This window comes from Streptomyces sp. BHT-5-2, from assembly GCF_019774615.1.
GTDB lineage: Bacteria > Actinomycetota > Actinomycetes > Streptomycetales > Streptomycetaceae > Streptomyces.
The window spans coordinates 5612501-5668098 of sequence record NZ_CP081496.1 but is presented as its reverse complement, the minus strand read 5'-3'; the positions used below and the strand labels follow the sequence as shown (position 1 = coordinate 5668098).

Sequence of the window (55598 nt, the reverse complement as noted above, 5' to 3'; positions counted from 1 at the left end):
GCGGTCGCGGTGCGGGCCATCACGATGTCCGCCCGCATCCCGTCCACCTCGAACGCCGCACAGGTCGCCGCGATCTGCCGCAGTGCCGAGTCGCCGAGCGCCACCGACGGCAGCAACTCCCGGGCCCGCGCGATCCGTTCGCGCAGCTCCTGCTCCTGCGTCGCCCAGCGCGCCGCGAAGCCCGCCGGGTCGTCGTCGTACGCCAGCCGGCGGCGGACCACCTCCACCCGCTGCTCCGGGTCCCGGGACGCCGCGACCTCCACGGTCAGCCCGAAGCGGTCCAGCAACTGCGGCCGCAGCTCGCCCTCTTCGGGGTTCATCGTCCCGACGAGCAGGAAACGGGCCGCGTGCCGCACGGAGACGCCTTCGCGCTCCACGTAGGAGGCACCCATGGCGGCGGCGTCCAGGAGGACGTCGACCAAGTGGTCGTGGAGCAGGTTGACTTCGTCCACGTAGAGGATGCCTCGGTGGGCGGCCGCGAGCAGTCCCGGCTCGAACGCCTTCACCCCCTCGGCGAGTGCTCGCTCGATGTCGAGCGCGCCGACGAGGCGGTCCTCGGACGCGCCCACCGGAAGCTCGACCATGCGGGCCGGCCGGGACTCGGCGGGGCCGGCGTCGTGCCGACCGTCCGGGCACTGCGGATCGGGGGAGAGCGGGTCGCAGCTGAAGCGGCAGCCCGCCACCACCGGCACCTCGGGCACGAGATCCGCCAGGGCGCGCACGGCGGTGCTCTTGGCGGTGCCCTTCTCGCCACGGACCAGGACACCGCCGACCGCCGGGCTGACGGCGTTCAGCAGCAGCGCCAGCCGCAGGTCGTCCATGCCGACGACGGCGGTGAACGGATACCGGGTGCTCATGTGGTGATCACTCCCTCAAGTGGCTTGCGTCCGTTGCCGGTCGAACTGTGTGCGCCGTGCGGCACGTTGGCCCTCACGGCGCCCCCGGAGGAACGAACGGCAGCCCCTCCGGCACCCCCTCCTCGATCAGCCGCAGCAGCGCCTTGGTGTCCGCGTGCTCCTCGATCAGATCGCCCAGCCGGTCCAGTTGCTCCTCGCGCAGCGCGCCGAAGCGGGTGTCCGGCGCCGGCACGAACCGGCGGCCGGCCGCCCGGGCCACCGCCCGCAGGAACGCCCGCCGGAACCCGTCGCTCTCCAGGGAGCCGTGCCAGTGCGTGCCCCACACGGCCCCCACCCGGCACCCGTCCAAGCTGTTTCCTTGGTCATCAGAGATGAACGCCTCGTCGCCCCCGGCCACTTCGGCGACGCCGTGGTGGATCTCGTATCCCTCCACCCGCTCGCCGAGCGCCCGGCCCACCGGCCTCGCGAGGCACTTCTCGCGGGCGAACCGCACCCGGACCGGCAGCAGCCCCAGCCCGTCCACCGTGCCCGCCCGCGACTCGACCTCGTCCTCGATGCGTTCGCCGAGCATCTGGAACCCGCCGCAGATGCCCAGCACCGGACGGCCCTCCGCGGCCCGCCGGACCACCGCGTCCGCCAGCCCGCGCTCGCGCAGCCAGGCCAGCGCGCGGACCGTGCCGCGGGTCCCCGGCAGCACCACCAGGTCCGCGTCGGCCAGCTCCTCCGGCCGGTCCACGAACCGCACCACCACGCCCGGTTCGGCCGCCAGCGCGTCCACGTCGGTGAAGTTGGACATCAGCGGCACCGCGCAGACCGCCACGCGCAGGACGTCCTCGCCGGCCGGCGGCGCCACCACCGACTCGCGGACCGCGCCGCGCAGCGACACCCTCAGTCCGTCCTCCTCGTCGATGCCCAGCCCGTGCGTGTACGGCAGGACGCCGTACGTGGCCCGCCCGGTGAGCCCGCGCAGCATCGCAAGGCCCGGTTCCAGCAGCGTCACATCGCCGCGGAACTTGTTGACGAGGTAGCCGGCGACCAGCTCCTGGTCCTCGGCCGACAGCAGCGCGGTGGTGCCGAAGAACGACGCGAAGACCCCGCCGCGGTCGATGTCGCCGACCACCACGACCGGGATCCGCGCCGCCCGGGCGATGCCCATGTTGACGATGTCGGTGCGCCGCAGGTTGATCTCGGCCGGGCTGCCGGCGCCCTCGCAGATCACCGCGTCGTGGGTACGGCGCAACTCCGCCAGGCAGTCCGTCACGGTGCCCAGCAACTGCTCCTGCCGGCCGGCGTGGTAGCCGCGCGCACTCAGCTCGCCCACCGGCTTCCCCAGCAGCACCACCTGGCTGCTGCGGTCGCTGCCCGGCTTGAGCAGCACCGGGTTCATCAGGGCGGTCGGCTCGATCCGCGCCGCGGCCGCCTGCATCGCCTGCGCCCGGCCGATCTCCGCGCCCTCCCGGGTCACGAACGAGTTCAGCGACATGTTCTGCGCCTTGAAGGGCGCCACCGAGATGCCCTGCCGGACCAGCCAGCGGCAGATGCCGGCGGTCACCACGCTCTTGCCCGCGTCGGATGTCGTCCCGGCCACCAACAGCCCGCCGCCCACGGCCGTCCCGGCCGCCTTCCCCTGCCCGCTCACCGCGTCCCCTTCCCGTTCCCGCGCCGCAGCGCGCCCGCCGCCAGCCGGCCGGCCACCGTGACGCCCAGCGCCAGCAGACCCACCCGCCGGGACAGCCGCACCGCCCGCTCGATGTCGGCCACCGCCGGTGGCCGCGCCCCGCCGTTGAGCACCGGCCGGTGTTCCACCCGCCCGCCGTACGCCAGGGTGCCGCCCAGCCGGACGCCCAGCGCGCCCGCGAACGACGCCTCCACCGGGCCCGCGTTGGGGCTCGGGTGCGCCGCACCGTCCGCCCGCCAGGCCCGCAGCGCACCGCGCCGGTCCGGGCCCACCAGCACCGCCAGCGCCGCGGTCAGCCGCGCGCCCGGCCAGCCGGCCACGTCGTCGAGACGGGCCGCCGCCCAGCCGAACCGCCGGTAGCGCGGCGACCGGTGACCGACCATCGCGTCCAGGGTGTTGACCGCGCGGAACGCCACCAGACCGGGCACCCCGCCCAGCGCGCCCCACACCAGGGCGCCCACCACGGCGTCCGAGGTGTTCTCGGCGACCGACTCCACCACCGCGCGGGCCATCTGCGGCCCGTCCAGCGCCTGCGGATCGCGCCCGCACAGATGCGGCAGCCGCTCCCGCGCCACCTCCAGATCGCCGACGGCCAGCGCCCCGCCCACGGCGCGCGCCTCCCGGCCCAGCGAGGTGCCGCCCAGTACGGCCCACACCGCGGCCGCGGTCAGCGCCGTACGGGCGCCCGGACGGTGTCTCAGGGCGCGCTCCAGCAGTGCGGCGCCGGCGGCCGCGCCGCCCGCGCACAGCACGGTGTGCACCGCCCCGTGGCCCCGGTGGTCGCGCCACAGCCGGCGTTCGACGGCGCTCGCGGCCCGGCCGAACGCGGCCACCGGATGGCCGCGCCGCGGGTCCGCCGCGATCAGGTCACCGAGGAAGCCGAGGGCCGCGCCGCACGCATATCCCGCGTGTTCGCCGCGCATCGGATCAGGCCGCCGGCCGTCCGTGAACGGGTCCTGCGGCAGCGGGAATCGGGGCTCTCGACGGGCAGCCGGGCATGGCGATATGTCCTCACTCAGGGTCCTCGCCCTGGCTCGACGCGACGGCGACCAGAGTCTCCTGGCTCCCGGATCGGCGCCGCCCCCGGCCTTCCCGCCCGTACGGAGTACTACGGACCGTGGCCCTCGCTGGAGGAGCGCTCCCCGGTGACAGTGGCGGGACCGCGCCGGATTCGCACCGGACTTCCTCTGCTGTCGCCGATTGGCCCGGGCAGTCCACCACGGTCCGCGAAGGCCCGTCAACTCGCCCTTGACCTGCTCCGCAGCCCCGCCGCCGGACCTGTGGCCAAGACCACAGGGCGGCCGCCGGCGCACCGGCCCCCGGCCGGACACGCGGACGGGGCGCCCGGCGGCCGCGGCTGCTGCCGCGCCCACCGAACGCCCCGTCCACCGCCGGATCCGCCGGCGCCGGTCTCAGGCGGCGACGATCAGATAGATCCCGTACCCCACCGCCGCCGCGCACAGCGCGAAGGCCGCCAGCGCCCCGGCGCGTGCCCCGGCGGCCGGTGCCGTGGCCGCTCCCTGGCCGTCCGCGGCCGGCTTGCGGGAGGTCCCCACGATCCCGACGGTGAACAGGCCCACGATCCCCACCGTCACCGCGAGGCTGACGCCGAAGACCTGGCCGAGAGCTGCCCAGTCGATGTGCATTCGTAGTCCTTAGGTCCTTTGGAACGGGCGGTCGGCGGTCAGGAGGTGGCCGTCGCGGGCCGGGCGGGGGCCTGGGCGGCAACGGCCGCGCCGTCCGCGTCGGCGGCTGCCGGGGCGGTGGCCACCGCGGCGACCGGGCCCGCAGGGGGAGGGGAGACGGTCTGCAGCGCCGTGGTGACGACCCCGGCCGGCTCCGCCGCCGGACCCTCGTTGACGTTGGTGTGGTCCACCGGCTTGCGCCGGGAGGCCGCCCAGATGCCGCCGCAGATCGCCAGCGCCAGGACGGCGACCGCGGCCACGCCCCAGGTGCCCTGGTCGGCGAGGAACGCGGCCCCCGCGGAGACCAGGCCGGCGGCCGGCAGCGTCAGCCCCCAGGCCACGACCATCCGTCCGGCTGTGGACCAGCGCACCACGCCGCCCTTGCGGCCCAGCCCGGAGCCCATCACGGCGCCCGAGCAGACCTGGGTGGTGGAGAGCGCGAAACCGAGGTGGGAGGAGGCCAGGATGGTGGCCGCCGCGCCCGTCTGGGCGGCGAAGCCCTGCGGCGGCCGGATGTCGGTGATGCCCTTGCCCATCGTGCGGATGATCCGCCAGCCGCCCAGGTAGGTGCCGAGCGCGATGGCCAGGCCGGCGGAGGCGATCACCCACAGCGGCGGGTCGGAGTGCGGGGCGACGACCCCGCCGGTGATCAGCGCGAGGGTGATCACGCCCATCGTCTTCTGCGCGTCGTTGGTGCCGTGGGCCAGCGAGACCAGCGCCGCCGAGGCGATCTGCCCGGCGCGGTAGCCCTTGGCGGTGTCCTCCTCGGCGCGGCCGCGGGTCAGCCGGTAGGTGAGCCGGGTCGCCGCCATCGCGGCGAGCCCCGCGACGAACGGCGCGGCCACCGCCGGGATCAGGACCTTCATCACCACGGCCTGGCCGTGCACCCCGTCGGCGCCCGCGGACACCAGGGTCGCGCCGATCAGACCACCGAAGAGGGCGTGGGACGAGCTGGAGGGGAGACCGGCGAGCCAGGTCAGGAGGTTCCAGATGATCGCGCCGACCAGACCGGCGAAGATCACCTCAGGTCTGACGCCGGCGGTTTCGTCGATGATGCCGCCGGAGATGGTCTTCGCCACCTCCACGGAGAGGAATGCCCCGACGAGATTGAGTCCCGCCGACATCGCCACCGCGACCTTGGGACGCAGAGCCCCGGTGGAGATGGTGGTGGCCATTGCGTTGGCCGTGTCGTGGAAGCCGTTCGTAAAGTCGAACACCAAGGCCGTGACGATCACGATCCCGATGAGAAGCGTGATGTGTTCCATTCACCCAGGCAATCCGTTCGATGGTCAGTGTCGTCGGGAACGTACGGACAGCGGGTGAACGGAAAGTGAACTGGGCCGGGCGTCGCGATGACACCCCCGCAGTGTTCACGCGGAGGTGCCTCAACCGCCACTTCCGCCTCATCCGCCGGCAATTTCCTCGTGCTGGGCCGGGGTACCGTTCCAGCGGTCCTGTCGGCGGGCCGTTGCGCAGATCACCGCGCGCGGCCCGCTCCGCGCCGGACCCCGTCGCCGGACGCCCGTATGCGGCGGGCGGAGCGGTCACAGGTCATGGGTGCCCCCCTGGCGATGCCATGCGAGGAGGTGCGGATCACTCGACGTTAACGGATGATCGGCGCAAGGTGGTCGAACTCCGGCCAATCGCCCGCAGTGGACCGGACATCCCCACGTGGCGGATACCGGGCTTCCGGTGTCGGCGCGTACAGTGCCCCGGCCCGCCCATACGGTGTCGTGCACCGCCCTCGTGCCTTTCCGCACGTCCCGCAGCGTCGCACCGGAGGACACCATGAAGGAGCACCCCGACCACCTCGCCGACGCCTGGCGCGAACTGGTCGCCACCGCCCGCCGGACCGCCGCCGACGGCCTCGTCGTCGGCACCTCGGGCAACGTCTCGGTCCGCGTCAGGGACCTGATCCTCGTCACCCCCAGCGGCATCCCCTACGACCGGCTGGGCCCCGCCGACCTCACCGGGGTGGACATCGAAGGCCGCCCGATCGTCGGCAGACTCCGCCCGACCAGCGAACTCCCGCTCCACCTGGCCGTCTACCGCCACACCCCGGCCACCGCCGTCGTGCACACCCACGCCCCGCACGCCACCGCCGTCTCCACCCTCGTCCCCGAACTCCCGCCCGTCCACTACATGACCGCCGCACTCGGCGGCCCCGTGCGGGTCGCCCCCTACGCCCTCTACGGCAGCGACGAACTCGCCGCCCACATGCTCGAAGCGCTCCGCGACCGCACCGCCGCGCTGCTGCGGAACCACGGCACCGTCGCCTACGGCGACAGCCTCGCCCAGGCCCTGGAACGCACCGCCCAACTGGAGTGGATGTGCCGGGTCTGGCTCCTCGCCGCCGCCGTGCCCGGCCACACCCCCGGCCTGCTCTCGCCCGCCCAGCTCGACGCCGCCGGCGAACGGCTGCGCGGCTACGGCCAGCCCGGCGACGACCCCAGGTAGCGGCCCGCGCGGCACGGCGCCGCCGGTCCGGCCGCCGCTCCCGGCCGTCCGGTGGCCGGGTCCGGCGGCCCTGCGCACACTGGAGGGGTGCGACTGGGTACCGTGGCGGCGGTGACCGCCACCACCGTGGTCGGTGCCGGGGCGGCCGCCGTGGCGGCCGGGCGGTACGCCGGCGACGTTGCCCTGAAACCGTCCCCGGGACACCCCTTCCCGGGCGACTCCCGGCTCACCGTCCACTCCACCGACGGCGACCGCATCGCCCTCACCCGCAGCCTGGTCTCCCTCAGACCCGGCGTCTACGGCCTCTCCGGCGCCGGCTGCCACGCCGTCGTCGGCTCCGTCGTCCACGGCACGCCGCATCCGCCCGACGCCGTCGTCCGCCGCCTGGAGCGGGTCGCCCGCGGCACCCTGCGGCCCGGCGCCCGGATGCGGCTGACCCCGCAGGTGCACATCGGCGACCCCCACGGCGCCCTCGGCCTCGCCTGCGCCGACGTCGACGTCCCCGGTGAACTGGGCGCCCTGCCCGCGTGGTTCGTGCCCGGCGCCCGCGACACCTGGGTCATCACCGTGCACGGCCTCGGCACCACCCGCGAACACCCCATGGTGGTGCTGCCCTTCCTGCACCGGCACCGCTTCCCCGTCCTCGACCTGGCCTACCGCAACGACCCCGGCGCCCCGCGCACCGCCGACGGCCTCCACCACCTCGGCGACACCGAATGGCGCGACCTGGACGCCGCGATCCGCTACGCCGTCCGCCACGGCGCCCGCGCGGTCGTCCTCTACGGCTGGTCCGCCGGCGCCACCATGGCGCTCCGCGCCGCCCTCAACTCCCCGCTGCGCGACCGCGTCTCCGGCCTCGTCCTGGACTCCCCGGTGCTCGACCGGCACGCCACCGTCCGCGCGCTGGCCGCCGCCCGGCACATCCCGCGCGCCCTGCTCCCGCTGGCCGTCCGCGCCGCCGAGGGCCACACCGGACTGCCCGTCGACCGCCCCGCCGACGCCGTCGAGGCCGACGAACTCGACGTGCCCGTCCTCCTCTTCCACGGCCCCGACGACACCCTCGCCCCCTGGGACGCCTCCCGCCGCCTGGCCGCCCGCCGCCCGGAGCTGATCACCCTGCACCCCGTCCCGCACGCCCCGCACGCCGCGATGTGGAACGCCGGCCCGGACCGCTACGAGGAGACCCTGCGCCGCTTCCTCACCCCGCTGATGTGACGCCGCCGGCGGCCGATCCCCGGGCGCCTCCGGATCCGCGGTCGGCGCCGGAGATGGCCGGCCGGACAACTCCCGCCGACCGGAGCGGGACGCCGGGGTGACGCGGGCCCGAAGAGCCGCAAGCAGGGTTCCGATTGGGTTTTCGGGCCGTCAGCGGCAAGACTGCTCCTGTGACGTCCCGTACACCGCGCGACTCCCGGCTCCGACTCGTCCCCCGACAACCGATTGCGGCCGCCCGCCGGGCGGTGAGCACCCGGGCCGCCCGCCCGGCGCCCCGGCCGCCCGAGGGCACTCCGCCGCCCGCGGAACTGGCCCGCCAGGCCCGCGCCGTACTGGCCGGCGCGGCCCGTCTCGCGCGCTGGGCCGACCACGCGGGCAGCCTCCGCGCCGGCCCCGACGGATCGCTCCCGGAGGCCGCCGTCGCCGGTGCCGCCGAGGCCCTGGGCCTGCCCCCCCACCAGGTGCGCGCCGACTGGGACCGGGCCCGGCTCGCCGGGCTCGTCGAACTCCACGACGGCCTGGCCCGCCCCGGCTGGCGGCTGCGTGCCTGGGACCGCGACGACACCGCCGCCCTGCGCGGCTGGGTCGCGCTCTTCGACGCCTGGTCGCTGGCCCTGGCCGCACCGGCCGCGGCCGGTGCCTCCGCCGTCGCCGAGGTCGTCGAGGCCGTACCGCAGCTGCTGTCCCTGCTGCACCTGTCCGCCGGCCCGGTCCGGCTGCCGGTCCTGCTGGACATGCTCGGCCAGCGCGTCGCCGAACTGCGCACCGAGCGCTGCGAGGTCCCCTACGGCACGGACCCGGCGGACGCCACCGACGCCGCGGGCCCGGCGAGCGACGCCGCGGGGGCGCCGCTCGCCGATCTCCTGCGCTGGGCGCTGGACGCCCTGCTCGCCGTCGGCGCGCTGATGCCGCCGCGCGGTGCCCACGAGGCCGGCGAAGCCGCCGACGGGCGCCACCACGGCCAGGAGGCGCAGTTGACGCCGCTGGGCAACTGGTCGGTGTGGGTCAAGCTGGAGCAGATCTGCGTCGCCGCGCAGAGCCCGGCCGGCAACATCGAGCAGTCCGCGGAGGCGATGCTGCGCGGCTGTGCCCGGCTGACCCCGGGCCCGGCCCGCGCCGAGTACCGCGCCTGGCTCGCCGCCCGCTCCGTCGGTGCCGCCGTCGAGGAACTCCTCGCCGTCGCCCGCGGCGAGGACGCGCTGCTGCGCGGGCTGGCCTTCGAGGCGCTGCGCGCCGTCGGCGGCCCGGCCGAACCGGTCGTGCGCGCCGCCGCCGACGAGCCCGTGCTGCGCCCCTACGCCCTGCTGTGGCTCTTCGAGCACGACGGCGGCGACCCCGAGACCGCCTCCGACGTCCTCACCCGCGAGGAGTCGACCTGGCTGTGGGTGGACACCGCGGCGGCCGTCGCCGACCACGGGGAGACCCAACTCCTCGTCCGGCACCTGGACTCGGCCGTCCAGGGCTCGGTGCCGCGGCTGCTGGCGGAGGTCCGCGCCGTCGGCCACCCCCGCACCGTGCAGGTGCTGGTCGCGCTGGCCGCCGCGCACCCCGACCCGGCCCTCGCCAAGGCCGTCCGGCGGGCCGCCTTCCAGGTCCACACCGGCGGCGCGTGACGCCCCGGGCACCCCGGCCGGGCGCCGGCGGGTCATGACCCCGCCCCGCCCGGCCGCTCGCGGTGCGCGCCGGGATCGTCGTCGACGACGACGTCGACGACGGCCTGGACCCCGCTCGGCCCGGCGTCCCCCACCGCCTCGTCGAACGGGCCGCCGCGGTCCTTCGAACCGACCCTCACCACCCCGTCCCCATGGGCGAGTTCGGCGTGCAGCACCGTGCCGTCCTCCGCGGCGTACCGCGCGGCGACGGTGGATCCGAACGCCTCCGTCAGCTGCCCCGGAGCGGCCGGGGCGTCCCGGTGGAGCAGCGTCGGGAGCAGCGTCGGCGTGCCTGCCATGCTGATCACCGTGCCTCTCGCGCACCGGACGGCACCCCCGCCGCCCGGACCGCTGTGTCATGGCTCACAGTCTCGCAGGAGGGTCCGACAACGCCGGATATCCATTTGCACCGGCCCGTTAGACTGCCTGCATGGCAGTTCTCCTCTGGGTTCATTAGACGGCGCAGACCGCTCTCGGACCGTCCGTCCAACCCGCCGTCTTCCTGCCCTGGAGTTTTCCCCGTGATCACCGCTTCCGGCCTTGAGTTGCGCGCCGGCGCCCGCGTCCTCATCGAGTCCGCCTCGTTCCGCATCGCCAGGGGCGACCGCATCGGCCTGGTGGGCCGCAACGGCGCCGGCAAGACCACCCTCACCAAGGTCCTGGCCGGCGAGGGCGTCCCGGCCGGCGGCTCGGTCGCCCGCTCCGGCGAGGTCGGTTACCTCCCGCAGGACCCGCGCACCGGCGACCTCGACGTGCTGGCCCGCGACCGCATCCTCTCCGCCCGCGGCCTGGACACCGTGCTGCGCAAGATGCGCGAGAACGAGGACCGGATGGCGAACGGCAAGGGCGCCACCCGCGAGAAGGCCATGAAGAAGTACGAGCGGCTGGAGACCGAGTTCCTCACCAAGGGCGGGTACGCCGCCGAGGCCGAGGCCGCGACCATCGCCGCCAGCCTGGGCCTGCCCGACCGCATCCTCGGCCAGCCCCTGCACACCCTCTCCGGCGGCCAGCGGCGCCGCGTCGAGCTGGCCCGGATCCTCTTCTCCGACTCCGACATCCTGCTGCTCGACGAGCCCACCAACCACCTCGACGCCGACTCCATCGCCTGGCTGCGGGACTACCTCAAGACCTACCGCGGCGGCTTCATCGTCATCTCCCACGACGTCGACCTCGTCGAGACGGTCGTGAACAAGGTCTTCTACCTGGACGCCAACCGCGCCCAGATCGACGTCTACAACATGGGCTGGAAGCTCTACCAGCAGCAGCGCGAGGCCGACGAGAAGCGCCGCAAGCGCGAGCGCGCCAACGCCGAGAAGAAGGCCGCGGCCCTCAACTCCCAGGCCGACAAGATGCGGGCCAAGGCCACCAAGACCGTCGCCGCCCAGAACATGGCCAAGCGCGCGGACAAGCTGCTCGCCGGCCTGGAGGCGGTGCGCGTCTCCGACAAGGTCGCCAAGCTGCGCTTCCCGGACCCGGCACCGTGCGGCAAGACCCCGCTCACCGCCGAGGGCCTGTCCAAGTCCTACGGCTCCCTGGAGATCTTCACCGACGTCGACCTCGCCATCGACAAGGGCTCCCGGGTCGTCATCCTGGGCCTCAACGGCGCCGGCAAGACCACCCTGCTGCGGATGCTGGCGGGCGTCGAGACGCCCGACACCGGCGAGGTCCGCCCCGGCCACGGCCTGAAGCTCGGCTACTACGCCCAGGAGCACGAGACCCTGGACCCGGACCGCACGGTCCTGGAGAACATGCGCTCCGCCGCCCCCGACATGGACCTCGTCGAGGTCCGCAAGGTGCTCGGCTCCTTCCTGTTCTCCGGCGACGACGTCGACAAGCCCGCCGGTGTGCTCTCCGGCGGCGAGAAGACCCGCCTCGCGCTGGCGACGCTGGTCGTCTCCTCCGCCAACGTCCTGCTGCTCGACGAGCCCACCAACAACCTCGACCCGGCCAGCCGCGAGGAGATCCTCGGCGCGCTGCGCACCTTCACCGGCGCGGTGGTCCTCGTGACGCACGACGAGGGCGCGGTGGACGCGCTGTCGCCGGAGCGGATCATCCTCCTCCCCGACGGCGTCGAGGACCTGTGGGGCCAGGACTACGCGGACCTGGTCGCGCTGGCCTGATCACCGCCGTACCGCCGCCACCGGTTGGATCACGGCCGCTGGATCATTCGGCCCATGGGTGATCCATCATCTGAGTGAGAACGGCTCGTACACCGGCGAGCCTGCGGCAACGGGCCGGGCCCTCGCGGCCCGGCCTTCGTCGTTTCCGCGACAGGCCACCTGACCTGGCACTTCTCGCCCGCCGGGGCGCGCGTCGGCGTCGCGGGGCGCGCGGAAGAGAGAATTCCGACCGCTCCGGGCGGCCGCGGGACGCCGAAGGATGTCGCACAGACCTTGCGGAATGGGTGGCCAGGAAGCCGGGGAGGGGTGATCATGAGAGTCCAGAGCGCACTTCCCACGAGGAGGCACGGGTGGCCGAGACTCTGAAGAAGGGCAGCCGGGTGACCGGCGCCGCGCGCGAGAAGCTCGCGGCAGACCTGAAGAAGAAGTACGACGCCGGAGCGAGCATCCGGGCGCTGGCCGAGGAAACCGGCCGCTCCTACGGATTCGTGCACCGGATGCTCAGCGAATCCGGTGTGGTCCTGCGCGGCCGCGGCGGAGCCACGAGGGGCAAGAAGGCCGCCTCGGTCTGACGGCCGCGGCTCCGGGTGAAGGCGGTGCCCCCCGGCCGGTCGAGTGGTCGGCCGGGAGGTTACCGTTCAGTCACTTACGCACGCAGGTGCGGTGGCTGACTCGGAGGCGCCCTCATGACTCTGCTCGACAAGCACGGTGTGCGGCTCACCGTGGACGACGCGATCGCCACGGTGACCCTCGCCAACGCGGCCAAGCGCAACGCACAGAGTCCCGCCATGTGGCGGGCACTGGCCGAGGCGGGATCGCTGCTGCCGGGAAACGTTCGGATCGTGGTGCTCCGCGGCGAGGGCAGGTCCTTCTCCGCGGGGCTCGACCGGCAGGCGTTCACGCCCGAAGGGTTCGACGGCGAGCCGTCGTTCCTCGACATGGCGCGCGGTACGGACGAAGCGCTGGACGCCACGATCGCCGAGTACCAGGAGGCGTTCACCTGGTGGCGGCGGCACGATCTGGTGTCCATCGCCGCCGTCCAGGGGCACGCCATCGGCGCCGGCTTCCAGCTCGCGCTCGCCTGTGACCTGCGGGTCGCCGCTGAGGACGCGCAGTTCGCCATGCGCGAGACCAGTCTGGGCCTCGTCCCTGACCTGACCGGCACGCACCCCCTGATCGGACTGGTCGGCTACGCCCGGGCGCTGGAGATCTGCGCCACCGGGCGCTTCGTGCACGCCGCGGAGGCCGAGCGGATCGGCCTGGTCAACCTCGTCGTGCCCGGCGGTGAACTGGACGCCGCGGCGGCCGACCTGGCCGCCGCGCTCACCGCCGCGCCCCGGGACGCCGTCATCGAGACCAAGGCCCTGCTGGCCGGCGCCGCGGACCGGACGTACGAGGAGCAGCGCCGCGCCGAGCGCGCCGCTCAGGCGCGGCGGCTGCGGGACCTGGCCGGCGTCGGGGACTGACCGCCCGCCCGCGGCACCGGCCGTCAGCCGTCCGCCACCGCCGTGACCAGCACCGCGGCCGACCGCGGTGCCGGCGGCGGGCCGGTGACCGCCCGGCGGACGGCGCGGGCCACGTCCAGGGGGCGGTGGCCCGCGGTGGTCGCCAGCTGGACCAGGACATGGTCGCCGGTGCGGGCGACCGGGCGGGAGTGGCTGGCCAGGGCCGGGGCGAGCCGGGCCACCCCGGGGACGGCGAGGACCCGGGCGACGAGGTCCGAGGGGTCCGCCGCGGCACCGGCCGGGCCCGCGGCGGCCGGTGCCGGGGGCCGGTCGGCGGCCCGGTCCTTCTCCCCGGGGCCGTCCTCGGCGGGGGTGTCCAGCAGTTCGCCGATCCGGAGGTCCACCGCGCCCACCCGCAGCCCCAGGCCGTCCTCCGCCGCGGCCAGCAGTGCCGTCCGCAGCTGCGCGGCGAGCGCCGGCAGCGGGCGGCCGGACGGTGCGGCCAGGTCCGCGGCGATGCGCAGCGGGCCCGGCGGCAGGGCACTGGGCGGCGCCGGCACGGTCGCTGCCGGGGCGTCGCCGGGGGTGGCGAGGGAGAGCCGCAGGGCGTCCAGGCGTACGCCGGGCGGGGTGCCGGGGGCCCGCAACAGGGCCGCGCGGGCCGCGCGTTCGGTGATCCAGGCCCCGTCCGCCGGGCCGCCGAGCGGCAGGATCCGGCCGATGCCGAGCTGTTGCCGCACGGTGTGTGCCAAGCCGTTCGCGGCCACCGCGTCACCCCTTTCCCGGACCACCTCCCCAGCCTGCCCCAGCCCGCCCGCCGCGGCAGTCCGGACGGCGCGGCACTCCGCTGCCGCACCCCCGGAGCGCGCCCCGTCGTCCGCCCCTAATGTGGAGAACGGAACGAATGGCATGAAAGGTGCATATCCCAGAAGGGACGCACGGCGATGACGGAGAGCCAGCTGGGCGCGGACACCGCGAGGCCGGTGAAACGGGGCGGCGGCGACCCCGCCACGCGCGGCCGGACCACCATCGCCGACGGCGTCGTGGAGAAGATCGCCGGGCTCGCCGCCCGCGATGTGGTGGGCGTCCACGCGATGGGCAGCGGGTTCGCCCGCACGCTGGGCGCGGTGCGCGACCGGGTGCCCGGCGGCGGGCGGTCGGCCGCCCCCGCGCGCGGGGTGAAGGCCGAGGTCGGCGAGGTGCAGACCGCGCTGGACCTGGAGATCGTGGTCGACTACGGGGTCGCGATCGCGGACGTGGCCCGGGCCGTCCGGGAGAACGTGATCGCCGCCGTGGAGCGGATGACCGGGCTGGAGGTCGTCGAGGTCAACATCGCGGTGAGCGATGTGAAGCTGCCCGACGAGGCCGACGGCGACTACGGGCCGGACTCGGCCGAGGCGGCGGAACCGCGGCTCCAGTGACCGGGCCCGGCCGGAGCCGTAGCGAAGGAGCGCACGATGAGCATGACCGTGATCGGTCTCGTGGCCGGGATGGCGCTGGGCTTCGCCGGGTACTTCGGCGGGTTCGGGGCCTTCGTCCTGGTGGCGGCGCTGGGCGCCGTCGGGTTCATGGCCGGCAGGTTCCTCGACGGGGACCTGGCGGCCGGGGAGTTCTTCCGCGTCCGGACCGGCGACCGCGACGACCGGCGGCGGTGACCCCGGATGGCGACGGTGTCCCCGCCCGCCGCTGCCGGCGACGTACCGGCCGGTGAGCGCGGCGCCACCAGGATCGCCGACCGGGTGGTCGCCGGGATCGCCGCGCGGGCGGCCCGCGAGGCGCTGCGCGAGGCGGCCCCCGGCGCCCCCACCGACGCCCACGCCACGGTGACGGTGGCCCACCGCGACGTCCACCCGCCGTTCGGCGAGGCCCGGCTGCGGATCGCCGTGGAACTCGCCTACCCCGCCCCCATCGGCGCCCACTGCCGCCTGGTGCGCCGTCAAGTCACCGAGCGGGTGAGGGCGTTGGCGGGGATGACGGTCGCCGAGGTGGCCGTGCAGGTGGAGCGGCTGAACTCGCCGCTGCTGACGGACCGGGCCCGGGGGCGGGTGCGGTGAACGGGCCGGGGCCGGGAAGCGCCGGGGCGGCCGGGACCGGCCCGGCGGTCGGCGGGCGCCGTGGTGAACCGCCCGGCACCACGGGCGAGTTGCCGGCACCGGAGACGGCCGAGCCCGGCCCGCCCGCCGGTGAGCCCGCGCGGCGCTTCTGGTCGGCCCGCCGGGTGCCCGCGGCGCTGGTCGCCCTGGTACTGCTGGGCGCCACCGGGCTGCTGCTCTACGACGTGGCCGCGGTACGGGCCGGCCGCCCCGCGATGGCCTGGCGCCGGCGACTGGCGCACGAACTTGCCGTCCGGCACCTCGACGACCCCTGGGTGCTGGGCGCCGCGGCCGCCGCACTGGCCCTCGGGATCTGGCTGCTCGCACTGGCCGCCACCCCGGGGCTGCGGGCCGTGCTGCCGATGCGGCGCACCGCCCCCGGCGTCCGCGCCGGCCTCGACCGGTCGGCAGCCGCACTGGTGCTGCGCGACCGGGCCATGGAGGTCGCCGGGGTGCAGACGGTACGGATGACCGTGGGCCGGCGCCGGGCGCGGGCGCGGGCCGTGGCGCACTTCCGGGAGCTGGCGGCGGTCCGCGGCGACCTCACCACGGTGCTCGGCGCGGGGCTGCACGGACTCGGCCTGACCCGCGGGCTGCGGCTGACCGTCGACGTCCGGCGTCCGAAAGGGAGGTGAGCCCGCGATGCGCACCGCCCACGCGAGCGTCAACCGGGCGCTGCTCGGGCTGGTCGGCGTGCTCCTGCTCGGCGCCGGCGGGCTGGTCCTGCTGGGCGGCCTGGACCTGCCGGCCCGCCTGCACCTCGACCTGCCGTCCGGCTGGCCCTGGGCCCGCCCGGACGACGTCCTGCTCCCGGCGGCGGACCGCACCCGCTTCACCGGCCGCGGCTGGTGGTGGCCGGCGGTCATCGCCGGGCTCGCCGTCCTGGTGCTGTTGCTGCTGTGGTGGCTGCTGGCGCAGTTGCGGCGGCGCCGGCTCGGCACGGTGCTGGTGGACACCGGTGACGGTGCGGGTGCGACGGTGCGGGGCCGGGCGCTGGAGGACGTCCTGGCGGCCGGGGCGGCGGCGGTGGACGGCGTCGACCGGGCGGCTGCGGTGCTGACCGGCCGCCGCACCGCGCCGCAGGTGCGCGCCCTGCTCGTCCTCGCCCCGCACGCCGACCCCGGGACCGTGGTGCTGCGGCTCTCCGAGACGGCGCTGACCGACGCCCGCACCTCGGCCGGCTTGGAGCGCCTGCCCGCCGAGGTCCGCCTGCGGGCGGTCCGCCATCGGCCGGAACGGGTCGGCTAGGACGGGCCCGAGGGGGCGGGACGGCCCCGCGGCCCGTCCCGCCCCGCCGGCCTCAGAAGCCGCGCCGGGCCCCGCCGTCCACCGGGACCATCACGCCCGTCAGATAGGACGCGGCGGGGGAGAGGAGGAAGGCGGCGGTGCGGCCGAACTCCGCGGGGTCGCCGTAGCGGCGCAGCGGGATGGTGGCGGAGTTGCGGGCGCGGGAGCCCTCGGGGTCGCCGGAGAGCTCGTCGAGCTGGGTCATCCGGTCGGTGGCGATCCGGCCGGGGAGGACGCCGACGACGCGGATGCCGCGCGGCCCGACCTCGTCGGCCAGGGACTTGGCGAAGCCGGCGAGGCCCGGGCGCAGGCCGTTGGAGACGGTGAGCCCGGCGATCGGCTCGTACACCGAGCCGGAGAGCACGAAGCCGATGACGCCGCCCTCGCCCAGCTCGGCGGCGGCGGTCCGGGCGAACCGCACCGCGCCGAGGAAGACCGTCTCGAAGGACGTCCGCCACTCGTCGTCGGTGTTGCCGGCGGCGGTGCCGGGCGGCGGGCCGCCCACGCTGATCAGGACGCCGTCGAAGCGGCCGAAGCGCTCCCGGGCGGCGGCCACCAGACGGGCCGGGGCCTGCGCGTCGGAGTTGTCGGCGGCCACGCCCAGGGCCCGCTCGCCCAGGGTGGCGGCCGCCTCGGCCGCGGCCTCCTCGGTGCGGCCGGTGAGCACCACATTGGCGCCGTCGGCGACCAGTTCGCGGGCGGTGGCGAAGCCCAGGCCCCGGGTGGCGCCGGTGACGAGATACGTCCGGTCGGTGAGTCCAAGATCCATGGCCCTAGTCTGCCCCCGCCCCGTCCTGCAACGCGAAGGCGGTCCCCACCAGGCCGACATGGCTGAACGCCTGCGGGAAGTTGCCCAACTGGCGCCTCGCGGCCGGGTCGTACTCCTCCGAGAGCAGCCCCACGTCGTTCCGCAGCGTCAGCAGGTGCTCGAACAGCTTCCGGGCCGCCGCCCGCCGTCCGGTCAGCAGCAGCGCGTCCGCCAGCCAGAACGAGCAGACCAGGAACGCGCCCTCGCCGCCCGGCAGTCCGTCCACCGACCGCCCCTCGGTGCTGTAGCGGCGGACCAGACCGTCGTGCGAGAGCTCGCGGCGCACCGTGTCGACGGTGGAGACCACCCGCGGATCGTCCCCCGGCAGGAAGCCGACCCGTGGGATGAGCAGCGTCGCGGCGTCCAGCTCCCGGGAGCCGTAGGACTGGGTGAAGGCGCCGCGTTCGGCGTCGTAGCCGCGCGCGCAGACCTCCCGGTGCACGTCGTCGCGCATCGCCCGCCAGCGGTTCACGTCCCCGCCGAGCCTGGGGTGCCGCTCCAGCGCCCGTACCGCGCGGTCGGCCGCGACCCAGGCCATGACCTTGGAGTGCACGAAGTGCCGGCGCGGGCCGCGGATCTCCCAGATGCCCTCGTCGGGATCGCGCCAGGTGGACTCCAGGTAGTCCACCACCGCCCGCTGGATGCTCCAGGCGTGCGGCTCGGCCGGCAGGCCCGCGGTGCGCGCGACATGGAACGAGTCGATCACCTCGCCGTAGACGTCGAGCTGCCGCTGCCGGACGGCGGCGTTGCCGATCCGCACCGGCAGCGAGTCCTGGTACCCGGACAGCCACGGCAGCTCGAACTCCGGCAGCCGCCGCTCCCCGGCCAGCCCGTACATGATCTGCAGGTCGTCGGGGGCGCCGGCCACCGCGCGCAGCAGCCAGTCCCGCCAGGCGCCGGCCTCGTCCAGATACCCGGCGCAGATCAGGGAGTTCAGGGTCAGGCTGGCGTCCCGCAGCCAGCAGTAGCGGTAGTCCCAGTTGCGGACCCCGCCCGGCTCCTCGGGCAGCGAGGTGGTGGGGGCCGCGACGATCCCGCCGGTGGGCGCGTAGGTGAGCGCCTTGAGGGTGATCAGGGAGCGGATCACCGCGGCGCGGTACGGGCCGTCGTAGCGGCACCGCGCGGACCAGGTGTGCCAGTCGTCGGTGGTCTCCGCCAGCGCCTCGAACGGGTCGATCTGGTCGGGGCGGGGCTCGTGCGAGGGGTGCCAGGTCAGCACGAACGCGGTGCGCTCGCCGGCGGCGACGGCGAAGTCGGAGCGGGTGCTGAAGTCCTTGCCGTAGGTGCTGCCCTGGGCCGGGGTGCGCAGCCAGACCGAGTCCGGGCCGGCGACCGCCACCCGGCTTCCCTCGGTGGCGCGCACCCACGGCACCACCCGCCCGTAGTCGAACCGCAGCCGCAGCTCCCCGCGCATCTCCACCCGGCCGCGCAGCCCTTCGACGATCCGCACGAGGTCGGGCATCCGGTCGCGCTGCGGCATGAAGTCGGTGACCCGGACGCTGCCCTCGGGGGTCTCCCAGACGGTGTCGAGGATCAGCGAGTCGCCGCGGTAGGCGCGTTCGGCGCGGGCCTCGGCGGAGCGCGGCGCCAGGGTCCAGTGGCCGTTGTCCCGGCCGCCGACGAGGGCGGCGAAGCAGGCGGGGGAGTCGAAGCGGGGCAGGCACAGCCAGTCGACGGAGCCGTCCCGGCCGACGAGCGCGGCGGTCTGGAGGTCGCCGATGAGCGCGTAGTCCTCGATGCGTGGATGCACTCCGCGGCCTTTCCCGCGCCGCGGGTGCGTTAGTCGGGGGCGACCGCCGTCCGGGCTACGGCCTCCGCGGCCTCCGCGGCCTGCTCGTCCCGCTCGGCGGGCTCGGTCGGCTCGGCCTGCGCGGCCGCGGCGGCCAGCCGGTCGCGGCGCTCCCGGCGGACCAGCACGACCCAGCCGACCGGCACCGCCGCCGCGAACAGCCACCACTGGACCGCGTACGCCATGTGCGGCCCGATGGAGTCGTGGTCCGGCTCGGGCACCTGCTCGGGGGAGTCCGTCTTGGGCGCGGTCTGCTCGATGTAGCCGCCGAGCATCCGGTGGCCGCTGAGCCTCGCCTGCTGCCCGCTGTTGATCAGCATGACCTGGCGGGGCGGCAGGCCCTTGGTGTCCTTGATCCCGCTGGCCGCGGTGGTCTCGTCGGCCATCAGCCGGCCGGTGACCGTGACCGTGCCCTTGGGGGCGGCCGGCACGTGCGGGAACTTGGTGAGGTCGTCGCCGGTCGGGATCCAGCCGCGGTTGACCACCACTGCCTGGCCGTTGCCGAGCACCAGCGGCGTCAGGACGTAGTAACCGATCTTCTGCTCGTCGGCGGCGGTGCGCTGGCGGACGACGACCTCGTGCGCGGTGTCGTAGCTTCCGGTGGCGGTGACCCGGCGCCACATCTCGCCGTGCGGCAGGGGCCGGCCGACCGCGGTCAGGTCGGTCACCGGGACCGGGGTGGCGGCGAGGTTGTGCGCGATCTGCGCGTTCTGCGCCACCTTGTGCTGATGGCGGTGGAACTGCCAGAACCCCAGCTTGATCATGACCGGGATCAGCACGAGGCCCACGAGGGTGAGGATCACCCATTGCCGGGACAACAGGAAGCGGTACACGGCAGCGACGGTACCTCGCGGCCCCCGGCGCCCGGCCCGCGGGTCCCCCCGGCAGCGGCCCGCGGCAGGCCGGCCGGGACCGCGGCGCGCGCCGGACGCCGCGGCCGGGAGCGGCGTCAGACCCGGTCGACGATGCCCACCCGCCCCGCCGAGCGGGCGCAGTGCGCACCGCAGTACCACTGCCCCTCCGCCTCCACGCCCTGCCCGATGATCTGCACACGGCAGTGCTCGCAGATCGGCGCCATGCGGTGGATCGCGCAGGAGAAGCAGTCGAAGACGTGCACCGCGCCCTGCGCGTGCACCTCGAACGTCATGCCGTAGTCGTTTCCGCAAACCTCACAACGTGCCATGCGCCACAGCGTGCGGGCGGGGCCGCCGACGGGCGAGGTGCCGGCGGGTGTGTTGGCCGGGCTTCACCCGGACGCCGGTGCCGCCGGCCGGACGTCCTGGAGAAGCTGCATGAACGCCGCCTCGTCGACGACGGCGGTGCCGAACGAGGCGGCCTTGACCGTCTTGGACGTGCGGGCGTCCGGGTCGTTGGTCACCAGCAGGCTCGTCAGCCGGGACACGCTCGTCGCCACGTGCAGTCCGGCCTCGGTCGCCCGGTCCTCCAGCAGCTCGCGGTCGACGGAGGTGTCGCCCGAGAACGCGACCCGCATGCCCTGGACCAGCCGGCCGCCGGGCTCGTAGCGCCCCGGGTTCGGGTACGGGCAGGCCGGGCGCTTGCGGGACGGCCGCCAGGCCGCGGGGCGGTAGGCGGAGCCGGTGGCGCGCGGGCGGGGCGCGGGGGCGTCGGACCACTCCGTCAGCGGCTGGCAGGTCAGCAGCGGCAGCCGGACGTCGGTCTGCGCGGCCCGGCGCAGGCTGGGGCGGAACGCCTCGGCCAGCACCCGGGCGTCGTCCAGGGCGTGGTGGGCGCGTTCCTGGACGACGCCGAAGTGCGCGGCGAGGGACTCCAGCTTGTGGTTGGGCAGCGGCAGGCCCAGCTCCTTGGAGAGCGCGATGGTGCACAGCCGCTGGCGCACCGGGGCGACGGCGGAGGCGCGGGCGTACTCGCGGGCCAGCATCGACCAGTCGAACATGGCGTTGTGCGCGACCAGCACCCGGTCGGCCAGCCGGGCGGAGAGCTCCGGTACGACCTCGGGGAAGAGCGGCGCGTCGGCCAGCACCTCGCTCGTCAGCCCGTGGATCCAGACCGGGCCGGGATCGCGCTGCGGGTTGACGAGGGTGTACCAGGAGTCCTGGAACTCGCCCTGGGCGTCGAGTTGGTACACGGCGGCGGAGATGATCCGGTCGTCGCGGGCCAGGCCGGTGGTCTCCACGTCGACCACCGCGTATCCCTGGGGATACCCGGCCGGCCAGTCGGCCGGCGGCGTCTGCGGGCCCGGCTGCCGGCCGATCTTCGGCGCGATCGAGGGGGCGGCTGCGCTGCGGTCTTCGAGCATGGTCACTGAGGATACGGGCCACCACCGACAGCCACCGAACCGCCGGGGCACATCCGGCCGGGACGCCCGGGCGGATCCGGCCGCGCGACGCGCACCACCGGGGCCGATGCGGCGCCGTCACGGGGCCGACGCCGCATCAGCCCGGCCGTCGCGAACGGGCCTTCGGCGCGGGCCCGGCGGCGCCCTCGCGGCTCCCGCCCGGCCCGGGGGCTACCGCCGGTACGTCCACCGGGGCTACCGCCGGTACGCCCGCCCCCGAAGCTGACGCCCGGTCTTACATACTTCTGAGTAACAACCCCTAGCCGTACGCCCGTCGGCGCACTTATGGTGCGGGGCATGCCGCACCTGCCCGATGTCGTGTTGTGGTCCGTGCCCGCCTTCGTCCTGCTCACCGTGGTGGAGATGGTGAGCTACCGCCTGCACCCCGACGACGACGCCGCCGGCTACGAGACGCGGGACGCGGCCACCAGCGTCACCATGGGGCTCGGCAGCCTGGTCTTCGACGCGCTGTGGAAGATACCGATCGTGGCGCTCTACGCCGCGCTCTACGAGCTGACGCCGCTGCGCATCCCCGTCACGTGGTGGACGCTGCCGCTGATGCTGCTCGCCCAGGACTTCTTCTACTACTGGTCGCACCGCGGCCACCACGTGATCCGGGTGCTGTGGGCCTGCCACGTGGTCCACCACTCCAGCGAGAAGTTCAACCTCACCACCGCGCTGCGGCAGCCCTGGACGACGTGGACGGTCTGGCCCTTCTACGTGCCGATGGTCGCGCTGGGCGTGCACCCGGCAGTGGTCGCCTTCACCTCCGGCGCCAACCTCGTCTACCAGTTCTGGGTCCACACCGAGCGGATCGGCACCCTGCCCCGCCCCGTCGAGTTCGTCTTCAACACCCCCTCCCACCACCGCGTCCACCACGCCTCCCAAGGCGGCTATCTGGACCGCAACTTCGGCGGGATCCTGATCGTCTGGGACCGGATGTTCGGCTCGTTCGTCCCCGAGACCGAGCGGCCCGTCTTCGGCCTCACCAAGAACATCAGGACCTTCAACCCGCTGCGGGTCGCCACCCACGAGTACGCCGCCATCGCCCGCGACGTCCGGGCCGCCGAGAGCTGGGGCGAGCGCGCCGGCCGGGTGTTCCGCGGGCCCGGCTGGCAGCCGGCCCGACTCCGGGACGCGGCACCGGCCGGCACCACCGGGGCCGCGGCCGACACGGCCGTGGAGACCGGTGCGCAAGCCGGCGGCCGCCCCGCCGCGGACCGGGCCCCGGCCGCCGAGCCGGCCGGCTCCCCCGTCGGGGAGTCCGCCGCGTGAGACCCCTCGCGCCCCGGCCGCGCGCCGCACGGGCCCTGCTCGTCGCCTTCGCCGTACTGGCCGTCGGCCATCTCGCCGCCCTCCTGGCGCACGCCGCCGCCGCGCCCGGCAGCGGCTCCGCCTCCTTCGCCGACACCGCCGTCCACCTGACCAAACCGGCCCTGATGCCGCTGCTCGCCGCCCATGTCCTGCTCCGCGGCGGCCCGCCGCTGCTGGCCGGGGCGCTGCTGTTCGGCTGCGGCGGCGACACCTTCCTCCAGATCGGCGGCGAGCGCGCGTTCCGCGCCGGCATGGGGTCGTTCGCCGCCGGACACCTCTGCTACCTGCTGCTCTTCGCCCGGCACGGCGGCCCGATCGGCCCCCGCCGGGCGCGCACCGCCGCGGTCGCCGGGCTGTACGCCGCAGCCCTGGTCGGCACCGTGCTGCTGCTGTGGCCCGACCTGCCCGCCGACCTGCGGATCCCGGTCGCCGGGTACAGCCTGCTGCTCACCGCGACGGCGTTCGGCGCGCTCCGCGCCGGCCCCCGTGCCGCCGCCGGCGGACTGCTCTTCATGCTCTCCGACTCCCTGATCGCCGGCGGCCTCGCCCACTGGCCGCACCTTCCCGCCCCCCAGTTCTGGATCATGCTCACCTACACGGCGGCCCAATACGCCCTCGCCCTGGGGGTGTTGGCGGCCGCCGCAGCCCCGGACGAGCCGGCGCCCCCGGCGCCGCGCCCACCGGTCGCGTACGGTGCCGCTTGAGTCTCCCCCCGTGGGAGACCCGAAGGTGGAGGCATGTACGAGGACGGCACGGAACTGCTTCCGATCGGCGCGCTGTCGCGCCTGACCGGCATCCCGGTCAAAACCATCAGGAACTGGTCGGACCAGGACCTGCTGCCGCCCGCCGCCCGCACCCCCGCGGGCTACCGCCTCTACGGAACCGACGCCCCCGACCGCCTGGAGATCGTGCGCAGCCTGCGCGAACTGGGCGTCGGGACGGCGGCGATCCGCGCCGTCCTGCGCCGCGAGCGGACCCTCGCCGACACGGCGGCGTGCTCGGCCGACGCACTGGACGCGCAGATCTCCGCACTGCGCGCCCAGAGCGCCGTGCTGCGGGCGGTGGCCGTACGGGGCAGCGCAGCAGAGGAGCTGCCGCAGATGACCCGACTCGCCCGCCAGACGGCCGGGGAACGCCGCCGGATCGTCGCCGACGCCATCGACGACGCCCTGAGGGGAATACCTGCCCCCTCCTACCGCGGCGGCCTGCTGGCCGCCACCCCTGACCTGCCCGAGGACCCCACCCCCGAACAGCTCGCCGCCTGGACCGAACTGGCCGACCTGGTCCATGACCCGGAACTCCGCGCCGCCTGGCGCCGGTTGGCCGCCTACAGCGCCCGTATGACCGCCGGGACCGGCACGGCTCCCGGCGGCGACCCCGCGGCCACGGCCGAAGCCGAAGCCGGCGCCCGGCGCGTCGCCGCCCTGATGCACACCCGCGCCGAGACCGCCCTCGCCGACGGCGTCGCACCGGACTCGCCCGCCGCCGCACCGGTCGTGGCCGAGCTGGTGGCCGCCTGGCTCCCCACCCAGGCGGGCCCGCCCGTCGCCCGCCACCACCCTTCGCCGGAAGCGCTTCGCGCTGCTGTATCACCCCCGCCCACCGAGGACGGCCCGGCCGCCCGGGCCCGGCTGCTGGAGCAGCTGGAGGCCGTCGCCGAACCCCTCGTCGAGCGCTACTGGCGGCTGCTGTGCACCGTCACCGGCCGCCCCGCGCCGCCCCGTTGGGAGGCCGCCGGCGCCTGGACGGCCGCTGCCCTGCGCGCCCACCTCACCCCCGTGGAGGTGGACCGCGGCGCCTTCGCCGGCACCGACCCGGAGCGGGTGCTGTACGCCTACGAGCGGGTCGTCGGCGCCGTCGGCGGGCTCGTCGCCGGTCTGCGGCCGGCGGACCTGGCGCGACCCACCCCGTGCGGCGCATGGACCGTGCGGGAACTGCTCGACCACATGGTGTGGGAGAGCCTGATGGTCGCCTCGATCGCCGAGGGGACGCCGCGTACCGACCACACCGCCGACCACCTCGGCGACGACCCCCGCACGGCCTTCGAGGAGTCCGCCCGCGACGCGCTCGCGGTCTTCCGGAGCAGCGGGATGACGGTCCGCACCTTCGGCCCCCACCAGGCGCCCGGCGCGCTGTTCGTCCAACAGGTCGTGATCGAACTCCTCGCGCACGGCTGGGACTTGGCGCGGGCGATCGGCGCCCCGACCGTGCTGGCGCCGGAGGTCGCCGAGGAGACCCTGGCGGCGGCGCGGCGCCTCTACGGGGCCGCGCCGCGCACCGAGGGCGGCTCGTTCGCCCCGGAGCGCCCCGCCCCGCCCGGGGCCACCGCCGCGGACCGGCTCGCCGCCTACCTGGGCCGCGCGGTGTGACGGACCGGCGGCACCGGTCCGCCGCCGGTCCGTCACCGGGCAGCCGCTACCGCACGGCCTTCAGCGCGTCGACGATGCCGTAGCCGAAGTGGCTGTTGACGTGCCGGGTGCCGGTGCAGGTGGCGTCGCCCGCCGGGCAACCGGGGTTGTCGGCCTGCTCCTTGAGCAGCCACCGGATCTCCTGCGGGCTCGCCTTGGGGTGGGCGCTCTTCAGGAGCGCCGCCACGCCCGCGACATGCGGGGAGGCCATCGACGTCCCGGAGTAGAACGCCCAGTCGCCACCGGGGATCGTGGAGAGGATGTTGCCGTTCTTGGCGGGCGGTTCGGGTACCTGCCGGGCGTCGCCGCCCGGTGCGGCCACGTCGATCTGCCCCAGGCCGTAGTTGGAGTAGCCGGACTTCAGGCCGTGCGATCCGGTCGCCGCGACGGTCACCGTCCCCGGCAGCTGGGTCGGCACGTCCCAGCAGGTCCTGGGGCTTATGGTGCGGGTGACGGGGGTGGAGTCGTTGGGGCTGCCGGTGTCGGTGAGCTTGTCGGCGGCGAGGTCGGTGTCGGCGTTGCCCGCGGCGGCGACGTTCACCACGCCCTTGTCCTGGGCGTACTTCGCCGCCCGGCCGACCGCGTCGACGATGGCCGCCTGGTCGGCGTCGTCCTTGCAGTTGAACATCCACGGGTCGACGAAATAGCTGTTGTTGGTGACCTGGACGCCGTGGTCGGCGGCGAAGACGAAGGCGCAGACCACGCTCTCGGCGTAGAAGAAGCCGGCCCCGGGCTCGCTGACCCTGATGGCGGAGACCTTCACGCCCGGCGCGACGCCGGTCACCCCGACGCCGTTGCGGGCGGCGGCGATGGTGCCCGCCACATGCGTGCCGTGCGCGTCGCCCACCGGGTCGCGGGGCCGCCAGGCCCCCGGGGAGGTGTCGGGCACCCCGCCCACACAGCTGGCGGACTGCCGGGCAGAGAAGTTCGGTTCGAGGTCCGGGTGGGTGTCGTCCACGCCGGTGTCGATGACCGCGACGGTCACCTTGCGGCTGCCGGGGTTCACCCTGGCCGCCCGGTCGGCCTTGATGGCGGGGATGTCCCACTGGAGCGGCTCCAGCGGCTCCTCGCCCTCCGCCTTCGCCGTCCGCTCCGCCGCCACGAGCTCGGCCCTCGTCAGCCGCTGCGGCCGGCCGAAGTCGGCGGTGCCGGACGGCTTCAGCGGCGCGGTACGGGTCGCGCCCGCCGACTGCACGCCCGCCACCGTCCGCATGGTGGCGGCGAACCGGGGGTTGGCCGCATGGGCGACGATCACGCCTATCCGGTCGTGGGCGGTGACCACCGTGCCGCCGGCGCGGGCTATCGCCTGCTCGACCCTGCCGACCGTGGCATGGCCGGGGACGGTGTTGACCACGTAGGAGAGCAGCGGGCCGTCGGCCGGCGGCGCGGCGCCGGCCGCGTCCGGGAGGAAGCCGAGCGACGCCGTCAGCGCCAGCCCGAGCGGTACGGCCAGGGCCCGCAGGAGTCTGTGGCGGGGATGTGCAAGGGGGCGTGCCATGGGTACTCCACCTCGTCCGTCGGACCGCCGGGGCGCGGGGCGCGCACCGGCGGTTGCACGAGAGGTGAAGCTAGCGGCGATCACCGGCGCACAGCAACGGAACGCGGAAAAAACCTCTCAGGGGTGGCAAATCGGCGCCCGGTCAGGTGGTTTGACGCGCCATCAGGTATGCGCGGGGGCGCGTCGCCGCCGGCGTCCTCAGTCCCGGCGTCCCGCGCTGTCGCGGTGCCGCAGGGTGCCCATGCTCAGCGGTGGCAGCGGGATCCGCGGCCCGTACCAGCGCCGGGGCTCCCGCCCGGGGCGCGGCCGGGACGGGGTGGCGCTGATCGGCATGGAGAGCCGGACGCTGCCGTAAGGGCGCCGGCGCGGGGCGTGCGGAGCCGGGTCCGGTGGGGGCGGCGGAGTCATGACCGGCTCAACGAAGCGTCGCCCGAGCGGTGGCGGCCGGTGCACCCTTTCCCCTGATTTCTTCGGGAATTCAACCATCCACCGTCTGTCGCATCGCGGCCAATCCCCTTACGATGCGTGATCCATGTCACTTATCGGGGCCTTATTTCCGGCTCCGCATCAGCTCGCCGAACGTCAGGAGACTCCGTGATCACCGCACCCCACGCCGACCGGGGACCACACGACCCGCCCGACTACCCCCAGGTGCAGTCGAGCCCGGAGTTCGCCGAACTCCGGCGCGCCCAGCGGTCGTTCGCCTTCCCGCTCACCCTCGCCTTCGTCCTCTGGTACCTCGGCTACGTGCTGCTGTCGAGCTACGCCGGCGGCTTCATGGCCACCAAGGTCGCCGGCCACCTCAACGTCGCCTTCGTGCTCGGCATCGCCCAGTTCGCCACCACGTTCCTGATCGCCTGGTGGTACTCCCGGCACGCCGCCACCCGGCTCGACCCCCGGGCCGAGGCCCTGCGGGCCCGCCTGGACGGCCCGGCACCGGCGACCGCCCCGCAGGCCGGTACGGCGCGGACCGGACCCGCGCGGGCCGTCCCGGAGGACGGCCCCGAGCAGACCGGTGTCCAGGAGGCCGGCGCATGAACCTCACCCCCCACCTCGCCGCCGGCGCCGCCGGTGAGCACCGCACCCTGATCGTCACCCTCTTCGCCGTCTTCGTCGCCGCCACCCTCGGCCTCACCGTCTGGGCAGGCCGGCAGACCAAGGGCGCCGACGACTTCTACGCCGGCGGCCGGAAGTTCAGCGGCTTCCAGAACGGCCTGGCCATCTCCGGCGACTACATGTCCGCCGCGTCCTTCCTCGGCATCGCCGGCGCCATCGCCCTCTTCGGCTACGACGGCTTCCTCTACTCCATCGGCTTCCTCGTCGCCTGGCTCGTCGCGCTCCTCCTCGTCGCCGAACCACTGCGCAACTCCGGCCGCTTCACCATGGGCGACGTCCTCGCCTACCGGATGCGCCAGCGCCCGGTCCGCACCGCCGCCGGCACCTCCACCATCGTCGTCTCGATCTTCTACCTGCTCGCGCAGATGGCCGGTGCCGGTGCCCTGGTGACGCTGCTGCTGGGCATCACCAGCGAGGCCGGCAAGATCCTCGTCGTCGTCCTCGTCGGCATCGTGATGATCCTCTACGTCACCATCGGCGGAATGAAGGGCACCACCTGGGTCCAGATGGTCAAGGCCGTGCTGCTGATCGCCGGCACCCTGCTCATCACCTTCCTGGTGGCGTGGAAGTTCCACTTCAACCTCTCCGCCCTGCTCGGCGCCGCCGCCGAGAACAGCGGCAAGGGCGCAGCCTTCCTGGAACCGGGCCTCAAGTACGGCGCCACCGCCACCTCGAAGATCGACTTCATCTCGCTCGGCCTCGCCCTCGTCCTGGGCACCGCGGGCCTGCCGCACATCCTCATCCGCTTCTACACCGTGCCCACCGCCAAAGCCGCCCGGAAGTCGGTGAACTGGGCGATCGGCATCATCGGCGTCTTCTACCTGATGACCCTGGCCCTCGGCTTCGGCGCCGCCGCCCTCCTCAAGCCCGGCGTCATCACCCACGACAACAAGGCCGGCAACACCGCGGCCCCGCTCCTCGCCCAGGAGATCGGCGGCGGCGCGGGCTCCACCGGCGGCGCCGTCCTGCTCGCCGTCATCTCCGCCGTCGCCTTCGCCACCATCCTCGCCGTGGTCGCCGGCCTCACCCTCGCCTCGTCCTCCTCCTTCGCCCACGACATCTACGTCAACGTGCTCCGCAAGGGACGGGCCACCGAGAAGGAAGAAGTCGGCGCGGCCCGCTGGGCCACCGTCGGCGTCGGCGCGATCGCCGTCGTCCTCGGCGTCTTCGCCCGCAGCCTCAACGTCGCCGGACTGGTGGCCCTCGCCTTCGCCGTCGCCGCCTCCGCCAACCTCCCGACCCTCCTCTACAGCCTCTTCTGGAAGCGCTTCACCACCCAGGGCGCCCTGTGGTCCATCTACGGCGGCCTGCTCTCCTCCGTCCTCCTCGTCCTCTTCTCGCCGGTCGTCTCCGGCAAGGAGAGCTCGATGTTCCCCGGCGCCCACTTCGCGGTGTTCCCCCTGGAGAACCCGGGCCTGATCTCCATCCCCCTGGGCTTCCTCCTCGGCTGGGCCGGCTCCCTCCTCTCCAAGGAACAGCCGGACGCCGCCAAGTACGCCGAACTGGAGGTCCGCTCCCTCACCGGAAGCGGCGCCCACTGAGCCCCTCCTCCCAGGCACTGAGCCGTCCCTACAGCCCCCGGGCGGGGTGACCTCGTAGAGACCTACGAGGTCACCCCGCCCACCTCGTGCTTCTCACGCCTCCTCACTGTCGGACCCATCGCGTAGTCTCGAAGGCGTACTGATCGACGGACCGGTCCGGACTCTCGGGGAGGGGGCCCAGTGCTCATCGACACCTACGGCCGCATCGCCACCGACCTGCGGGTCTCGCTCACCGACCGGTGCAATCTGCGATGCACCTACTGCATGCCCGAAGAGGGCCTCCAGTGGCTCGCCAAGCCCGACCTGCTCACCGACGACGAGATCGTCCGCCTGATCGGCATCGCCGTCCGCGACCTCGGCGTCGAGGAGGTCCGCTTCACCGGCGGCGAGCCGCTGCTCCGCCCCGGCCTGGTCGGCATCGTCGAGCGGGTCGCCGCCCTCGCCCCCCGCCCCCGAATGTCGCTGACCACCAACGGCATCGGCCTGGCACGCACCGCCACCGCCCTGCGCACCGCCGGCCTCGACCGGGTCAACGTCTCCCTCGACACCCTCCGGCCCGACGTCTTCCAGGCCCTGACCCGCCGCAAGCGCCACGCCGACGTCCTGCACGGCCTGGAGGCCGCCCGCGCCGCCGGCCTCACCCCCGTCAAGGTCAACACCGTCCTGATGCCCGGCCTCAACGCCGACGAGGCCCCCGACCTCCTGGCCTGGGCCGTCGAGAACGACTACGAGCTCCGCTTCATCGAGCAGATGCCGCTGGACGCCCAACACGGCTGGAAGCGCGAGGGAATGATCACCGCCGGCGACATCCTCGCCTCGCTGCGCACCCGCTTCACCCTCACCCCCGAGGCCCAGGAGGAGCGCGGCTCCGCCCCCGCCGAGCGCTGGCTCGTCGACGGCGGCCCGCACCGCGTCGGCGTCATCGCCTCGGTGACCCGCCCCTTCTGCCGCGCCTGCGACCGCACCCGGCTCACCGCCGACGGCCAGATCCGCACCTGCCTCTTCGCCACCGAGGAGACCGACCTGCGCGCCGCGCTGCGCTCCGGCGCCCCCGACGCCGAGATAGCCCGCCTCTGGAAGGTGGCCATGTGGGGCAAGAAGGCCGGGTCCGGCCTCGACGACCCGACCTTCCACCAGCCGGACCGCCCGATGTCAGCCATCGGAGGCTGACCGCGCCCGCTCCCACTCCTCCAGCGTCACCACGTCCTTGAGGAATCCGCGCACGCCCAGGAACTGCGACAGATGCTCCCGGTGTTCCTCGCACGCCAGCCAGGTCTTGCGCCGGTCCGGGGTGTGCAGCTTCGGGTTGTTCCAGGCCAGCACCCACACCGCGGCGGCGCGGCAGCCCTTGGCCGAGCAGATGACGGTACTCGCGGAATCGTTCGGGGAGTTCACTCCTCAACCCTACGACCCGGCCCGCGCCCGCTTCCGTCGCCGTCGCTCCGAGAAGCCGGCGCTCCGGTGTGCGGACATGACGACGCCGGGCAGCCACGGGGGGAGCCGCCCGGCGTCGGTCCGTCGCTCCGACGGGGGATGCGGAGCGCGTACGCAGTATGTCACGGGGAGCGGCGTGCGGTGCAGCGGAACCACATGATTGATCTGAGCTTTTCTTGAGCTTTGCTGAGCCAACCGGGTGCGGCGAAGCTCAGCCCCGCTCCTCGCGCGACTGCGCGGACTCCTCCGCCCGCCGTTCCGGAACGGATTCCGCCGAGCCCGTCGTCAGTGCCCGCCGGGAGGCGGTCACCAGCGTCGACGGCAGCGAAGGGACGTTCTCCCGGCCGGCGTTGGCGATGACCACCGCGATGTAGGGAAGCCCCATCCCGATGACGAGCGTTGCAATGGCAATCGGCCGCTCGACGTTCCAGAGCACCGCCGTGAGCACCACGGCGACCGTCCGCACCGCCATCGAGATCACATACCGCCGCTGGCGCCCCCGCACATCCTCGGTCAGCCCCTGACGGGCCCCCGTGATCCGGAAGGTCTGTGCACCGGCGCTCTGCTTCCGCATCACGTTCCACCACCTGCTCGGTCCCGCCGGATTCTCCCCGCACTCCGGTCGGAATCCACGGTACGCCGCCCCTCACCGCCTTACGAGACCGGGTCGCGTCGGCGGCGTACGGAGCGCTCCGCCGTATGCCGTAGCCGTGCGTCGGCCGTCGGTGCGCCCGGCCCTCCCACCGGGCGGGCCGGACCACAGCCCCGCGCCCACCCGTCGGAAGCGTCCTAGGTCCTGTCGTCGAACTCCCGTCTGCCGTCCGGCGCCCGGCACGCACTCTCGCCGCACCGGGCGAACAACGGGAGTTCGACGACAGGACCTAGCGGCCGATGATCTGGGCCAGCTTGCGGCCGGCCTTGAGGTACGCGGTGCCGTCGTCGCCGGAGAGCTTCTCCGCCAGCACCTCGGCCAGCGGACGCACCGCGTCGGCCTCGCCCAGCACATGCGTCGACTGGCCGGACGCACCCTCGACCACCAGCCGCAGCGCGTTCTGCTTCGCCAGCCGCCGCGCCGCCGAGGCGCTCGGAGTGAACTCCAGCACCGTCGTCAGCACCGCCGCCACCGTCAGCGCGCCGTGCTCACCGGCGTCCACCACCGGCAGCGACTCCACGTCCGCGAACGACTTCTTGGAGAACTGCGCCACGAAGCCGGCCCGGGCCGCCATCGCCGCGTCCAGCCCGTAGAGCGCCGCCACGACCTCGCCGGCGAGGACCTTCTTGAGGTCCATCGGGTGCAGCGAACGGTCCGCCACCCGGCCCAGGGCCAGCGTGACCTCCTCGTCCGTCCACTCCGTCCACGCCTTGAGGTACGGCTCCATCAGCCGGTCCGGCACCGACATGATCTTGCCGAAGACATCGTCGGCGGGCGCGCTCAGCCCGACGTAATTGCCCTTGGACTTCGACATCTTGGCGCCGGTGCCGTCGGTGCCCTCGATCAGCGGCATGGTCACCACCAGCTGCGGCCGCTGCCCGCGCAGCTCCATCAGCTTGCGGCCCATCTGGAGGTTGAGCAGCTGGTCGGAACCGCCCAGCTCCACGTCGCACTCCAGCGCCACCGAGTCCAGGCCCTGCGCGATCGGGTACAGCAGCTCGGTCATCGTCAGGCCCGAACCGGCCGCCAGCCGGTTGCGGAAGTCCTCGCGCTGCAACAGCTGCGAGGCCGGCACCTGGGCGAGCAGCCCCAGCAGCTCCGGGAAGGTGTACGGCGCCAGCCACTCGCTGTTCTGCCGGAAGCTGACCTTCTCGAAGTCGAAGAAGGGACGCACCTGCTCGCGGTAGGTGGCGAGGTTGTGCGCGATGTCCTCGTCGGTCAGCGGCGGACGCTCGGCCGTACGGCCCGACGGGTCGCCGATCTTCGCGGTGAAGTCGCCGATGATGAGCGTGACGTCGTGGCCCAGGCGCTGGAAGCGGCTCAGGATGATCAGCGGCACCGCGTGCCCGAGGTGCACATCGGTCGCCGTCGGGTCGATGCCCAGCTTGACGTGCAGGCCCTTGCCGGCGGCCCGGCGCTCCTCGATGCGCTCGGCGAGCTTCTCCACGCCCGGCAGCACCTCGACCGTCCGGGACGCGATCAGCTCGGCCTGCTCCTTGGCGGGCAGGTCCGTCAGGTCGAGATAGCGCCGCTCACCGGTCTCCCTGAGCAGCTCCCGGACGGTGTCGTCCGAGGAGAGGTCGGTGGAGAGCAGTGCGCTGGCGCGGGCGACGGATTCGCCGAGGCGTGTCATGGCGTTCCTGATCGATCGTGGTTCCCGAGAGGGAGGACAGGGCGACAGTCTATTAGGCCGGGATCGGCCGCTCACCGCGATATCCGCCCGGCCCGGCGAGCCCCCCGCGGCCCGCACACCGCGGCCGGTACCGGGCCCGGCACCGGCCGCCCGCCCCTCGCGCCCCCGGTCACACCCCCGGGCTGACCGAACTCATGTTGAAGTCCGGCACCCGCAGCGGCGGCATCGCCGTCCGCGGGAAGTAGTCGCCCCACTCCCGCGACAGCGTCCGCTCGGTACGGCCCGCCGCCACCGCCCGGCCCAGCAGGTCCACCGGCGACTCGTTGAACCGGAAGTTGTTCACCGCGCCGGTCACCTCGCCGTGCTCCACCAGATAGACCCCGTCCCGGGTGAGCCCGGTCAGCAGCAGCGTCGCCGGATCGACCTCGCGGATGTACCACAGGCAGGTCAGCAGCAGCGTCGGGCCGTCGTGGCCGGCGGCGGCCACCATCGCGTCGAGGGTCTGCGAACCGCCGCCCTCCAGCAGGAGGTTGTCGACGGCCGGCGCCACCGGCAGCCCGGTGAGCGCGGCACCGTGCCGGGTGGCCACCAGCCGGTCCAGCACCCCCTCGCGCACCCAGTCGGTGGCGGCCAGCGGCAGCCCGTTGTCGAAGACCGAGGCGTCCGCCCCGGAGGAGTGGGCCAGCACGAACGGGGCGCACTCCAGCCCGGGGGCCGCCGGATCGCTGCGCAGCGTCAGCGGCAGCGCGGCGAGCCGGTCGCCGATCCGGGTCCGGGCCGCGCCCTGCCCGCCCCCGGCCTTGGAGAAGACCGTCCGGCCCTCGGCGGCGTCCCGCGCGGTGGCCGACCACTGCTGGTAGACCAGCAGGTCGGCGACGGCGCTCGGCGGCAGCAGCGTGTCGTGGCGGCCGGCGGGCAGCTCGACCCGGCGCTCGGCCCAGCCCAGCCGCCGGGCCAGCTCGGCGTCCAGCTCCCGCGGATCGGTGTCGGCGAAGTCCCGGGTGGCCCGGCCGGCCCAGGCCGAACGGGTACGGTCCGGGGACTTGGCGTTCAGCTCCAGCGTCCCGGTGGGCTGGTCGTGCCGCAGCCGCAGCCCCGTCGAGCTGCCCAGATACGACGAGACCACGGTGTGCTGGGCGAAGCCGTACAGCTCGCGGCCGCCGGCCCGGGCCTGCCGGAAGGACTCCCCGAGGGCCGGGGCGAACGCGGCGAAGACGTCCGAGGAGGTCTCCGCGGGATCGTCGGTGAAGCCGGCCGCCGGCTCCCCGCCCGCGACCAGCGGCCGGGCGTCCTCGGCCGGCCCGGCGTCCCGGGCGGCCGCCTCCGCGGCCCGCACCAGCGGCTCCAGGTCCAGCGCGGTCACCGCGGACCGCGAGACCACCCCGGACGCGGTGCCCTCCGCGCCGTCCACGGTCGCCACGACCGTGACCGTCCGGCCCCGAGCGGTGCCGTTGGTGGTGAGGGCGTTGCCCGCCCAGCGCAGATTGACACCGGAGTGCTCCTCCGCGATGACCACACAGCCGTCGGCACGGGACAGCGCAAGCGCCCGCTCCACGATCTCGTACGGCCGGTTGCTGCGCCTACCGTGCGGACTCATCGCCCCGCCTCCTGCGTCGTGTTGAGCACGTTCACACCCTCGAAGACCGCCGACGGGCAGCCGTGGGAGACCGCCGCGATCTGGCCCGGCTGGGCCTTGCCGCAGTTGAAGGCGCCGCCCAGGACATAGGTCTGCGGGCCGCCCAGCGCGGTCATCGACCGCCAGAAGTCGGTGGTGGTCGCCTGGTAGGCGACGTCCCGCAGCTGCCCGGCCGGCCGGCCGTTGCGGATGAGGTAAGCCCGCTGCTGGGTGAACTGAAAGTTGTAGCGCTGCATGTCGATGGACCACGACCGGTCGCCGACGAGATAGATGCCCCGTTCCACCCCGGCGATCAGCTCCTCGGTGGACGGCCCGTCCGGCGCCGGACGGAGCGAGACGTTCGCCATCCGCTGGACCGGCACATGGGCGGGGGAGTCCGCGTACGCGCAGCCGTTGGACCGCGGGAACCCCTTCAACCTGGCCATTCTGCGGTCGAGTTGGTAGCCCGTCAGAACACCGTCCCGGATCAGGTCCCAGGACTGGGCGGCCACCCCCTCGTCGTCGTAGCCGACCGTGGCCAGGCCGTGCTCGGCGGTCCGGTCGCCGGTCACCTGCATGAGCGGCGAGCCGTACACCAGCGAGCCCAACTGGTCGAAGGTGGCGAACGAGGTGCCCGCGTACGCCGCCTCGTAGCCCAGCGCCCGGTCCAGCTCGGTGGCGTGGCCGACCGACTCGTGGATCGTCAGCCAGAGGTTGGACGGGTCGATCACCAGGTCGTAGGCGCCCGGCTCGACGCTCGGGGCGCGCAGCTTCTCGGCGAGGTGCTCGGGCATCGCGGCCAGTTCCGCGTCCCAGTCGTGGCCGCCGGTCAGATACTCCCAGCCGCGGCCGACCGGCGGCGCCAGGGTGCGCATCGACTCGAAGTCGCCGGTGGCCGGGTCCACCGCGACCGCGGTCAGCTCCGGGTGCAGCCGGATCCGCTGCTGGGTGGTGCTGGTGCCGGCGGTGTCCGCGTAGAACTTGTTCTCCTGGGCCGCCAGCAGCTGCGCGTCGACGTGCGCCACCCCCGGGGCCGCCAGCAGCCGGGCGCTCCACTCGGCGAGCAGCCCGGTCTTCTCGGCGTCCGGCACGTCGAACGGGTTCACCTCGTAGGACGAGACCCAGGTGCGGTCCGCGTGGACGGGCTCGTCGGCCAGCTCCACCTTCTCCCCGGTGCCGGCCGTCTCGGCCACCCGGGCGGACAGCTTCGCCATCGCCACCGCCTGCCCGGCCACCCGCGCCGCGGCGTCCATGGTCAGGTCCACGCCGGACGCGAAGCCCCAGGCGCCGTTGTGCACCACCCGCACCGCGTACCCGAGGTCGGTGGTGTCGGAGGTGGCGGAGGTACGGGCGTCCCGCAGCCGCCACAGTGCGCTGCGCACCCGCTCCAGGCGGAAGTCGGCGTGTTCCGCGCCCAGCGCGCGGGCCCGCGCCAGTGCGGCGTCGGCCAGCGCGCGCAGCGGCAGCGCGCGGAAGGTCTCGTCAAGGTCGTGGGGTGCGGCTGGCACGGCATCCTCCGGTAGTCGGCGGGTGCATCATGCCGTGCCGCGGTGCCTCCTGGCGCGCTTCTGTGGAGACCCGACCTGGCACGCTTCTGTGGAGACCCGACAGTGAACCGGGGCACGCCCCTGTCCGGGCTCGATTCCCCGGATGGGCGCCCCGACCGATAGTTTCGTACCGAACGCAAGACGGACGGGAAACGGAAAGGGTGATCTCTTGAGCCGCTCGGTTCTGGTCACCGGAGGCAATCGCGGCATCGGCCTGGCCATTGCCCGCGCCTTCGCCGAGGCAGGCGACAAGGTCGCCATCACCTACCGCTCGGGCGAGCCCCCGGCGGGATTTTTGGCCGTGAAGTGCGACATCACGGACGCCGAGCAGGTCGAGCAGGCGTACAAGGAGATCGAGGAGAAGCACGGCCCGGTCGAGGTGCTGGTGGCCAACGCCGGCATCACCCGCGACCAGCTGCTGATGCGGATGTCCGAGGAGGACTTCAGCACCGTCCTCGACACCAACCTCACCGGCACCTTCCGTGTGGTCAAGCGCGCCAACCGCGCGATGCTGCGGGCCCGCAAGGGCCGGGTCGTGCTGATCTCGTCCGTGGTCGGCCTGATGGGCGGGGCGGGGCAGTCGAACTACGCCGCCTCCAAGGCCGCGCTGGTCGGCTTCGCCCGCTCGCTCGCCCGTGAGCTGGGCAGCCGCAACATCACCGTCAACGTCGTCGCCCCCGGCTTCGTCGACACCGACATGACCCGGGTGCTCAGCGACGAGCAGCGGGAGAACATCGTGAAGCAGGTGCCGCTGGCGCGTTACGCCCAGCCCGAGGAGGTCGCCGCCTCGGTCCGCTTCCTGGCCTCCGACGAGGCCGCGTACATCACCGGAGCCGTCATTCCCGTCGACGGCGGATTGGGCATGGGGCACTGATCAGCATGAGTGGAATCCTCGCAGGCAAGCGCATCCTGGTCACCGGGGTGCTGACCGAGTCGTCGATCGCGTTCCAGGCGGCCAAGGTCGCCCAGAACGAGGGCGCCGAGGTCATCCTCACCGGCTTCGGCCGGCTCTCCCTCGTCGAGCGGATCGCCAAGCGGCTGCCCAAGCCGGCCCCGGTCATCGAGCTGGACGTGACCAACCAGGAGCACCTGGACGGCCTGGCCGACAAGATCCGCGAGCACCAGGGCGAGGACGCCCGCCTCGACGGCATCGTGCACTCCATCGCGTTCGGCCCGCAGGGCGCCTTCAACTTCCTGGAGGCCGGCTGGGAGGACGTCTCGACGGCCGTGCAGGTTTCGGCGTACTCCTACAAGTCGCTGACGATGGCCTGCCTGCCGCTGATGGAGAACGGCGCCTCGATCGTCGGCCTCACCTTCGACGCGCAGATCGCCTGGCCCAAGTACGACTGGATGGGCGTGGCCAAGGCGGCGCTGGAGAGCACCAACCGCTACCTGGCGCGCGACCTGGGCCCGAAGGGCATCCGCTGCAACCTCGTCTCGGCCGGCCCGATCAAGTCGATGGCCGCCAAGTCCATCCCCGGCTTCGAGGAGCTGGCGGACGTGTGGAACCACCGCGCCCCGATCGGCTGGGACCTGGCCGACCCCGAGCCGGCCGGCCGCGGCGTCGTCGGCCTGCTGTCCGACTTCTTCCCGCGCACCACCGGCGAGATCGTCCACGTCGACGGCGGCGTGCACATGATGGGGGCCTGAGAGCCGACGTGAGGGGCTGTTGATTCCCGGCACGGTGGGTGTCTGAGGCCCGGCTCGGCGGGTGCCCGGCGCACGTGATGACGGGCGTCCGTCGCCCGTCATGGGGGTGTGCTGCGTCCGAGTCCTGACAGGAACGGCGTCCGACGCCCCGTCGCGCGCACTGCGTCACCGCCCGTCCCGGGAGACCGGGGCGGGCGGTTGTGCGTTCGGGGGCGTCCGTTCCGGCCCCGGCTCCGGCTCCGGCGAGGGTGTGCCTGCCTGGCGGTGAGCCTCCGTCCCCGTGGGGCGCGAGGTCCGGAACACCCGCTCGTGGGAATGCCGTTCGCTGCGGGAATACCCGCCCCGTCCCGCCCCGTTGAGGGCCCCCGAGGGGGCGCTCGCGACCCTTACGGGGTCTGTTCGACCACCCCTAGGGCCCCCGCCCCCGGCCGGCAGCCGTAGGGGTGCGCGCCGGCCTCGGCGGCGGCCCGTTCGCCGTCCCCGGTGCGGATCGCCTCGACCAGGCGGGAGTGGTCCATGTGGGCCTCGGGACGCAGGACGGCGCCGACGTCGGCCCGCAGGAAGTCGCGCAGCACACCGCCCAGATCGGCGTAGATCGCGGCCAGGACGTCGTTGTGGGCGGCCGCCACCACCGCCATGTGCAGGTTCGCGTCGGCCTCCACGAACGCCTCGGCCGCGCCGGACTTCCAGGCCCGCTCCCGGCGCTCCAGCAGGGCGTCGAGTTGGCGCAGGTCCTGCTCGGTGCGGCGGTGGGCGGCGAGCCGGGCGGCCTCGGCCTCCAGGGCGGAGCGGAGTTCGGCGATGTGCCCGGGGTCGGCGTCGGCGAACCGGCGGTTCATCACCCCGGCCAGCTCGCTGGTCGCGACCACGTACGTGCCCGAGCCCTGCCGGATGTCGAGCAGGCCGTTGTGCGCCAGCGCCCGGACGGCTTCGCGGACGGTGTTGCGCGCCACCCCCAGCTGCTCGACGAGTTCCGGTTCGGTCGGGATACGGGACCCCACCGGCCAGTCGCCGGACGTGATCTGGGCGCGCAGCTGCGCGATCACCTGGTCGGCCAGCGCGGACCGGCGGGGCGAGGTCAGGGGCATGGCTGGGCTCCGGGGTGCTGGGCCCGGTGGGCCGGGCGGGCGGCGGCGCGGACACGGGCGGCTCGGGGTCCGTGGCGTCGTGAGGGCGAGCCGAGGCTACCGATAACCGCTGTACCAGTATTCATCCCATGATTCTATGATGGTGCGTATGGCAGACGAAGACCTCGCGACCCTCGGCCCGGCCGCCGAGCCCCTGACCCCCGCCCCTCTCCCCGACGGCGCCCGCGAGCGCGTCCCGGAGCCCGGGCCCGCCGCCCGCTGGCTGCCGCGGATCGTGATCGCCGGTCTCGTCCTCGCCGCGCTCAATCTCCGCCCGGCGATCACCAGTCTCGGCGCACTGCTCAAGGAGGTGCGTGACGGGCTCGGCATGAGTGGCACCGTCGCCGGCCTGCTGACGTCCGTACCGGCCCTGTGCTTCGCCGTCTTCGGCTTCGCCGCGCCCCGGCTGGCCCGGCGCTGGGGCCCCGGCGCGATCGTCTGCGCCGGGATGGCCGCGATCGCGGTGGGCGTCGTGGTACGCCCGTTCGCCGGCGGTACGCCCGGCTTCCTGGCCGGCAGCGCACTGGCGCTGGCCGGCATCGCGGTCAGCAACGTGCTGCTGCCGGTGGTCATCAAGACCTGGTTCCCCACCAGGGTCGGCCCGATGACCGGCCTCTACTCCATGTCGCTGGCCCTGGGCACCTCGCTCGCCGCGGCGCTCACCGTCCCCATGACGGGTGCGCTGGGTGGCAGTTGGCGCACCGGCCTGGCCGTGTGGGCGCTGCTCGCCGTGGTCGCGGTGCTGCCGTGGCTGGTGCTGCTGCTGCGGCGGTCCGCGTCCGAGGCGGCGGCACCGGGCGGGCAGCCCGCCTCCGGTGAGCCGCCCATACGGATCGCCGCCTCGCCTACCGCCTGGGCGCTGGCCGTCTTCTTCGGCCTCCAGGCCACCGCCGCCTACATCACCATGGGTTGGATGCCGCAGATCTTCCGCGACGCGGGTGTCTCGGCGGGCACCGCGGGGGTGTTGCTGGCCCTCACCATGGCGGTGGGTGTCCCGCTCTCCTTCGTCCTGCCGCGCCTGGCGTCCCGGATGCCGCACCAGGGCCCGCTGGTCGTGGTCCTGGGCGTCTGCGGGCTGGCCGGCTATACGGGGCTGTGGCTGGCGCCGGCCGCCGGTGCCTGGGCCTGGGCGCTGTTGATGGGCATCGCCAACTGCGCCTTCCCACTGGCCCTGACGATGATCGGGATGCGCTCCGCCAGTCCGGCCGGGGTGGTCAAGCTCTCCGCCTTCGCGCAGAGCGTCGGCTATCTGATCTCCATCCCCGGGCCGCTGCTGGTCGGCACGCTCTATCAGCACAGTGGTGGCTGGGGCCGGCCGATCGCGCTGATGGCCGGGCTGATGGTGCCGCAGATCGCGGTCGGTGTGCTGGCGGGGCGGAACCGCCGCATCGAGGACGAGCGGTGACGACGCCGGCCGCGGGCTGAGCGCTGCGGCCGGGGTGCTCGGGCAACTCGGGGCCTGGGCTGACTGGGCGGCCTGGGCTGACTTGGGGCACGGCCGGCGGTGCTCCGGGCCGGCGGTGCTCCGCCGCGCCGGCCGCAGACCGGCCGCGGAGTGCTCTCCTGCGGCTCTTCGGGGCGCGCTTCCGCATGCCCCGCCCGCACTTCGCCCCGCACTTCGCCGCACCGCGCCCTGCCCTGCGAACCCCGTTGCGTGCCCTGCGCGGAGTCGCGCGGTCGGCGGGTGCGACACTGGGCGCATGCCAGTGCTCGAACCGAATCCGCAGGGCAGCCAGAAGAAGCTGCTGCTCGTCCTGGCCCTGATGCTCGGGGTGACCGTCGTCGTCGCGATCGTCGCGAGCATCGCCGCGCCATGACCCGGCGGCGGCCGGCTCCGTGGGGCGGGCCGCCGCGGGCCCCGGGGTGGGGTTGCCCCCCGATCCCCTAGGGGGCGGGTATCAGGGATGTATGGGTGGCTTCCCGGATAGGAACGGCCGCCGGAGATCCGTAGCGTCGGAGTCACACCGCGGAGCCGCGGTGGGCGCGCCACCTGCGGATGGTCGCGCCGTCCCTGCGACCTCTCCTGGAGCCCGCCATGTCCACCGTGTTCGGCCGCCCGTCCGCAGCGAAGGCACCGCGCCTGCGGAAGGCGCTGCCGTGGTGGGGGCTGGCGCTTCCGGTGGTCTCCTTCATAGCCCTGCTGGTGCTGGTGGCCGGCTCCGGTGAGGCGAGTGCGGCCGGTGCGGAGCGGGCCACGGAGAGCCTCGCGCCGCTGCTGGAATTCCTCGCCCGGGTGCTCCGGCTCGCGGGGTGAGCGGGCCCGCGCGCGGGCGCCTTCCAGCGGTGGGCGGGGAGCATCACCCGGCCGAGCGGAGCGCTCCAACACCCCGCGCCGGGCGGCGGGTTTCATGCGAAGCTGGGACGCATGAGCGTCGATACACCCCGCCGGATTGTCCTGCTCCGACACGCCAAGGCCGAATGGTCCGACGAAAGCGACCATGAGCGTCCGCTCGCCGATCGCGGCCGCAAGGACGCCCCGGTCGCCGGCCGCTGGCTGGCCGGAGCCGGTGTCGCCCCCGCACTGACCCTCTGCTCGACCGCCGCTCGCACCCGCGAGACCTGGAAGCTGGTCGTCTCCGAGCTCCCGCACCGCCCGAAGACCGTCTACGACGAGCGGCTCTACGAAGCCTCCCTCGGCGAGCTCATCGCGATCCTGAACGAGACATCCGACGAAGTCGACGACCTGATGGTCGTCGGGCACAATCCCGGGGTGCACGCCCTCGCCGACGCCCTGGCCGGCGAGGCCGAAGGCGATCTGCTGGCGCGGATGAACCGCAGCGGCTTCCCGACGTCGGCCATGGCCGTGCTGACCTTCAACGGCAGCTGGAAGTCGGTCGAGCACGGCATCGGCCGCCTGGTGGCGTTCTGGTCGCCGCACGCCTGAGCGGACTCCGGCGCCCTCGGGACGGCGCGAAAAGGCCCCGGCGCGCTTCCTGCGCACCGGGGCCTTCCTGCTGTCCGGGAGCGGCGGGCCCGCGGGAGGGACCTCGGCCCCCGGGGGAGGGCCTGCCGCCGCCGCTCACTCCACGTGGGTGTCCGCCGCCTCGACCTCTTCGCGGGTGACCCCCAGCAGATAGAGCACGGTGTCCAGGAACGGCACGTTGACCGCGGTGTGCGCGGCCTCGCGGACCACCGGCTTGGCGTTGAAGGCGACCCCCAGCCCCGCCATGTTGAGCATGTCCAGGTCATTGGCGCCGTCGCCGATCGCCACGGTCTGCGCCAGCGGCACCCCGGCCTCGTGGGCGAACCGCCGCAGCAGCCGGGCCTTGCCCGCCCGGTCCACGATCTCCCCGGTGACCCGGCCGGTGAGCTTGCCGTTGACGATCTCCAGGGTGTTGGCGGAGGCGAAGTCCAGCCCCAGCTCCTCCTGGAGCGCGTCGGTGACCTGCGTGAAGCCGCCCGAGACCACGCCGACTTGGTAACCGAGCCGCTTGAGGGTCCGGACGAGGGTGCGGGCCCCCGGCGTGAGCCGCACTTCCTTGCGGACGAGGTCCACCACGGACGCGTCCAGCCCGCGCAGCAGCGCGACCCGGGCGTGCAGCGACTGCTCGAAGTCCAGCTCCCCGCGCATCGCGGCGGCGGTCACCTCGGCGACCTCCGCCTCGCACCCGGCGTGCGCCGCGAACAGCTCGATGACCTCGTCCTGGATGAGGGTGGAGTCGACGTCCATCACCACCAGCCGCTGCGCCCGGCGCTGCAACCCGGCCGCGACCACCGCGACGTCCACCCCGAGGAGCGCCGCCTCCGGGGCCAGCACGGTGCGCAGGGCCTCGGTCTCCGCGCCCGAGACCGCGAACTCCACGGCCGTCACCGGATACTTGGCAAGCCGGAAAATACGGTCGATATTGCCCCCCGTGGCCGTTATGGCCGAGGCGATGGCGGCCGTCGACTCCGCGGTGAGCGGGTGTCCCAGCACGGTGACATGGGAGCGGCCGACGCCGCGCGGACGGTTGTCGCCGCGGCCGGAGATGATCTCGGCCTGGAGGTTCAGCGACTCGGCCCAGCTGTGCACGGTGGCCCGGAGGTCGCCTTCGGAGGAGCCGGTCGTGCCCTGACCGGGGGAGGGGGTGGTGACCAGCACGCACAGGGTGATGCGGCCCCGGGTCACCACCTGCTCGATGTCCACGACATCGACGGCGTAGGCGGCGAGGGTGTCGAAGAGGCCCGCGGTGATGCCGGGCCGGTCCTTCCCGAAGATCTTGACGAGGAGAGTCGGTACGTCTTCGCCTGGTGCGGCGGTGGCAGGCGGGGTCTGCGATGCGCTCATGGTGCCCTTACGGTAACCGGCGGACGGCCCCGACCGTACGGGTGCCCGGGGATTGGACCCCGCGCCCGCCGGGGTGCCGGAGCACCCCTGTGGCGGCCGGACACCACGTCCCGGGGGCGGCGCGTGATCGTTATGCACTCGTTTCCGCACCGGTCCGGTTGCACCGGTTCGAGGGGCCCGGCCGGCACGCCAACTCCCCTTTTGGTATGGCGTTTTCGGGCGGGGGAAGGTGTCCGGCGCCACACTCGATGGCCCAAATGCCCGGAATCCCTGGCATCGGCGACACTGCGGGCCTTTCCGGCTCTCCAGGAGGGTTCGTCGGATGCCGGCCGGAGCGCCCCGCGCCCCCGTCCCGTCCCGGTTTCCGATCGGTGGGCTGAGCCTGAAATAGTTCCTCACGATGTTTCGCCATCCCTAGACTTCCCGCACAGGGCGTCACTCGGGGGACTATGTAATGGGGCGTGGAGTGCCTGAACTCGTACTGGAATTGAACGGAAGGACCTGGCCGCTCGACCCGTCCAGGACCTACAGCGTGGGTCGTGATCCGCAGGGTGACATGGTGCTCGACGACGCCAGGGTCTCCTGGCGCCACGCCACCCTCCGATGGTCCGGCCGCAGCTGGCTCATCGAAGACCACGGCAGCACCAACGGCACCTACGTCCAGGGCCGGCGCGTCCAGCAACTGGAGGTCGGCCCCGGCACCGCCGTCCATCTGGGCAACGCCACCGACGGTCCGCGGCTGACCCTGTCCGCCGCGGCGGCGCCCGCCGACGCCTTCAGCGCGCCGCCCGCCGCGGCCGCTCCGCACCAGGGCTGGCAGCAGCCGCCCGCCCAGCAGCAGCCGCCGGCCCACCAGGACTGGCAGGCCCCGGCACAGGGCGGACAGCAGCCGCACGTCCCGCCCCAGCAGTCCCAACAGCCGCAGCAGCAGGCCGTCCCCGCGCAGCAGCGGCCCGCGCAGCCCCAGACACCGCAGGCCCGAGCCCAGCAGCCCCAGGCGCCGCAGCCCCAGGGCGGCGACCGCAGCCCGACCACCTTCCACCGCGTGGACATGGGCCGGGTGATGCGGATCGGCCGTGCGCTCGACAACGAGCTGGTCGTCTCCGACCTGCAGGTCTCCCGCCACCACGCGGAGTTCCGGGCCACCCCCGACGGCCGGTTCGAGATCCGCGACCTCGGCAGCCACAACGGCACCTACGTCAACGGCCAGCCGATCCCCAAGTCCGGCAGCGCACCGGTCGGCCCGAACGACACCGTCGGCGTCGGCCACTCCACCTTCCGCCTGGTCGGCGACCGCCTGGAGGAGTTCGTCGACACCGGCGAGGTCTCCTTCTCGGCCCGCCACCTCACCGTCACCGTCGAGGGCGGCAAGCAGATCCTCAAGGACGTCTCCTTCGGCGTCCCCGAGAAGTCGCTGATCGCCGTCATCGGCCCCTCCGGTTCCGGCAAGTCGACGCTGCTCAAGGCGCTGACCGGCTACCGCCCGGCCAACCAGGGCGAGGTCCTCTACGACAACCGGAACCTCTACAAGCACTTCGCCGAGCTGCGCCAGCGCGTCGGCCTGGTCCCGCAGGACGACATCCTCCACAAGGAGCTGACCGTCCAGAAGGCGCTCCGCTACGCCGCCAAGCTCCGCTTCCCCGGCGACACCGCGGAGTCCGAGCGGGAGGCCCGGATCGGCGAGGTGCTGCGCGAGCTCAAGCTCGACGTCCACAAGGAGAAGAAGGTCACCTCGCTCTCCGGCGGCCAGCGCAAGCGCGTCTCGGTCGCCCTGGAGCTGCTGACCAAGCCGTCGCTGATCTTCCTGGACGAGCCCACCTCGGGCCTCGACCCGGGCATGGACCGCGATGTCATGCAGCTGCTGCGCGGCCTCGCCGACGACGGCCGCACCGTCCTGGTCGTCACCCACTCGGTGGCCGAACTCGCCCTGTGCGACCGGCTGTTGGTGATGGCGCCGGGCGGCTCGGTGGCCTACTTCGGCCCGCCCGAGGAGGCGCTGAACTTCTTCCAGTACGAGACCTGGGCCGACGTCTTCTCGGCGTTCGAGAACTACCGCGACTACGACTGGGCCGGCCGCTGGCGCGGCTCCCCGCACTACCAGATGTACGCCGCGGACCTCGACGCCGCCCCGCCGCAGTCGGTCAACGTCCAGGCCCCGCCGGCCCGCATACAGAAGTCGCAGAGCTGGGGCTCCCAGCTGTGGACCCTGATGCGGCGCTATGTCTCGGTGCTCGCCTCCGACCGCGGCTTCCTCGCCCTGATGGTGATCCTGCCGGCCGTCCTCGGCGTGGTGTCGCTGCTGATCCCGAGCGACTACGGCCTCGGCTACGGCCCGATCGGCAAGCACCAGACCAACCGCGACGCGAGCACCATCTCGCTGATCCTCGCGGTCGGCATGTGCTTCTCCGGCGCGGCCAACTCGGTCCGCGAGCTGATCAAGGAACGGGTCATCTACGAGCGTGAACGGGCCACCGGCCTGTCGCGGTCGGCCTACCTGATGTCCAAGATCATCGTGCTGGGCGTGGCCACCGCCCTCCAGGGCGTGATCATCGCCGCCATCGGCTTCTCCACCCGGCAGATGCCCTCCCAGGGCCTGATCGTCGCCAAGGCCCCGGCCGTGGAGATGACGATCGCGATCATCGCCCTCGGCTTCACCTCGATGATGGTCGGCCTGATCATCTCGTCGCTGGTGAAGACCGCCGAGAAGACCATGCCGCTGCTGGTCATGTTCGCCATCGTCCAGGTCGTCTTCACCGGCGTCCTCTTCCAGCTCTTCGACACCGTCGGCGTCTCCCAGGTCTCCTGGCTGATGCCGTCCCGCTGGGCGGTCGCCGCACTCGGCGCCACCGAGGACATGAACACCCTGCTGCCGTGGGAGCCCGGCCACCCGGACCCGCTGTGGAAGCACCAGACCGGCGTCTACGTCATGGACGTGGTCATCCTGGTCGCCCTGGGCGTGACGCTCGCCCTCGTCGTCGCGCGGCTGCTGCGCCGCCACGAGCCGGAGGTCATGCGCAAGTAGCGCCCGCGGTCACCCGCCAGGCACGCCCGAGGGGCGGCACCCGGAAACGGGTGCCGCCCCTCGGCGGTGTACGGGGTCCGCGGTCCGCGGTGGAACGTCCGGCTCAGTAGGCCGAGTTGACGTTGTCCATCGAGCCGTAGCGGGCGGCCGCGTAGTTGCAGGCGGCGGTGATGTTGGCGACCGGGTCGTAGATGTTCCAGGAGGTACCGGAGACGTGGTACGCACGGAACGTCGGGTCGATGACCTGGAGCAGGCCCTTGGAGGGGATGCCCGCCTGGGCGTTGGAGTCCCAGAGGTTGATCGCCATGGGGTTGCCGGACGACTCGCGCATCAGGTTGCGGTAGATGCCGTTGTAGGAGCCCGGGATGTTGTGCTGGGCCATGATGTCCAGCGACTGGCGGATCCAGCCGTCCAGGTTGTTCGGGTAGACCTTGGCCGGCTTCTCGGCGGCGGCGGGGATGGCCTTGCGGACGGCGGCGCGGCTCGCGGCCTCCTTGACCTGGCGGTCCTTCTCGGCCTTCGCCTCGGCCTGCTTCTTCGCGGCCTCGGCCTTGCCCTGCGCGGCGGAGGCGTCGGCCTGCTGGGCTATGGTCGCCTGCTGGGCGCGGGCGGCGGTGTCGACGGCGCTGAAGGCCACCGGCTGGACGCTGACCGTGGCCGGAGCGGCCTCGGCCTTGCCCTGGCTGGCGTCGGCCCCCGGAACAGTGGTGAAGACCAGCGCGGCGGCACCCGCGGCGGCGATACCGGCGGCGGTGATCTTGTGAGTACGGGTCAGGTTCAGACCGGGGATGACGTTCTTGGGCATGGCGGACTCGACCTCTTCCGAAGGGGGACGACGCACGGGCCATGAGCGGAGGCAGAACGCCGAGTTCTGATCACGGCGCCGAGCGACGGGAGCCATTCTTAGCGGCCGGAAATTCGCCCGGCAATGATGTGACGTACGACCCCGGTTAGTGGAACCCGGGCCGCCCGGAATGCGTCCAGGGCGGAATATTCCCAGCTCACGGCTGGTCGGAAGGTCCACTAACCGGGGTCGTAAGTGACCTGCGCCCTATGCGCGGGGTCACATCGGGCAGGGGTTTATCTCGCCGGCAGTAATTGCAATCGCACAGGCTGTGTGTGGACTGTGGGCCGGCTGTGCCTTCTCAGACCTCGACCAGCACCTGGTCAAGGGACTTTCGCACCAGATCGGGCACCTGACAGTCCCGGGCCGGGTAGCCGACGGGGATCACCGCGAACGCCTTCTCGTTGGCCGGCCGCCCCAGCACCTCCTGAAGGAACCGCATCGGGCTCGGCGTGTGCACCAGCGCCGCCAGCCCCGACAGGTGCAGCGCGGACAGCAGCATGCCGACCGCGATGCCCACCGACTCGTCCACGTAGTAGTGCTTGCGCCTGGTGCCGTCCGGGCCCAGCCAGTGCCGCTGCTGGAAGACCACGATCAGCTGCGGGGCGTCGGTCAGATGCGGCTTGACCTCGTCCGTGCCCAGCGGCCGCAGCGCCGCCAGCCACTCCTCGCCCAGCCGCCCCTCGTAGGAGCGCCGCTCCTCGGCCTCCGCGGCCGCCCGGATCCGGCGGCGCACCTCGGGGTCCTTGACCAGCACGAACGTCCATGGCTGCTGATGGGCCCCGGACGGCGCGGTGGCCGCGCAGGCGATCGCGTCCCGGACCACCTGCTCCGGCACCGGGTCCGCGGCGAACTGCCGGACCGTCCGCCGGCGGTCCATCCGCTCCCGCAGCTCGGCGGCGCGGGCCAGGGACTCGGCCGCGGGCATCCGCTCCGGCCGGTACGGCACCGGGCGGTAGGGCTCTCCGTGCGTCGGCGTCCAGGGCTTCGCGGGGGCTGCCGGCGATGTCGGCGCGGTACGCGCCTGTGATGAAGAGGACATGGCCCGAGTCTCGGACCGCACCGGCGCCGGGAGACGCGGATCACGGGATTCCTGCCGAGACCACCCGGGTCCGTGACGGGATCGGCGCGAACCCGCCCCTGGGGATCGCCCTACCTGTCCCTATATAAGGGGAGAAATAAGGATTGCCGGATGTCGCCAGAGCCGCCACATCAACGGCATCGCCCATCGACCACCGGACCCCTCCTTATGGGACGCCTCCATATAAGGGGAGTAAGGCGGAAGATAAGGAGAGAGTCCGGGCAAACCACCGCAAAGCAATCAACCCGGGATGCCGCAGCGCCCGCGTCGAGCCGCCCACCGGGCCGTCCGTCCTAGGCCCCCGGCCGTAGGCACGCAGCGTCGGCGGACCGATACGCGCTGGTCGGCACGCCGGTACGGTGAAGCCATGAGCAACGGACCGGGAGCCGGGATCCCCGCGGTGAGCACCGCGATCCTGGCCATGAGCAGGCATCTGGAGGTGCGCGACGTCCTCAAGACGATCGTCGCCTCGGCCCGTGAGCTGCTGGACGCCGAGTACGCCGCGCTCGGCGTGCCGGACGACCACGGGGGCTTCGCCCAGTTCGTCGTCGACGGCGTCAGCGCCGAGCAGTGGAAGGCCATCGGCCCGCTGCCCCGCCAGCACGGCATCCTCGCCGCGATGCTGCACAACGCCACCCCCGAGCGGCTCGCCGACGTCCGCGAGGACCCCCGCTTCGGCGGCTGGCCCGCCGCCCACCCGGACATGTCCGACTTCCTCGGCCTCCCGGTCGCCGACGGCGACGAGATCCTCGGCGCCCTGTTCCTGGCCAACAAGCGCTGCCCCCAGAACCCTCCTTCCCGCGGGGACGGCTGCCGCTTCACCGAGGAGGACGAGCGCCTGCTCGGCATACTCGCCCAGCACGCCGCCATCGCCCTCACCAACGCCCGTCTCTACGAGCGCAGCCGCGAGCTGACCATCGCCGGCGAGCGCGCCCGGCTCGCCCACGAGCTGCACGACGCGGTCGCCCAGAAGCTCTTCTCGCTCCGGCTCACCGCCCAGGCCGCGACCGCCCTGGTCGACCGCGACCCGGCCCGGGCCAAGGACGAGCTCCACCAGGTCGCCGCGCTGGCCGCGGAGGCCGCCGACGAGCTCCGCGCCGCCGTCGTCGAGCTGCGCCCCGCCGCCCTGGACGAGGACGGCCTGGTGGCCACCCTGCGCTCCCAGTGCCAGGTCCTCGACCGCGCCCACTCCGCCCACGTCACCTTCACCGCCCACGGCGTGCGCGCCCTGCCCTCCGCCCAGGAGGAGGCGCTGCTCCGGGTCGCCCAGGAGGCGCTGCACAACGCGCTGCGGCACTCCGGCGCCGGACACGTCGAGGTCAGCGTCACCCGCTTCGGCCAGGGCGCCCGGCTGCGGGTCGCCGACGACGGCCGGGGCTTCGACACCCGCGCGGTCCGCCGGGCCGGCCGGCACCTGGGACTGGTGTCGATGCGCGACCGCGCCGGCGGCGTCGGTGGCAGGCTCACGGTGGAATCGGAGCCCGGCAAGGGCACCGCTGTCGAGATGGAGGTGCCCGGTGGCTGACACCACGCGCGGCGGTACGGAACGGGCCACGGGCGAGGGGCACGCGATCCGTGTCCTGCTCGTCGACGACCACCAGGTCGTACGCCGCGGTCTGCGGACGTTCCTGGAGGTCCAGGACGACATCCAGGTGGTGGGGGAGGCGTCGGACGGCGCGGAGGGCATCGCCGCGACCGAGCAACTGCGCCCGGACGTCGTCCTCATGGACATCAAGATGCCCGGCATGGACGGCATCGAGGCCCTCCGCCGGCTCCGCGCCCTCGACAGCCCGGCCAAGGTGCTGGTCGTCACCAGCTTCACCGAGCAGCGCACCGTCGTCCCGGCCCTGCGCGCCGGCGCCGCCGGCTACGTCTACAAGGACATCGACCCCGACGCCCTGGCCGGCGCCATCCGCTCGGTGCACGCCGGGCATGTGCTGCTCCAGCCCGAGGTGGCCGGCGCCCTGCTCTCCCAGGAGGAGGGCAACGGCGGTCAGGGGCGCGGGAGTTCGCTCACGGACCGGGAGCGCGAGGTGCTGGGCCTGATCGCGGACGGCCGCTCCAACCGCGAGATCGCCCGCGCGCTGGTGCTGTCGGAGAAGACCGTCAAGACCCATGTCTCCAACATCCTGATGAAGCTCGACCTCGCCGACCGCACCCAGGCCGCCCTGTGGGCCGTCCGGCACGGCATCGGGGCCTGAATCACGGGGGAGCGGCGCCTGCTGACGAGGTATCAGAACGATTAGCCGAACGTCGCCTCACGGGTACCGGATTCATACTGTCGTGTATACGTAGCCCGTTTGGCGTATCCCAGCTCCGTGCCGGGCCGTTTCCCAGTGCAGTCGTGGCGGCTGGCCACGGCATCGGCAACGAGGAGCAAGAGAAGTGAAGAACATCAAGCGGGTTGCGGCCATCACGATGGCGGGTGCCGGTCTCGTACTGGCGGGTGCCGGCGTCGCCTCCGCGCACGACGGCCCGCAGTCCCAGGGTGCCGCGGTGCAGTCCCCGGGTGTCCTGTCGGGCAACGTCGTCCAGGCCCCGGTGGACGTCCCCGTGAACGTCTGCGGCAACACCATCTCCGTGGTCGGCCTGCTCAACCCGGTCTTCGGCAACGCCTGCCACAACGACTGACCGTCGGAGCGCCCGCTCCGACCACCCGACCCCTGCGCCGGGCTCTCACCGGCCCGCGCGGGTCGCCCGGACCGGCCCCGCCAGCCCTGGCCGTGCGGCCGGTCCGCTCTCCACCACCACCGTCATTCCGGCCCAGTGCCACCACGTGAGGATCACGCCACCATGAACAGCGTCAAAAAGGCCGCCCTTGTCCTTGCCACCACCGGTCTCGCCGTCGGTGCCGCCGCCGGTTCGGCGTTCGCCCACGACGGCGGGCACGCCAAGGGCGAGGCCGTGAACTCCCCGGGCGTGCTGTCGGGCAACGTCGTCCAGTCCCCGGTGCACACCCCCGCGAACGTCAGCGGCAACAGCATCAACGTCGTGGGCGTGCTCAACCCCGCCTTCGGCAACCCGGCCGTCAACGACTGACGCCACCCGGCCCCGGGCTCGACTCCCGGGCCGTCCAGGGCACTTCCGCCCCGGCTCTCTCTCCGGGCCCCGCCGGCCGCACCATGGCCGGCGGGGCCTTCGCCGTCTCACCCCCGGCGCCGCTCGCGTTCCTCGACCGCGGAGTTGTACGCCGCCACCTGCGCCCGGCGGGCCGTGCGCTCCACCGGCCGCAGCGCCTCGGCGCGGGCCGCGATCTCCGACGAGCTGACCGCCGCGCCGTGCTCCCGGCCGTCCCCGGCCGTGCCCCGGGCGATGCCGATCAGCGCGCCGACCCGCTGGGCCAGCTCCAGCACCCGCACCGCCCGCGGCGGATAGCCCGGCGCCAGCAGCCGCCGGCCGGCCTCCGCCCGCGCCCGATACGCCGCCAGCGCCGCGTCCGCCACCGGGCCGGAGCCGGCCACGTCCAGCCGGGAGAGCACCTCCGTCGCCTCCCGCAGCGCCTCCGCCAGCTCCCGCTCCGCTTCGCCCAGCGACGGCACATCGGCGGGCGGCGCCTCCCGCGCCGGCAGGCAGTGCCAGACCACCTCGACATGCACATCCGGTCCGGCGGCGCCCTCGGGACCCGCCTCGTGGACCTCCGGGACCAGGCCCAGTGCGGCGCCCTGGGCGAGCACCGCCTCCCCGGCCTCCAGTGCCCGTGCGTTGAACTCCGGCGGGCCGCTCAGGCCCAGCGGGTGTCCCGGCACCGGCAGCGCCACCCGCAGGCCGGTCGCGCCGAGCGTCCGCAGCCGCCCCAGGGCGAGCGTCAGGCCGACCGGGCCGTCCTCCCCGGGCAGGCCCGAGACGCGATGGACGGCGTCGTCGTCCGCGATGCGGTGCGCGGCGTCATCAGGTGAGACAAGTCCGGCCAAAAGGGCATTTCCCCATGCCGCCAGCCGTCCTGAGCGAGGTTCGTCGAGCATGGCCCCCAGCCTAGGGAACAGCACTGACAGCGAGTGGCGTAGGTTTGCAGGGGGGCTGCGCCTACAGGCGCACACGACGACCGAGAAGCAATGGGAGACAGTGCGCTCATGAGCGATGTGCTGGAGCTGGTGGACGTATCCGTGGTCCGCGACGGACGGGCTCTGGTGGACCAGGTCTCGTGGTCGGTGAAGGAGGGGGAGCGCTGGGTGATCCTCGGCCCCAACGGCGCCGGCAAGACCACCCTGCTGAACGTGGCCTCCAGCTACCTCTTCCCCAGCGCCGGCACCGCCCGGATCCTCGGCGAGCGGCTGGGCCGCGTCGACGTCTTCGACCTGCGCCCGCGCATCGGCATCGCCGGCATCGCGCTCGCCGACAAGCTGCCGCGCAGCCAGACCGTGCTGCAGACGGTCCTCACCGCCGCCTACGGCATGACCGCCACCTGGCGCGAGGACTACGACGAGATCGACGAGCAGCGCGCCCGCGCCTTCCTCGACCGCCTCGGGATGAACGCCTACCTCGACCGGAAGTTCGGCACCCTCTCCGAGGGTGAGCGCAAGCGCACCCTGATCGCCCGCGCGATGATGACCGACCCCGAGCTCCTCCTGCTGGACGAGCCCGCCGCCGGCCTCGACCTCGGCGGCCGCGAGGACCTGGTGCGCCGCCTCGGCCGGCTCGCCCGCGACCCCTACGCACCCTCGATGATCATGGTCACCCACCACGTCGAGGAGATCCCGCCGGGCTTCACCCATGTCCTGATGATCCGTCAGGGAAAGGTGCTGGCCGCCGGTCCGCTCGACCTGGAGCTGACCTCCAGCAACCTCTCGCACTGCTTCGGGCTCCCGCTCGTCGTCGACCGCAACGGCGCCGACCGCTGGACCGCCCAGGGCCTTCCCCTCAAGTGACCGCCCGCCCGTCGCCCGCCACCGCCCCGAGTGGAAGCTCCCCCAGACTTCGTCCGGGGGTACCCCCATCGCGCTGCGGCACTGGTCGTTGACTTGTCGCGCCCTGTCCCCGGGCCGCCCGACGGACCTACCATGAGGCCGTGGATCCATGGGTGTGGTGGCTGATCGCCGCCGTAGGACTGGGTATTCCGCTCGTCGTGACCGCGATGCCCGAATTCGGGATGTTCGCGGTCGGCGCCATCGCCGGTGCCGTCACCGCAGCGCTCGGTGGCGGCACCGTTCCGCAGGTCCTGGTGTTCGTGGTGGTGTCCATCGCGCTGATCGCCGTCGTCCGGCCGATCGCCAACCGCCACCGAGGCCAGAGCCCCCGCCTCGCCTCCGGCATCGACGCCCTGAAGGGCCGGACCGCCACCGTCCTGGAGCGGGTCGACGCCGGCGATGGCGGCCGCATCAAACTCGCCGGGGAGGTCTGGTCCGCCCGCGCCCTCGACGGCGAGCACGTCTACGAACCCGGCCAGCAGGTCGACGTGGTGGAGATCGAGGGTGCCACCGCCCTCGTCATCTGACCGAACCCGGTGCACGACGCCCCACACCTCTGAAAGACTGATCAACCACAAAGCCGGCCACGGCCGGACGGACGGACCAGCAACGAAGGGCAACGGGAGCCGCTGTGGATATCATCATCGTCCTGATCATCCTGGTGGTGCTCGTGTTCATCGCGCTCCTCAAAACGATCCAGGTCATTCCCCAGGCCAGCGCCGCCATCGTCGAGCGCTTCGGTCGCTACACCCGCACCCTCAACGCCGGCCTGAACATCGTCGTCCCGTTCATCGACACCATCCGCAACCGCATCGACCTCCGCGAACAGGTCGTGCCGTTCCCGCCGCAGCCGGTGATCACGCAGGACAACCTCGTCGTCAACATCGACACCGTCATCTACTACCAGGTCACCGACGCACGGGCCGCCACCTACGAAGTCGCCAGCTACATCCAGGCGATCGAGCAGCTCACCGTCACCACGCTCCGCAACATCATCGGCGGCATGGACCTCGAACGCACCCTGACCTCCCGCGAGGAGATCAACGCGGCGCTGCGCGGCGTCCTCGACGAGGCCACCGGCAAGTGGGGCATCCGCGTCAACCGCGTCGAGCTCAAGGCGATCGAGCCGCCCACCTCCATCCAGGACTCGATGGAGAAGCAGATGCGCGCCGACCGTGACAAGCGCGCCGCCATCCTCCAGGCCGAGGGCGTCCGGCAGTCCGAGATCCTCACCGCCGAGGGCCAGAAGCAGTCCGCGATCCTGCGCGCCGAGGGTGAGGCCAAGGCCGCGGCCCTGCGTGCCGAGGGCGAGGCCCAGGCGATCCGGGTGGTCTTCGAGTCCATTCACGCCGGCGACCCGGACCAGAAGCTGCTGTCGTACCAGTACCTCCAGATGCTCCCGAAGATCGCCGAGGGCGACGCCAACAAGCTCTGGATCGTCCCCAGCGAGATCGGCGACGCACTCAAGGGCCTCGGCGGCGCCATCGGCAACTTCAACCCCACGGGTGGTGCCACCATCCCCAAGCCCGGCGGCGGCCCCGAGCGCCAAGCGCCCCCGATCGACTGACGCCGCGTCACCCCTCGTGCATGATCAGGGTTGCCCCTCGACCTCAAGGGCGGGGAGGCAACCCTGATCACGTGAGGAGCTGGGTTTGTCCCTCTGGGAAGCAGTCGCAGTCTTCGCCGCCGGCCTGGGCGCCGGCACCATCAACACCATCGTCGGTTCCGGAACCCTGATCACCTTCCCCGTCCTGCTCGCCGTCGGCCTCCCACCGGTGACCGCGAACGTCTCCAACTCCCTTGGCCTGGTGCCCGGTTCGGTCAGCGGCGCGATAGGGTACCGCCGCGAACTGCGCGGCCAGGGGCGCCGGATACTGCGCTTCAGCGCCGCCGCCGTCGTCGGCGGCCTGGCCGGCGCGGTCCTGCTGCTCGCGCTGCCCTCCGGCGCGTTCAAGGCGGTCGTCCCCGGTCTGATCGCCGTGGCCCTCGTCCTCGTCGTCGCACAGCCCCGGCTCGCCGCCGCGGTCCGCGCCCGCCGCGCCCGCAACGACACCGCCGGCCACCGCGACGGAGGGTGCGGGCTCATCACCGGCCTGCTGCTGGCCAGCGTCTACGGCGGCTACTTCGGCGCCGCCCAGGGCATCATCTACCTCTCCCTGATGGGCGTCCTGCTCAGCGACGACCTCCAGCGCATCAACGCCATCAAGAACGTCCTCACCGCCCTGGTGAACGCCGTCGCCGCGGTCTTCTTCCTCTTCGTCGCCCACTTCGACTGGACCGCGGTCGCTCTGATCGCGGTCTCCTCCGCGCTCGGCGGCCAGATAGGCGCCAGGATCGGCCGCCGCCTGCCGCCGATCGCCCTGCGCGCCGTGATCGTCGCGGTGGGACTGGTGGCCATCGTCCAACTCCTCCTGAAATAAGGGGAGTCGGGCGACAACCGCCGGTCCTTCATGCTCTCCTGGGCCGGGAGCTGGGCCGGGAGCTAGGCCGGGAGCGCCAGCCAGTCCGGCAGCTCGTCCCGCACGGACACCCCCAGGGCCGA

Annotated in this window: 57 protein-coding genes and 1 riboswitch (2 of these 58 running past the window's edge); of the genes, 32 read left to right on the top strand and 25 right to left on the bottom strand. The window is 73.6% G+C overall.

Going from position 1 to position 55598, the window contains the following annotated elements:
* The 5 genes from K2224_RS25125 to K2224_RS25105 form a co-directional block, all read right to left on the bottom strand.
* A protein-coding gene (locus K2224_RS25125) for a putative cobaltochelatase (RefSeq protein WP_221908768.1) crosses the window boundary here: on the bottom strand, positions 1-857 show its beginning. The gene continues 1291 nt to the left of window position 1, outside the view; only the first 857 of its 2148 coding nucleotides appear in the window; it begins with the start codon at positions 855-857; its stop codon lies off the left edge, out of view.
* Between the two features lie 73 nt (positions 858-930).
* On the bottom strand, positions 931-2496 hold the full coding sequence (locus tag K2224_RS25120; protein ID WP_221908767.1) for a cobyric acid synthase: 1566 nt from the start codon (positions 2494-2496) through the stop codon (positions 931-933).
* Positions 2493-3458 (bottom strand): cobalamin biosynthesis protein, encoded by a 966-nt coding sequence (locus K2224_RS25115; protein WP_221908766.1) that lies wholly within the window; start codon positions 3456-3458, stop codon positions 2493-2495. Before K2224_RS25115 ends, K2224_RS25120 begins: the two co-directional genes overlap by 4 nt.
* 129 nt (positions 3459-3587) lie before the next feature.
* A riboswitch (cobalamin riboswitch) is annotated at positions 3588-3724 on the bottom strand.
* 223 nt (positions 3725-3947) lie between these two features.
* On the bottom strand, positions 3948-4181 hold the full coding sequence (locus K2224_RS25110) for a hypothetical protein (protein ID WP_221908765.1): 234 nt from the start codon (positions 4179-4181) through the stop codon (positions 3948-3950).
* A gap of 38 nt (positions 4182-4219) precedes the next feature.
* Entirely contained in the window at positions 4220-5485 is a 1266-nt protein-coding gene (locus tag K2224_RS25105) for an inorganic phosphate transporter (RefSeq protein WP_221908764.1), read from the bottom strand.
* A gap of 523 nt (positions 5486-6008) precedes the next feature.
* Between K2224_RS25105 and K2224_RS25100 the strand changes: the two genes are divergently transcribed.
* The 3 genes from K2224_RS25100 (at position 6009) to K2224_RS25090 (ending at position 9505) form a co-directional block, all read left to right on the top strand.
* The gene (locus K2224_RS25100) at positions 6009-6677 is read left to right on the top strand and encodes a class II aldolase/adducin family protein (RefSeq protein WP_221908763.1); all 669 of its coding nucleotides are present in this window, start codon (positions 6009-6011) and stop codon (positions 6675-6677) included.
* Positions 6678-6764: 87 nt separating this feature from the next.
* Positions 6765-7892: an alpha/beta hydrolase gene (locus tag K2224_RS25095; RefSeq protein ID WP_221908762.1), complete on the top strand. Its 1128-nt coding sequence runs from the start codon at positions 6765-6767 to the stop codon at positions 7890-7892.
* 170 nt (positions 7893-8062) lie between these two features.
* The gene (locus tag K2224_RS25090) at positions 8063-9505 is read left to right on the top strand and encodes a hypothetical protein (RefSeq protein ID WP_221908761.1); all 1443 of its coding nucleotides are present in this window, start codon (positions 8063-8065) and stop codon (positions 9503-9505) included.
* A gap of 32 nt (positions 9506-9537) precedes the next feature.
* Here the strand turns inward: K2224_RS25090 and K2224_RS25085 are convergent, their stop codons facing one another.
* Complete coding sequence (locus tag K2224_RS25085; RefSeq protein ID WP_221908760.1) at positions 9538-9843, bottom strand: glyoxalase; 306 nt, start codon at positions 9841-9843, stop codon at positions 9538-9540.
* Between the two features lie 222 nt (positions 9844-10065).
* Here K2224_RS25085 and K2224_RS25080 point away from each other — a divergent pair, with 222 nt between their 5' ends.
* The 3 genes from K2224_RS25080 (at position 10066) to K2224_RS25070 (ending at position 13130) form a co-directional block, all read left to right on the top strand.
* Positions 10066-11664 carry an ABC-F family ATP-binding cassette domain-containing protein gene (locus K2224_RS25080; RefSeq protein WP_221908759.1) on the top strand — a complete coding sequence of 533 codons (1599 nt, stop codon included), beginning with the start codon at positions 10066-10068 and terminating at the stop codon, positions 11662-11664.
* Positions 11665-12014: 350 nt separating this feature from the next.
* On the top strand, positions 12015-12236 hold the full coding sequence (locus tag K2224_RS25075; protein WP_043263790.1) for a helix-turn-helix domain-containing protein: 222 nt from the start codon (positions 12015-12017) through the stop codon (positions 12234-12236).
* Positions 12237-12350: 114 nt separating this feature from the next.
* Positions 12351-13130, top strand: coding sequence for an enoyl-CoA hydratase/isomerase family protein (locus K2224_RS25070; protein ID WP_221908758.1), 780 nt, complete (start codon positions 12351-12353; stop codon positions 13128-13130).
* Between the two features lie 23 nt (positions 13131-13153).
* Here the strand turns inward: K2224_RS25070 and K2224_RS25065 are convergent, their stop codons facing one another.
* A complete protein-coding gene (locus K2224_RS25065) occupies positions 13154-13876 on the bottom strand; it encodes a hypothetical protein (RefSeq protein WP_221908757.1) in 723 nt (240 codons plus the stop codon).
* A 177-nt stretch (positions 13877-14053) separates the two neighbouring features.
* On the opposite strand from K2224_RS25065, the gene K2224_RS25060 reads away from it, so the two are divergent.
* Genes K2224_RS25060 through amaP form a run of 5 tightly spaced genes read left to right on the top strand, consistent with a single transcriptional unit; the run spans position 14054 to position 16450 of the window.
* The gene (locus tag K2224_RS25060) at positions 14054-14530 is read left to right on the top strand and encodes an Asp23/Gls24 family envelope stress response protein (protein ID WP_221908756.1); all 477 of its coding nucleotides are present in this window, start codon (positions 14054-14056) and stop codon (positions 14528-14530) included.
* Between the two features lie 36 nt (positions 14531-14566).
* Complete coding sequence (locus K2224_RS25055; RefSeq protein ID WP_221908755.1) at positions 14567-14764, top strand: hypothetical protein; 198 nt, start codon at positions 14567-14569, stop codon at positions 14762-14764.
* A 6-nt stretch (positions 14765-14770) separates the two neighbouring features.
* On the top strand, positions 14771-15163 hold the full coding sequence (locus tag K2224_RS25050) for a hypothetical protein (RefSeq protein ID WP_221908754.1): 393 nt from the start codon (positions 14771-14773) through the stop codon (positions 15161-15163).
* On the top strand, positions 15160-15837 hold the full coding sequence (locus K2224_RS25045; protein ID WP_221908753.1) for a DUF6286 domain-containing protein: 678 nt from the start codon (positions 15160-15162) through the stop codon (positions 15835-15837). Before K2224_RS25050 ends, K2224_RS25045 begins: the two co-directional genes overlap by 4 nt.
* 7 nt (positions 15838-15844) lie before the next feature.
* Positions 15845-16450, top strand: coding sequence for an alkaline shock response membrane anchor protein AmaP (amaP, locus tag K2224_RS25040; RefSeq protein WP_221908752.1), 606 nt, complete (start codon positions 15845-15847; stop codon positions 16448-16450).
* A 52-nt stretch (positions 16451-16502) separates the two neighbouring features.
* Here amaP and K2224_RS25035 read toward each other — a convergent pair whose 3' ends face one another.
* The 5 genes from K2224_RS25035 to K2224_RS25015 form a co-directional block, all read right to left on the bottom strand.
* On the bottom strand, positions 16503-17258 hold the full coding sequence (locus K2224_RS25035; protein ID WP_221908751.1) for an SDR family oxidoreductase: 756 nt from the start codon (positions 17256-17258) through the stop codon (positions 16503-16505).
* A gap of 4 nt (positions 17259-17262) precedes the next feature.
* The gene (locus K2224_RS25030) at positions 17263-19047 is read right to left on the bottom strand and encodes a glycoside hydrolase family 15 protein (protein WP_221908750.1); all 1785 of its coding nucleotides are present in this window, start codon (positions 19045-19047) and stop codon (positions 17263-17265) included.
* Between the two features lie 29 nt (positions 19048-19076).
* The gene (locus K2224_RS25025) at positions 19077-19919 is read right to left on the bottom strand and encodes an SURF1 family protein (RefSeq protein WP_221908749.1); all 843 of its coding nucleotides are present in this window, start codon (positions 19917-19919) and stop codon (positions 19077-19079) included.
* A gap of 116 nt (positions 19920-20035) precedes the next feature.
* On the bottom strand, positions 20036-20269 hold the full coding sequence (locus tag K2224_RS25020) for a hypothetical protein (protein ID WP_159504504.1): 234 nt from the start codon (positions 20267-20269) through the stop codon (positions 20036-20038).
* A 63-nt stretch (positions 20270-20332) separates the two neighbouring features.
* Entirely contained in the window at positions 20333-21364 is a 1032-nt protein-coding gene (locus K2224_RS25015) for a DEDDh family exonuclease (RefSeq protein WP_221908748.1), read from the bottom strand.
* A 336-nt stretch (positions 21365-21700) separates the two neighbouring features.
* Here K2224_RS25015 and K2224_RS25010 point away from each other — a divergent pair, with 336 nt between their 5' ends.
* The 3 genes from K2224_RS25010 to K2224_RS25000 are packed head-to-tail and all read left to right on the top strand — an operon-like array spanning position 21701 to position 25086.
* On the top strand, positions 21701-22678 hold the full coding sequence (locus K2224_RS25010; protein ID WP_221908747.1) for a sterol desaturase family protein: 978 nt from the start codon (positions 21701-21703) through the stop codon (positions 22676-22678).
* Positions 22675-23421 carry a lysoplasmalogenase gene (locus tag K2224_RS25005; RefSeq protein WP_221908746.1) on the top strand — a complete coding sequence of 249 codons (747 nt, stop codon included), beginning with the start codon at positions 22675-22677 and terminating at the stop codon, positions 23419-23421. Before K2224_RS25010 ends, K2224_RS25005 begins: the two co-directional genes overlap by 4 nt.
* 33 nt (positions 23422-23454) lie before the next feature.
* Positions 23455-25086, top strand: coding sequence for a TIGR03086 family metal-binding protein (locus K2224_RS25000; RefSeq protein ID WP_221908745.1), 1632 nt, complete (start codon positions 23455-23457; stop codon positions 25084-25086).
* Positions 25087-25132: 46 nt separating this feature from the next.
* Here the strand turns inward: K2224_RS25000 and K2224_RS24995 are convergent, their stop codons facing one another.
* Both K2224_RS24995 and K2224_RS24990 read right to left on the bottom strand, forming a co-directional pair.
* Positions 25133-26623 carry a S8 family serine peptidase gene (locus K2224_RS24995; protein ID WP_221908744.1) on the bottom strand — a complete coding sequence of 497 codons (1491 nt, stop codon included), beginning with the start codon at positions 26621-26623 and terminating at the stop codon, positions 25133-25135.
* Between the two features lie 198 nt (positions 26624-26821).
* The gene (locus tag K2224_RS24990; protein ID WP_221908743.1) at positions 26822-27031 is read right to left on the bottom strand and encodes a hypothetical protein; all 210 of its coding nucleotides are present in this window, start codon (positions 27029-27031) and stop codon (positions 26822-26824) included.
* A gap of 186 nt (positions 27032-27217) precedes the next feature.
* Between K2224_RS24990 and K2224_RS24985 the strand changes: the two genes are divergently transcribed.
* From K2224_RS24985 to moaA, 3 genes are all read left to right on the top strand, one after another.
* Complete coding sequence (locus K2224_RS24985) at positions 27218-27661, top strand: DUF485 domain-containing protein (RefSeq protein WP_221908742.1); 444 nt, start codon at positions 27218-27220, stop codon at positions 27659-27661.
* Positions 27658-29280 (top strand): cation acetate symporter, encoded by a 1623-nt coding sequence (locus K2224_RS24980; RefSeq protein ID WP_221908741.1) that lies wholly within the window; start codon positions 27658-27660, stop codon positions 29278-29280. The genes K2224_RS24985 and K2224_RS24980 overlap by 4 nt, the downstream gene beginning before the upstream one ends.
* A gap of 180 nt (positions 29281-29460) precedes the next feature.
* On the top strand, positions 29461-30450 hold the full coding sequence (gene moaA, locus K2224_RS24975) for a GTP 3',8-cyclase MoaA (RefSeq protein ID WP_221908740.1): 990 nt from the start codon (positions 29461-29463) through the stop codon (positions 30448-30450).
* On the opposite strand, the gene K2224_RS24970 is transcribed toward moaA, so the two are convergent.
* The 5 genes from K2224_RS24970 to K2224_RS24950 form a co-directional block, all read right to left on the bottom strand.
* Positions 30433-30675: a hypothetical protein gene (locus tag K2224_RS24970; protein WP_221908739.1), complete on the bottom strand. Its 243-nt coding sequence runs from the start codon at positions 30673-30675 to the stop codon at positions 30433-30435. The genes moaA and K2224_RS24970 overlap by 18 nt on opposite strands.
* Positions 30676-30925: 250 nt before the next feature.
* Entirely contained in the window at positions 30926-31288 is a 363-nt protein-coding gene (locus tag K2224_RS24965; RefSeq protein WP_221908738.1) for a DUF3099 domain-containing protein, read from the bottom strand.
* A 307-nt stretch (positions 31289-31595) separates the two neighbouring features.
* The gene (gene tyrS, locus K2224_RS24960; protein WP_221908737.1) at positions 31596-32999 is read right to left on the bottom strand and encodes a tyrosine--tRNA ligase; all 1404 of its coding nucleotides are present in this window, start codon (positions 32997-32999) and stop codon (positions 31596-31598) included.
* A gap of 169 nt (positions 33000-33168) precedes the next feature.
* Positions 33169-34596 carry a metallopeptidase TldD-related protein gene (locus tag K2224_RS24955; protein ID WP_221908736.1) on the bottom strand — a complete coding sequence of 476 codons (1428 nt, stop codon included), beginning with the start codon at positions 34594-34596 and terminating at the stop codon, positions 33169-33171.
* Complete coding sequence (locus K2224_RS24950; RefSeq protein ID WP_221908735.1) at positions 34593-36122, bottom strand: TldD/PmbA family protein; 1530 nt, start codon at positions 36120-36122, stop codon at positions 34593-34595. Before K2224_RS24950 ends, K2224_RS24955 begins: the two co-directional genes overlap by 4 nt.
* A gap of 208 nt (positions 36123-36330) precedes the next feature.
* Between K2224_RS24950 and fabG the strand changes: the two genes are divergently transcribed.
* Together fabG and fabI are read left to right on the top strand one after the other, a co-directional pair.
* Entirely contained in the window at positions 36331-37035 is a 705-nt protein-coding gene (gene fabG / locus K2224_RS24945) for a 3-oxoacyl-[acyl-carrier-protein] reductase (RefSeq protein WP_221908734.1), read from the top strand.
* Positions 37036-37040: 5 nt separating this feature from the next.
* On the top strand, positions 37041-37811 hold the full coding sequence (gene fabI / locus K2224_RS24940) for an enoyl-ACP reductase FabI (protein ID WP_221908733.1): 771 nt from the start codon (positions 37041-37043) through the stop codon (positions 37809-37811).
* 386 nt (positions 37812-38197) lie between these two features.
* Here fabI and K2224_RS24935 read toward each other — a convergent pair whose 3' ends face one another.
* Complete coding sequence (locus K2224_RS24935) at positions 38198-38899, bottom strand: FadR/GntR family transcriptional regulator (protein WP_221908732.1); 702 nt, start codon at positions 38897-38899, stop codon at positions 38198-38200.
* A gap of 148 nt (positions 38900-39047) precedes the next feature.
* Between K2224_RS24935 and K2224_RS24930 the strand changes: the two genes are divergently transcribed.
* The 4 genes from K2224_RS24930 (at position 39048) to K2224_RS24920 (ending at position 41822) form a co-directional block, all read left to right on the top strand.
* Positions 39048-40343 carry an MFS transporter gene (locus K2224_RS24930; protein WP_221908731.1) on the top strand — a complete coding sequence of 432 codons (1296 nt, stop codon included), beginning with the start codon at positions 39048-39050 and terminating at the stop codon, positions 40341-40343.
* Positions 40344-40638: 295 nt separating this feature from the next.
* Entirely contained in the window at positions 40639-40755 is a 117-nt protein-coding gene (locus tag K2224_RS40805) for an SGM_5486 family transporter-associated protein (protein WP_260693089.1), read from the top strand.
* Between the two features lie 218 nt (positions 40756-40973).
* On the top strand, positions 40974-41192 hold the full coding sequence (locus tag K2224_RS24925; protein ID WP_221908730.1) for a hypothetical protein: 219 nt from the start codon (positions 40974-40976) through the stop codon (positions 41190-41192).
* 111 nt (positions 41193-41303) lie between these two features.
* The gene (locus K2224_RS24920; RefSeq protein WP_221908729.1) at positions 41304-41822 is read left to right on the top strand and encodes a histidine phosphatase family protein; all 519 of its coding nucleotides are present in this window, start codon (positions 41304-41306) and stop codon (positions 41820-41822) included.
* Between the two features lie 135 nt (positions 41823-41957).
* Here K2224_RS24920 and serB read toward each other — a convergent pair whose 3' ends face one another.
* Positions 41958-43205, bottom strand: coding sequence for a phosphoserine phosphatase SerB (gene serB / locus K2224_RS24915; RefSeq protein WP_221908728.1), 1248 nt, complete (start codon positions 43203-43205; stop codon positions 41958-41960).
* Positions 43206-43659: 454 nt separating this feature from the next.
* Here serB and K2224_RS24910 point away from each other — a divergent pair, with 454 nt between their 5' ends.
* The gene (locus K2224_RS24910; RefSeq protein WP_221908727.1) at positions 43660-46227 is read left to right on the top strand and encodes an FHA domain-containing protein; all 2568 of its coding nucleotides are present in this window, start codon (positions 43660-43662) and stop codon (positions 46225-46227) included.
* 103 nt (positions 46228-46330) lie between these two features.
* On the opposite strand, the gene K2224_RS24905 is transcribed toward K2224_RS24910, so the two are convergent.
* Both K2224_RS24905 and K2224_RS24900 read right to left on the bottom strand, forming a co-directional pair.
* Positions 46331-47032 carry a transglycosylase SLT domain-containing protein gene (locus tag K2224_RS24905; protein WP_221908726.1) on the bottom strand — a complete coding sequence of 234 codons (702 nt, stop codon included), beginning with the start codon at positions 47030-47032 and terminating at the stop codon, positions 46331-46333.
* A 340-nt stretch (positions 47033-47372) separates the two neighbouring features.
* Complete coding sequence (locus K2224_RS24900) at positions 47373-48113, bottom strand: nitroreductase family protein (protein ID WP_369356224.1); 741 nt, start codon at positions 48111-48113, stop codon at positions 47373-47375.
* 406 nt (positions 48114-48519) lie between these two features.
* Here K2224_RS24900 and K2224_RS24895 point away from each other — a divergent pair, with 406 nt between their 5' ends.
* From K2224_RS24895 to K2224_RS24880, 4 genes are all read left to right on the top strand, one after another.
* On the top strand, positions 48520-49677 hold the full coding sequence (locus tag K2224_RS24895; protein WP_221908725.1) for a GAF domain-containing sensor histidine kinase: 1158 nt from the start codon (positions 48520-48522) through the stop codon (positions 49675-49677).
* Complete coding sequence (locus tag K2224_RS24890; RefSeq protein ID WP_221908724.1) at positions 49670-50353, top strand: response regulator transcription factor; 684 nt, start codon at positions 49670-49672, stop codon at positions 50351-50353. The genes K2224_RS24895 and K2224_RS24890 overlap by 8 nt, the downstream gene beginning before the upstream one ends.
* A gap of 217 nt (positions 50354-50570) precedes the next feature.
* Positions 50571-50783: a chaplin gene (locus K2224_RS24885; protein WP_221909914.1), complete on the top strand. Its 213-nt coding sequence runs from the start codon at positions 50571-50573 to the stop codon at positions 50781-50783.
* A gap of 162 nt (positions 50784-50945) precedes the next feature.
* The gene (locus K2224_RS24880; RefSeq protein ID WP_221908723.1) at positions 50946-51191 is read left to right on the top strand and encodes a chaplin; all 246 of its coding nucleotides are present in this window, start codon (positions 50946-50948) and stop codon (positions 51189-51191) included.
* A gap of 107 nt (positions 51192-51298) precedes the next feature.
* On the opposite strand, the gene K2224_RS24875 is transcribed toward K2224_RS24880, so the two are convergent.
* The gene (locus K2224_RS24875) at positions 51299-52114 is read right to left on the bottom strand and encodes a hypothetical protein (protein WP_221908722.1); all 816 of its coding nucleotides are present in this window, start codon (positions 52112-52114) and stop codon (positions 51299-51301) included.
* 90 nt (positions 52115-52204) lie between these two features.
* Here K2224_RS24875 and K2224_RS24870 point away from each other — a divergent pair, with 90 nt between their 5' ends.
* From K2224_RS24870 to K2224_RS24855, 4 genes are all read left to right on the top strand, one after another.
* Positions 52205-53017: an ABC transporter ATP-binding protein gene (locus K2224_RS24870; protein WP_221908721.1), complete on the top strand. Its 813-nt coding sequence runs from the start codon at positions 52205-52207 to the stop codon at positions 53015-53017.
* 152 nt (positions 53018-53169) lie between these two features.
* Complete coding sequence (locus K2224_RS24865; RefSeq protein WP_221909913.1) at positions 53170-53583, top strand: NfeD family protein; 414 nt, start codon at positions 53170-53172, stop codon at positions 53581-53583.
* A 104-nt stretch (positions 53584-53687) separates the two neighbouring features.
* Positions 53688-54623, top strand: a complete 936-nt coding sequence (locus K2224_RS24860) for an SPFH domain-containing protein (RefSeq protein ID WP_221908720.1) — start codon at positions 53688-53690, stop codon at positions 54621-54623.
* Between the two features lie 85 nt (positions 54624-54708).
* Positions 54709-55476, top strand: a complete 768-nt coding sequence (locus K2224_RS24855; protein WP_221908719.1) for a sulfite exporter TauE/SafE family protein — start codon at positions 54709-54711, stop codon at positions 55474-55476.
* 62 nt (positions 55477-55538) lie between these two features.
* On the opposite strand, the gene K2224_RS24850 is transcribed toward K2224_RS24855, so the two are convergent.
* Positions 55539-55598 carry the 3' end of an HNH endonuclease gene (locus K2224_RS24850; protein ID WP_221908718.1) on the bottom strand. 444 nt of this gene lie beyond the right edge of the window, so the window shows 60 of its 504 coding nt (coding positions 445-504); its start codon lies off the right edge, out of view — the gene reads right to left on this strand; it ends in the stop codon at positions 55539-55541.

Bases quoted from the DNA above. Each gene is read 5' to 3' on its own strand.
- K2224_RS25115 (WP_221908766.1), bottom strand. From the start codon at position 3,458: ATGCGCGGCGAACACGCGGGATATGCGTGCGGCGCGGCCCTCGGCTTC.
- K2224_RS25110 (WP_221908765.1), bottom strand. From the start codon at position 4,181: ATGCACATCGACTGGGCAGCTCTCGGCCAGGTCTTCGGCGTCAGCCTC.
- K2224_RS25105 (WP_221908764.1), bottom strand. From the start codon at position 5,485: ATGGAACACATCACGCTTCTCATCGGGATCGTGATCGTCACGGCCTTG.
- K2224_RS25100 (WP_221908763.1), top strand. From the start codon at position 6,009: ATGAAGGAGCACCCCGACCACCTCGCCGACGCCTGGCGCGAACTGGTC.
- K2224_RS25085 (WP_221908760.1), bottom strand. From the start codon at position 9,843: ATGGCAGGCACGCCGACGCTGCTCCCGACGCTGCTCCACCGGGACGCC.
- K2224_RS25070 (WP_221908758.1), top strand. From the start codon at position 12,351: ATGACTCTGCTCGACAAGCACGGTGTGCGGCTCACCGTGGACGACGCG.
- K2224_RS25060 (WP_221908756.1), top strand. From the start codon at position 14,054: ATGACGGAGAGCCAGCTGGGCGCGGACACCGCGAGGCCGGTGAAACGG.
- K2224_RS25055 (WP_221908755.1), top strand. From the start codon at position 14,567: ATGAGCATGACCGTGATCGGTCTCGTGGCCGGGATGGCGCTGGGCTTC.
- K2224_RS25050 (WP_221908754.1), top strand. From the start codon at position 14,771: ATGGCGACGGTGTCCCCGCCCGCCGCTGCCGGCGACGTACCGGCCGGT.
- amaP (WP_221908752.1), top strand. From the start codon at position 15,845: ATGCGCACCGCCCACGCGAGCGTCAACCGGGCGCTGCTCGGGCTGGTC.
- K2224_RS25035 (WP_221908751.1), bottom strand. From the start codon at position 17,258: ATGGATCTTGGACTCACCGACCGGACGTATCTCGTCACCGGCGCCACC.
- K2224_RS25020 (WP_159504504.1), bottom strand. From the start codon at position 20,269: ATGGCACGTTGTGAGGTTTGCGGAAACGACTACGGCATGACGTTCGAG.
- K2224_RS25015 (WP_221908748.1), bottom strand. From the start codon at position 21,364: ATGCTCGAAGACCGCAGCGCAGCCGCCCCCTCGATCGCGCCGAAGATC.
- K2224_RS25010 (WP_221908747.1), top strand. From the start codon at position 21,701: ATGCCGCACCTGCCCGATGTCGTGTTGTGGTCCGTGCCCGCCTTCGTC.
- K2224_RS25000 (WP_221908745.1), top strand. From the start codon at position 23,455: ATGTACGAGGACGGCACGGAACTGCTTCCGATCGGCGCGCTGTCGCGC.
- K2224_RS24995 (WP_221908744.1), bottom strand. From the start codon at position 26,623: ATGGCACGCCCCCTTGCACATCCCCGCCACAGACTCCTGCGGGCCCTG.
- K2224_RS24990 (WP_221908743.1), bottom strand. From the start codon at position 27,031: ATGACTCCGCCGCCCCCACCGGACCCGGCTCCGCACGCCCCGCGCCGG.
- K2224_RS24980 (WP_221908741.1), top strand. From the start codon at position 27,658: ATGAACCTCACCCCCCACCTCGCCGCCGGCGCCGCCGGTGAGCACCGC.
- K2224_RS24965 (WP_221908738.1), bottom strand. From the start codon at position 31,288: ATGCGGAAGCAGAGCGCCGGTGCACAGACCTTCCGGATCACGGGGGCC.
- tyrS (WP_221908737.1), bottom strand. From the start codon at position 32,999: ATGACACGCCTCGGCGAATCCGTCGCCCGCGCCAGCGCACTGCTCTCC.
- K2224_RS24955 (WP_221908736.1), bottom strand. From the start codon at position 34,596: ATGAGTCCGCACGGTAGGCGCAGCAACCGGCCGTACGAGATCGTGGAG.
- fabI (WP_221908733.1), top strand. From the start codon at position 37,041: ATGAGTGGAATCCTCGCAGGCAAGCGCATCCTGGTCACCGGGGTGCTG.
- K2224_RS24935 (WP_221908732.1), bottom strand. From the start codon at position 38,899: ATGCCCCTGACCTCGCCCCGCCGGTCCGCGCTGGCCGACCAGGTGATC.
- K2224_RS24930 (WP_221908731.1), top strand. From the start codon at position 39,048: ATGGCAGACGAAGACCTCGCGACCCTCGGCCCGGCCGCCGAGCCCCTG.
- K2224_RS40805 (WP_260693089.1), top strand. From the start codon at position 40,639: ATGCCAGTGCTCGAACCGAATCCGCAGGGCAGCCAGAAGAAGCTGCTG.
- K2224_RS24925 (WP_221908730.1), top strand. From the start codon at position 40,974: ATGTCCACCGTGTTCGGCCGCCCGTCCGCAGCGAAGGCACCGCGCCTG.
- K2224_RS24920 (WP_221908729.1), top strand. From the start codon at position 41,304: ATGAGCGTCGATACACCCCGCCGGATTGTCCTGCTCCGACACGCCAAG.
- serB (WP_221908728.1), bottom strand. From the start codon at position 43,205: ATGAGCGCATCGCAGACCCCGCCTGCCACCGCCGCACCAGGCGAAGAC.
- K2224_RS24910 (WP_221908727.1), top strand. From the start codon at position 43,660: ATGGGGCGTGGAGTGCCTGAACTCGTACTGGAATTGAACGGAAGGACC.
- K2224_RS24905 (WP_221908726.1), bottom strand. From the start codon at position 47,032: ATGCCCAAGAACGTCATCCCCGGTCTGAACCTGACCCGTACTCACAAG.
- K2224_RS24900 (WP_369356224.1), bottom strand. From the start codon at position 48,113: ATGTCCTCTTCATCACAGGCGCGTACCGCGCCGACATCGCCGGCAGCC.
- K2224_RS24895 (WP_221908725.1), top strand. From the start codon at position 48,520: ATGAGCAACGGACCGGGAGCCGGGATCCCCGCGGTGAGCACCGCGATC.
- K2224_RS24885 (WP_221909914.1), top strand. From the start codon at position 50,571: ATGGCGGGTGCCGGTCTCGTACTGGCGGGTGCCGGCGTCGCCTCCGCG.
- K2224_RS24880 (WP_221908723.1), top strand. From the start codon at position 50,946: ATGAACAGCGTCAAAAAGGCCGCCCTTGTCCTTGCCACCACCGGTCTC.
- K2224_RS24875 (WP_221908722.1), bottom strand. From the start codon at position 52,114: ATGCTCGACGAACCTCGCTCAGGACGGCTGGCGGCATGGGGAAATGCC.
- K2224_RS24870 (WP_221908721.1), top strand. From the start codon at position 52,205: ATGGGAGACAGTGCGCTCATGAGCGATGTGCTGGAGCTGGTGGACGTA.